This is a genomic window from Acinetobacter sp. GW821-FHT01C12, assembly GCF_059422625.1.
This window is the reverse complement of the sequence record NZ_JBWKXD010000002.1, coordinates 654,111-711,781: the sequence shown is the minus strand read 5'-3', so window position 1 is coordinate 711,781 and position 57,671 is coordinate 654,111. Positions and strand designations below refer to the sequence as shown.

The window sequence follows — 57,671 nt, the reverse complement described above, 5'->3', positions numbered from 1 at the left end:
GGATTTAGGGCAGTCACTTTATCTGCTAAAAATTATGAGATGAGAGCTTTAGAAGAAGACGGAGTATCAATAATGATAGGCAAGATTGATACCAGTCTATTTGAAGAACAGCTTAAGAGTGAAATTAAAAATCCAAACCCAAACATTCATAATGTAATTGATATCTTAAAGAAACTTTTTAAACATGTATCTTCATTAGATATTACTGTTTCTTGTGATTTTGATTTTTCAATTATCAATTCGAATGGAATGGCTATGGGTAAGATCGACTGTTAAAACCTCCCTCGGGAGGTTTTTTAATGCCATCATATTTAATAATATAATAAATAATGTTGATTGAGAAAGGCTCGGAAATTCCCAATCAACTATATTACTAGCGAGCGCTACAGGTCATTTCTTCATTTTGGCAATTACATGTACCTAAAGGTGGTAATGGCCCGTTAGGCATACCTTTACAGTTATTATGATCTGCAAAGACTGCATTAGAAAATAAAGAACTAAATAGAGCTACAGTGAGAATTGTGCGAAATTTTTTCATGATTTACCTCTGGTTTTATTTGGTAATGATAATTATTCTAACTTGCAAGTAAGAATCATTATTATATACTCGTATTGATAATGTGCAAGATTCAATTAATGAATTGGTGTATTTTTTTACCAATTGTTTGAAAATTCAGTAGAATGAATTTGATAAGCACATTGAATAATTAACATAAGAGGGTCGGATTTTGAAAAAAAATATATTATTAGTCTTAGGTGTTCTTGCTCTGTCAATTAGCGCCCATGCCAATAAAGGTGTTAATGATCTTAACGTATATCCTCCTGTTAAAAAGGATCAAAATAGGAATGTGATTGTCTTAGAGCCAAAAGAAAATGAAGATGATTATAGAGTTTTGATTACAGCTTCTATAGATGGAATGCAAGATTGCAACACTAAAAGCAGATCAGCAAAGTATACGGAAAAAGTAGTTGAAGGAATGCAATATCCATATTATGAAGTTGGTAAAATTGGTGATGTTGTAACAACTCTAATGGGCTGTTCTGAAATGCCCAAAATGGGTGAAATTCCAGTTAATCTGAGCGGTAACACAATTCTACGTTACAACAGTAAACTTCCAATTGTTGTGTATGCTTCGAATGGGGTTAAAATAAACTCCAAGATTTTTAAACTAGAAGAGATCAAGAAATCCAAAGTATTAAATGATTAGATATTGAATTTATCATAACCTCCCTCGGGAGGTTTCACTCTTACAAATATTCAATTTCGATTAACAAAATAGTGTATAATTCATCTCAAAATATTTTAAATATGTAAATTTTTTATCATATTGAAATTTAGTTACTGTTCTAATTAAAAATCTAAGAGTTGATTAAAATGCGTATACTTTTAATAGCTATTTTGACTGTAATAATTACTGGTTGTGCTACATCTTACAAAGAAGCTGGCGGTCCTGGTAATTTGGGTGTTAAAGCTACCATCATAGATGATAATGTATTTGAAGTTACATCTAGAATCAATCAATCTACACCACCTTACTTAAGAAGAGAGTATTCGATTCGCAAAGCAGCTGAAACCTCTATCAAACTAGGTTGTAGTTATTTTGTCGCAGTTGGAAATGTCAGACAGTCATTTACACAATCATCTCATGTAGTAAACACGGGTCTCCAAAAACTTGATAATGGCTCGTTGGTGTATGTTTCTAAATCAGGCACACAATACAATGTAGTAAACCCTTCGGGCATGGTTGTTAAATATGTTTGCTTCAATGATAAGCCAGATACGGTATTACCTGGTTTAGTCTTTAATGCTAAATATGTTTTACAGTCTTGATAGGATTTAAATCTCTATAAATTGAATTTTTAGCTTAATCAAACCCACTCACCTGAGTGGGTTTTTTATTGGATGCAATTTATAAGCAATGAAAAATTTACCTTCCCATGGGTGTCAGCAGAAAACTCAGCGCTGACAGCTTGTCAAAGCAGCAAGCAGTCGCATGTCCAGTGCTTCCAAAGAAACCATATGATGGACACGCAGCTGATGCAGAAAGATTGATGGAGGAGTGGCCCTATGAGTGAGGGCCTTATCTTGTAATTAAACTCTTTTTATCAAACGAAAACATAAGATAACTGCTAATAAAAATGCATATGCAATATTAAAGCCTTGGTCACCAAACACCCCATAATTATAAAAAGCTGGAGTTACCATAAGGACTATAATGGCTACACAAGTAGCCCACCAAAAAACATTTACAATCATATAAATTACCCTTTTCAGATTTTTAAATACAACTCCTATATTGCGTAAACTAAAAATACATTATTTTAATAAATTTGGCATTTCCGACGAACGGTTATCCAACCCCCAACAACCAATCCCAACTAAAAGTCATTTAACCCGAATTCCCCCATTTTTCGAAAACACCTCTTGATTCATAGAGCAATCACTATAAATCTATTAAAAAAGCATATGAATAAAAGTATTGGTTGAGAAACTCAATACTTTTGTGGTTTTAACTTAAATTAACCAAAAGGTTAATTATTTAATCCTTGGTGTTGAATTAAATTTATAATTTGTTTATCATAATCTAATACTGTAAAAAGTATTCACTTATTCAATAATGAATTAGTGACGCAATAGGGTTTTGAAAATGTCTAAACTAACAGAATTTGGAAAAGCAATTAGGAAGCTTCGGATTGATTACGATAGCAACCTTAATGAACTTGCGACTTCTATTGGTGTTAGTTCAGCTTTCTTATCAGCTGTTGAAACAGGTAAAAAGCCAATAAGTGCTGAATTAATTACAAAAATTACAAATGCTCTAGGACTGACGAATGATGAAGAAAAGCTGTTAACTCATGCTGCAAGCCAAAGTGTAGAAAACGTAACAATCAAAACGCATGATGCTGAAGAAGCGGAACTTGCATTAATGTTTGCACGACGTATTCAAACACAGTCGGTTGATTTAGCTGAACTGAGAAAAATCTTAGAGGGGAATTAATATATGTCATCTGGTTGTTCAGTGCCTAGGGGGTATAAAGTTCGCCCCCTGAGCGCACAAAGCATCAAGGATAAAGCTCGCACAGTACGAGATAAGTTTTTCAATTTATTACCTGCTGATGCCATTGATTTGGTGAGAATTCTTGAACATACATTGCATCAATATAAGGTGACATTTGAAGTTAGGGAAATTCACGAGATGCCTGATGTTGAGGGGTGGACAAACCCAGATGCATCTTTAGTTATTCTACGTGAAGATGTCTATGACGCTTTATGTGACTCAACCAATCTAATGCATAATCGTGCGCGTTTTACTGCTGCACATGAATTGGGACATTTGTTTCTTCATGAGGGCGTTGCTTTTGCACGAGGATCATTACCTACTCATAAACATTTTGAAGACTCAGAATGGCAAGCTGATATGTTTGCAGCTGAATTCTTAATGCCGACAGAGATTTGTATTGGATTAACAATTGAACAGATTCAGGCTCAATTCCAAGTAGGCTACTTGGCAGCTAAAAACAAATTTAATTCTTTAAAATGAAAAAACTGATATGAAAGTTATCTCTCATATCAGTTTCGGATAGTACACCCAAGGGCTATTCGGCTAACTCAGATGACTACTATAAAGCGTAAGGAACTTCATTGTAGATCATTTAAGTTAGCTTTTCAAATCTCCTTGGGAGAGGAGGTGAGCTATGTGCTTAAGAAGTTAGGTACTCAAGAACCGCCGAAAGGCAAGAAGTGGGTCTTTTGTAGATTCCGTAAGGTACGAGGCAATTCTGGCAAGGTGTTGGATGCGCATGAGTATGGTTATGAGGCATGGGCTTTTCTAGTTCCATGTGCAGCTTAAATGATCTAGCGCACAGGTGTTCGTACTTGTGTGCTTTTTAAATTAACAGTGGAGTTTTATTATGATTATCTATTACTTACTCGTATTTCAAAGAACAATTTTTGTATTTTCCTTTGGTATGCTTTTTGTAGCGATCTTAGGAATGTTTTTTCAGCCTACACCATTTTGGTTGTTAAATGAAATACACATGAATATGCAAACTATTCCGTTAGTCATAAAGGGATTTATTCCTTGGATTGCACTAATTGGAACCCTTAGAATTTCATTCGAAGTTGCTTTAAAAGACTTTAAAAGAAGACATTATATATAAAAGGTAAAAAAAATGACTCTATTAGCAGATCAAGTAGAATCCCTATTACGCATCGGTGCAAATGTTGATTTATCAAAAACTGAATCTAGATATTTAAGTTCCCAACTTGAGCAGTTTGCGAGAATTGCAAGTAGTCGCGAAGCTCACTTAACAATTTCAGCAAAGGGATTATTAAGTTCCCAACTAGAGCAACTTGCTAGGGTTGGCAGAAAATATATAACTATTGTTGTATAGGAAAAAAATGAATCAATTTAAAGAAGGCGATGTTATTTATTTGAAGTTTGGCGGACCAGCAATGACTATCAATGGCAAAGCTAACATGGGAGCAGAATGGGCTTGGCATGGTTTGTTGATGGTATGAATAAGACGACTGTTTTATGCCTGGAGCGTTAACCAAGGAAAATCCAAGTCCACGTAATAAACCTAAAGCAGGTTAGTCAAAGCCCCTAAGATGCTTTTCCAACAACATCGTGCTATGAACCAAACCTCCCTTGGGAGGTTTTTTTGATGTCATTAAATTTCAGATCATTCAGATGTTGTTTTTTCAACTGATTGTGATGCTGATACATTCTTCTGCTCATTGGCTACTTTTTGTTTATGACTAGGCATATAGTCAGGTTCACTTGACATAGCTAAATATAAAAAAGTGAAAAAGATTGATGTTAAAACAGCAACGATGGCTATAAATTTCCAGCCTAAAACAGTTGATTCTGAATCATCTGTTGTGTGGTTGTTTTTCATGTAAACCCCAAAAGGAAAAGGTAAAAAAGTGCAACATTTATATCATAAAACCAACTAAAGCTTTTTATCGTATTCTCTTGGAATGATTTTTAATTCAAAATTACAATTCTGTAATCTTCATCTAAGTTAAAGTAATAATTATGTGCTAAAAGTAAGATATTTCTAAAATTTGAGCTTGGACATGGAGCGAAATATTTGTAATTCAACAGCGCACTATGAATCGGATAGCGAAAAAAGCAAAAGCAACTTATTTCCAATATCAGTATTCATTTTAGTAATGATTATTTATGCATTCCTAGCAACAAAATTTTTGATTGTCGAAACTCCGCATGCAGATAAAGCGCAGACAGTATCAGGGAATACCAAAAGTGTTACATCAAAAAATTATTTCTGAAACCTTTTCATTTAATTCAACTTAAAAAACCTCCTAACCGAGTTTTTAATTAATTCATTGATACTTTAAATGCACCTAAAGGAATGTTTCAGAATGAATAAATTACTATTAATTGGTACTTTGGGGTTATTGCCAGCGTTAGCCAATGCAGAGTTTGTCACAACCTCTAAAGGTGAAAAAGTAGAACAAAAGGACAATCAAACTTCGGCTCTTGTAAGGCTCACAGATGATGATTATGTTTTAGATGGAAAATATTATGATGTAACACTTAAAGATGGTAATAAAAAAGACGTTATTGTGAATGTACTGACATTTGTAGACCAAAAAGATGGGAAAAAATTAACTAGAGATCAAGCTATGTTTGGGATCAAAATAACAGAGATTCCAATTCTAGATGGTCTTAAAAATCGACACTCGTATGTTCCAGTAAAGGTTTATATTTATCAGGTTGGTAATTCAGTAAACATTACTATCGAGTATTTTGCAAAAATTTATGGTGCAAAAAAAATAGGATCAAATTCTAAAGACTTTACTATGGATCAAAATGGTGAAATTCAAATTGTGCAGTAAAGAAATTAAACAAAACCGTCCTAAGTGGTTTTTTATATTCCAAATCCTCAACAATCACTTTTACTAAAATTTCTAACCTTTAGATAGTTTTTCAACAATAAGTCAAATAAACTATATGAAAATAAGGGGAAATAATTGAAAAAATTATTATTGGGATTAGGAGTTGGGTTGCTATCTTTTAGTTCGTATTCCAGTGAGCTAAAGTGTTCAGAATCTTACGATATATTTCAGGGAATTATTAGTGGTGCTGTGGATGTTCGAAGAAATGGTGATTTAAAACAAATCAAAGCACATAATGAACGCTATGATTACCCAGCTTTATTTAATAAGAATCACCCAGGGCAATTTTATTTGTATGGCTGGATGGATGAGAGTAAATACGATAATACACTTAATTATTTCTCTTATATGATTAAGAGCGGTAAATCTAAAGGGCATAAAGCAATACTTCTCAAGCCTAAGGCAGATTTCATTTCAAGTGTTGGTGAGGTATGTATCATTCCCATGTACTACTTCGTAAATATTGAAGGGAAACAAGGTGCAAGCCTAACTGATGTTTTTTTTGTAAGAGATATTCATAGTAATGAATGGAGGGTGCTAACCTATACTGGGGATGAGCCAAAAGAAGATATTGATGAGTTTTTTCCTGATCTCCCTAAGAAAATAAAGGTAAAACTTTCAAAAGCAAAATTATATGATTAAATTTTGATTAACCTATTTCGGTGGGTTTTTATTGAATCCAATTTATGAGCAATGAATAATTTACCTTCCCATGGGTGCCAGCAGAAAACTCAGCGCTTTAAAGTTGCAAGCAGCTGATGCGGAAAGATTGATTGAAGCATGGCCCTCAGATTGAGAGCTATCTCGTAAAATGGCTATTAATTCAAAAAAGGTTGAATTACATTTTCAAAAATTTTAGATAAGTGTTTTATGCTAAAGTTCAAACATGTTGAATTTTTAAAATATAAGTACATGTTAAATATTGAAATTAAAATTTTAAGTAAAAATGAGCTTAAAGATTTCAGAACTATCAGATTATCAGCTTTAGAAAAAGCACCAGAAATGTTTGGGGCTACATACTCTGTTGAGGTGGAGAAACCCTTAAGTTTTTTTGAAGCTTGTTTATCAAATTCAACCGTATTTGGTGTATATCATAAAGAAGAAATTATAGGTTTAGCCACATTTACAAAACAAATTTCAGCAAAATCTTCTCATAAAGGACATTTAACAAGCGTGTTTATTGAGCCTCAATTTCAAAAGAAAGGCGTTGCTACTCGGCTACTTACTTCAGTTGTAGAATATAGTAAAGAGCATGTTGAACAAATTTTACTTTCTGTTGCAGATGATAACAAGGAAGCAGTTCATCTCTATAAAAAATTTGGTTTTGAAACATATGGAGTTGAAAAGAAAGCTTTGAAAGATAATGAAAAATATATTGATAATATTTTGATGAAACTATTTGTGTTGTAGTGTTTTATATCAAATTCTACGTAATATTTTATAGCAATGACTTAATGATACCTTGCCCTAAACTCCTAAAATTATAGTCAGGGCAGGGCAAAAAATCACACTTTTTTGCTGATTTACACTTTGAAAGTCCACTGTGAATTCAGAGTGCTGTTCATTTCCAGAAAGATTTTACTTGCGCCAAGCTGCTACAAAGTTGATTTATACTGCATAAGTAGGTCAAAAATATCATCTTACATAATACTTAAAATGGCTGAAAGAACTGTAGTTAGATGATTTAGCATGTAACGTTCAAAAAGAAATCACTTGCGACACAGATCGTCACATTGTGAAACAAAAGATGTTCCACATGTTGTAATTCATCGACCGATGTTATTTAATAGGAAATAACAGAAAATGAAAGATATCAGTACGCTTTCATACTGTGCGATTCATTATTTAAGAGTATTAGTTAGAGAAAAGAGATGAAAACTTTCACCAAGTTACGACAAAGTTAAGTGCCTTGATATCCCTAAATTTAATAGGTGGAAGTAAGTTAAACAAAATTTATGAGGTGAATTATGAATAATAAATATACAGCAATGGATGTTGCCAACTATGTTGTTTGGCTTGTCAATAAAGATCCAGACTCTCCACTTGGTGGTCTTACTCCATTAAAGCTTCAGAAAATTCTTTATTATATAGCTACAACTTATTTTAAAAAGTTTGAAAAACGTTTATTTCCTGAAAACTTTCAAAAATGGCAATATGGGCCTGTTGTTAAGGATGTATATTATGAGTTTAAACCATTTGGAATTCATCATATAGCTAAGCCTAAAGCAATATTGGAGCGGAATACTGGAAGTGGCTTAAGTTTCACTAAAAAAGTATTTGATCCCAAAATGTTTGAGGAAGACAGAGATTTTATCGAGGTTGCGGATGCTGTTGTAAATAAGTTTATTAAATGGAAAGCATTTGATCTTGTTGAGCGTACTCATGAAGAAGACGCATGGAAAGAGTTTGAGTCAGATATTATGAAAGGCACTGAACTGATTTATTCTGATGCTGAATTTTTATCAGCTAAGTCGATTAATGAAAAATGAGTATAAACGCTGCACAAGATCTTTTCATTAAGTATCACTTAAACCCAGATTATTTCAATAAAAGGGAAGTTGTAGAAGCGACGGCATCAATGTTTGGCATCTTGGTAGATGATTATGTAAAAAAGGCTGCTAAAGAAACATTCTACAACTTACCTTATAAAGATATTTCAGTATTGGTCTTTAATAATCAATCAAATGAAATAAAATCAGATACATTTGATGGATTTATTACAACAGTAAAAGATGAGATTATTAACTCTTTTGAATCGTATGAATTGAATATAAGCCAAGAGCACATTATTGCATGTTATGAAAAATTTACCTCTCATATTGAACTTGCGCTAATACAAAAAAAATTTATGCTAGATATAGCTAAAGAGGCTGACAAATCAGCTAAAGAAGCAAATCGAGTGGCAAAGATTGCTCAAAAACAAGCAAAAAAAGCAAAAGATATGTCTAATGGCATGATAACCAATTTTGTCACTATTCTTGGTGTTTTTGCTACAATTATTATTACAGTTTTTGGGGGGATTAATATTGTTAGCTCAACAGTGAAACTTTTAGAGGGGAATAATAAGTTAGTCTACTTAGTATTTGTTGTTTCTTTTTTAATGATTTGCTTACTTACCTTAGTTAAATTATTAATGACTTGGATTAGCTCCATAAGAACTAATGATGAGGATTCAGATAAATCAAGAGAGAATAGTCCGAAAAAGAATGACTTTTACACTAAAAGTATAAGTTGCTTTATAGTAACAGTAATTGCCAGCGCAATTTGTATTGCTTGTAATCCCAAAGATCAGGAAACCAAATCTAAACAGGAAGATATTAAATCAAATAATAATGGTGTATTTATAATCAGTAGTAATAAGCCTGAAAGTGTGAAAAATATAGATATGCAGAAATTAGCATCTCCTGCATCATCTCCCATAGTAACCAAATAGATTGATTATTAATCAACCCGCCCACTTCGGTGGGTTTCTTTTTAACCAAATAATTAGTATCTTGGTCTAAATAGATTAAGGATATATCATGAAAAAGATAATTTTAATAATTTTGATTAGTCAGGCACTTATAGCTTGTGCGAGCGTAGCTACCCAACGCTATGAAACACTTAATGATCTAATGCAATCATGGGTTGGATCTTCAGAAGAAAAACTTATAAATAAGTGGGGAGTGCCAGATAAGAGCTATACATTAACAAATGGAAATAAAATTATTTCTTATGAAACTTTTGTTCATCCAGGGCGTTATTGTGAAGAAAAATTCATGCTTGAAAAAGGGATCATAGTGAAGTGGGGGCACTCTCGTTGCGATTTAAGTTTCAGTAATGCTAAGAAAATATCAAAAGATATTCCAATTCCTCAACCGACTCTTTGATAGTCTAAACGTTGTGTAGTTTTATTGATTCAAACCTCCTTCGGGAGGTTTCTTTATGGCCTTAAAATTAGTATCTTGAACTAAATACTAGAGATATATCATGAAAAGCTTATTTATAATTTTCTGCTTATTGGTTTCCAGTTTTTGTTTTGGAGCAGATTCTCAGGTTCAAGAAGTGCAGAAAAGCACAAATGATAAAATGTTAGCTAAATGGGCGAGGCCGCCAAGAATATTTTTTAAAGATGAAATATTAAAAGGTTACGACAGAGATGTTTTAATCTCGTTTGAAACCGATGTGACTGGCTGGGTTAAACATGCTGAAGTAATAAAAAGTAGTGGTGTGGATGATGTAGATAATTTAGTTTTACAGGCGGTGCAAAAAGCAAAATTTAGAGCTTGGAATGATTGGGATGTAAAAACTAATTACCCAGCACGCGCAAAACAACCTTTTCACTTTGCAGTTTCTAGAGATCCTAAATTCGAAAATGAACCAAGAATCGTTCTAAAAAAATCTGATTTAGAAGGTGAAAACAGATCATTAAGTATTTATTTAGAAGCTGATAATAACGGCAAAATAACTAAATCTGAGATCACCAAAAGTAGCGGATTAACTAAATTAGATAATTACATACTCAAAGAATTTAAAGATAAAGCAAGTTTTAAGCCTTTAAATATCAACGGTAAGCCTTATCCGATTAAAAAGACGAAAGAATTTTACTTTTCTTTAGATTCTGCTGAAGAAGGATAAAGTATATTTTTACAAAAATGAGAAAACTAAACCCACTCACCTGAGTGGGTTTTTTATTGAACTAAATTTATAAGCAATAAAAAAATTTACCTTCCTATTGGTGTCAGCAGAAAACTCAGCGCTGACAGCTTGTCAAAGCAGCAAGCAGTCGCATGTCCAGTGCTTCCAAAGAAACCATTTGATGGACACGCAGCTGATGCAGAAAGATTAATTGGTGCGTGGCATGAAAATCAATTTCTCACATTATACTAGCTATGTGAAAAATATTACTTTGTTCATGCTCGATATCAAGTTTGGTCAAGCTGATTGAATAACATAAGTGACTTTTTTATATTAATCACAATTTGGATGTAACAGTTTTAATGATAAATGATTTAAAAACAATAACATCCAATGTGATCCAATGCCAATAAAATAAATTATAAAAGTAGCTTTTCCAAAGAAAAATATATAATACATATCTCCAAAATATAAATTTACAAGAAAGTAGGGTAGATAAAATCCTGCTAAGCAATACATTGATTTAATTGAATATTTAACTCCAAATGAACATAATTCTGTGGTTATGAAACCAATCTTTAGTTTGAATAGTATGTTGAAAAAAAGTATTAAAAGGAGAGTGAGCGGTATGATATCTAAATACCCAATAACATAAATATATTTAAATACATATCCTGCGAAATTAATATAAGTATAAGTACTTATAAGTAGTAGTATGCTACTAATTAAACAAGTGCGAGAAAACCATTTCTGCTCACTAGATTTTACGAGATTTTTAAATAGAATTAAGTCAATGTTCATATCAAACCTTAATTTTGATTTATGAGATTAAATTCTATCAGAAATAAAAAAAAGTCATTCTCAAAAAGTGGAATTTCAAAAAAAGTTCATTTTTATTTTCAAAAATGAGCTTAGTCAAAATTTAATATTTATTTCTATCATTTTCAAAACAATTTTCTCCGCAGTATTAAACATCTTTTTTATGTTAAAAATAGTGTTTTGAATGATGCAAAGAATAAGGCTCTTAAATAGATCTTTATTGCTAAAATTTAAATCTGTCAACCAATATTTATTGCTTAAACAAAGATTTGTCAACCAGCCTCCAACAACCCATCCCAACTAAAACAATTCTGTGTCAGAAGAATAAATTTGTTTTTTAATCTTTTACTTTGATAATTTAAAAATAATGATAAAATCAGATTAGTGATCCTGAGTTCAATTCCAAAAGTGGAAAACTAACTCAGAATAAGTTTTAAACTGTCACAAAAAATCATTAACTATCAAAGTAGTGTGTTACACACAAGTTACACAATACATATCCTAGACAATAAATATTTAATATATATAATGAGTTAAGGCTTTAATTAAACTCCCGCCATCTCCACCAAATTTGTAAATCATGATCTGTCACTTAGTTATACGATGTATCATGAAACTTAATAAAGCCTTGAAATTTAACAGTTTTAGGGCTTTTTTAATGCCTGAATTTAGTTTTGTCATCTCTATCCTATTTTGATCACCATGAATCAATTTTGCATATCGCTTAATTAATATTTGCAAGCGATGACCAACTCGATCAATAAAAGTTTAGCTTTCATAAAATGAAAGTTAAGTTTCCATAATTAATGTTCTCGTATTCTTTTAAGCCACCTAATCTACGTCTATACCTTTAATAAGTTATGGAGTCGTAAATGAAAGGGAAGATTGCTTTAGAAGAACATTTTGCAATTCAAGAGACACTTGGTGATTCGGAACGATTCTTTGTACCAGATGTTTGGAGAACTAAGCGGAGCCAATTACTCGATATAACTGGTGAACGTTTACGCCGCATGGATGAAACGGGTATTGAATACTCAATCATTTCTTTAAATGCACCTGCGATTCAAGCGATTGCAGATCCGAAAAGAGCTGTTGAAGTTGCAAAAATTGCAAACGACACCTTAGCGGAATTAATCGCTAAACATCCTGATCGCTTCGGGGCTTTTGCTGCATTACCATTACAAGACCCAGAAGCAGCGGCAAAAGAACTCAATCGCTGCATAACAGAACTTGGTTTTGCGGGTGCTCTAGTAAACGGTTTCTCAAATTTAAATAACGATGAAACAGCAAGATATTATGATGCTGGGGAATATTTAGATTTTTGGAGTGAGGTTGCTAAACTCGATGTACCATTCTATTTACACCCGCGTAACCCACTTTTAAGTCAGCAATTGGGTATCAAAGATCATCCTTGGTTAATGGGGCCTGCATGGTCATTCTCAGTTGAAACAGGTGTACATGCACTGCGTTTAATCGGTTCAGGTTTATTTGATAAATACCCAAATATTAATATTATTTTAGGGCATCTAGGCGAGTTAATTCAAAATAATATTTGGCGTACATCGCATTGGGCTTCAGCGAATGGTCGTAATCCACTCGGTGTAAAAGCAGAAAAGCCATTTATTGATTATTTCCGTAAGAATTTTTATTTAACAACAAGCGGTAACTTCCGCACAATTACTATGAAAAATGCAATTGATGAAATTGGATCGGATCATGTTTTATTCTCAAGTGATTATCCATTTGAAGATATGGAAGAAGCGACGCATTGGTTTGATCATGCCGAAATTGGTGAGAATGATCGAGAAAAAATAGGCCGTCATAATGCACACAAATTATTCAAGTTAAGCATTTAAAGTAGCTCAAGCCAATAACAATGATTGTTATTGGCATTTTTAATGCAGTAAAAGGATTTTATGATGAAAATAATACTAGACATACAGCAAGCCGTTGATACTAGAAAATTATCTCTGCAGCAGTGGATAATATTTATACTTTTTTTTTTAGTGATTTTAGCAGATGGGATTGATACGGGGGTAGTCGGGTTTATCGCTCCAGCATTGTTAGATGATTGGGGGATCACTAAAAATGATCTACGCCCAGTAATGAGTGTTGCCTTAATAGGAATGGCGATTGGAGCAATATTTGCAGGAATATTAGCCGATAAGATTGGACGAAAATGGGTCATTATTGGTTCTGCATTTATTTTTGGTGTTTTAACCATCCTGACAGGTACTTCAAATAACACGACTGAAATGGTGATATATCGATTCCTAACAGGATTAGGACTTGGTGCTGCAATGCCAAATGCCGCAACACTCGTATCTGAATATATGCCAGCGCATCGCCGTGCATGGATGGTGAATTTATTATTTTGTGCACTACCGCTTGGTATTACCATTGGTGGTGTTTTATCAGCAGGTCTTTTATCAAATCATGGTTGGAAAATGGTACTATATATAGGTGGGGCTATTCCTGTAGTGGTTGCCGTTGTTTCGATTTTTCTTTTAAAAGAATCGTTGCATTTTTTGATTAAAAAACAAGGACAAATCGAAGCATTAGAAATTGTAAAAAATATACAGGGTAAATTTATCGATGCACAATTAGTTCCTGTTAAAAGCCTAGATGCTGATTTAACTGAAAAAAATACCAATCCCGTTAGTCTTGTCGTCGGCAAGTTTATTGTACCCTCTGCAATGATGTGGCTCTGTTGCTTTATGAGTTTATTGGTATTTTATGTGCTTACAAGCTGGATGCCCACGCTTCTTAAGGAATCAGGATTTACACCAGAACAGTTTAGTTTAGTCACAGCAGTTTTCCCATTTGGTGGCGTTGCAGGAACAATCCTCATTGGTTGGTTTATGAGTAAATATGACGTGAATAAAACCATCACTTTTGCATATTTTATATCAGCCGTATTATTTGTCATAACAGGATTTCTTACCCAAAATATTTATTTACTCGCATTGTTTATTTTCTTAGCAGGCGCTGGTTTGGTTGGCGCACAATCCTCATTGCCATCTTTAGCTGCGATATTTTATCCTGCAGAATGCCGTGGAGTTGGTGTTTCATGGATGCACGGATTAGGCCGTTTTGGTGCTATTTTCGGGGCATTTTTCGGCGCTTATATCTTCACATTTAATCTCGGTATGAGTGGTATTTTCTTCGCACTTGCAGTGCCTATTTTAATTTCGGCGCTAGCGCTTTATTTGAAAGGGCGTTATTCAACTTCTAACGTGACAATTCCTCAAACTTCAAAAGTTTAAATAAAAAAACAATAACGACTACCTCAATTATTTTCAGGTAGTCAGGATTTTTACACCTTAAAGATTTAAGTAAAAATAGGTACATATCATGAAGAATATATTTTTTCTTGGATTAGTCGGCCTCACGACTACACTTCCTACAATTACAAATGCTGAATTTATCAAAGATCGTAAAATCTCGTTAACGACAAAAAATTATTACTTTGATAGAGATTACATAAATAATGTTCCATATCCTGCAGCAAAAGATTGGGCTCAAGGTTTTATCCTAAATGCTAAATCTGGATATACCAGTGGAAATGTAGGATTTGGTTTGGATGTTCTTGCTTTAGCAGGTTTTAATCTTATGGGAAATAATAAAGATTATGCTGCTTCAGGTTTATTGCCTGTAGATAGAAACAATGAGCGTCCTGATCATACAGGAGAGTTGCGTTGGACCCTGAAAACCAAGGTAAGTGATTCGACAGTTCATATCGGGACACTTTCGCCGATGTTCCCAGTAATTTTTTCAAGTCCCGCGCGGTTATTCCAACAAAATTACCGCGGTGCACACTTGCAGTTTAATGAAGTAAAAGATCTTAAGCTTCATGGATTATATGTCGATCGAGTCAATCATAGGGACTCTACGAACTATGAAAAAATTCGTATAGGAAATATCAATGGGCGATTTAAAACAGCTGCTGAGTCTTCAGGCTTATATATGCTTGGTGCTGAATATCAATTTAGTGAAGGCGTTAAAGCAGATCTATATCACGCAAATTTGCATGATGTATATTATCAAAATTTTATTGGTGTCAAAACTAAACATGATGTCGGAATCGGTCATGTTCTTGGTGATTTTAGAGCGTTTCTCAGTGAAGATGCCGGAAAAGAATTAGCAGGGAAAATAGACAATCAGCATTTAAGTGGGATCGTCGGTTTAAATATTCTTAATCATACCTTGAGTTTAGGATATATGCACTCTTTAGGCGACACCGCAATGCCAACATTGGGTCATGCTGAACCTGCAGTATTTATGGATAGTATAAGTGCTGATTTCACCAATCAAAATGAAAAAGTTATCAGTGTTCGATATGACTATGATTTTAAAGATACTGCTTTAGATGGTTTAAAATTTATGGCGAGATATAGCCAAGGAACTGATATCGAAATTCCTCGGTTAAAGGGTGAGGTATTTGAAGAAGACTCTTTCGATTTTGATCTAAATTATCGCATACCTCGTGGAATGCTCAAGGGTGTTGGTATCCGTGCTCGCTATACGCGTTATCGTAATGATTTACCTAATGAGAGAATCGTATTCAGACCCGCCAATGAGACGAGGGTCAATGTTGATTACACGTGGAAATTTTAAAGCATAAAATAAATGGAATGTTATCGGAGGTTTGGCTTATAACATTCCAAGAAAATTCAATAATTAATATTGTCTTTGGTAAAGTTAATAAAATCTTTGACAACCTCTCTCTTTTTTAATTTTGAATACACCATGTAAAGTGATAATTCAGATGAATGATTGTCTTTAAAACACTCAATTAATATACCTTCTTCTAATTCTTGTTTGACCTCGTGATATAGACGATATCCGATACCAAATCCTTGAATCATCCATTGGTGCGTAACTTCAGCATTATTACTCTTTAAATAAGGGTGTACATGAACCTCAAATATTTCGTCATTTATACTGTATTTCCAATCTTGATATATGTGACGATTTCTTATTAGGCAAATGCAGCGATGATTGAGTAAGTCTAAGGGATGTGTAGGATAGCCAAATTTATTAAAATATTTGGGGGAAGCACAGAATATACGTCTAGTATCGAGTAAAACCTCTGAGTTGTAGATTACATTATTGGGTTGTTCGAGTTGAAAAAGGATATCAAGTTCATTTTCCACAAGATCCATTTTCGAGTCAGAAAGAATGAGTTCGATTTCTAGATTTGGATGCGGTACGCTGAATTTTGCTATTAAATCACCTAACTTACTACGCCCAAGATAATTTAAGCTACCAATACGTAATTTACCTGCAAAAGAATTCACATTTTGAGAAACCTCTTCATGAACCTGCTTCATTAAAGATGATATGTAAATACTGCGATCTAATAATAGTTTACCAGCCTCGGTTAAATCAAATTGTCTAGCAGATCTGTTAATAAGTCTCTTACCATAAAAATATTCAAGTTTTGCTAATTTTCTGCTTACTGTCGGCAGGGGAATATCCATTTCAATGGAAGCACGCGTCATTGATTTTGATGAGGCTAAGGTTATAAAGAAATCTAAATCACTAATTTCATCTTGCATAATTTGCTTTCCGTAGCATAAATCAATTTAATTTTTGCATAGCACACGTCTGCCCTAAATATAATCGATGCTTTTTAAAATTAAATTTGAAGTGTTTGATGAGTTATTAACTTTTAATTTTTTTCAAAAATCCCATTTTCATTAAAATTTAAAAATAACGATTTGACTTGCAGTGGTCATTATAACAGTAGTTAGGATGATTATGAGAGAAATTAATATTTTGAAAAATATAGGTTTAATTTAAAAACTGTAAATAAAATTGAATAAAAAGTGTTATAGCTAAATATGCCATAGAAAAATATGATTCTTTTAAAACTAAATCAAAGAACTTCTGTATTGAGCAGTATGGTAAGTATTTTTCATTAAATACTTAGCCTGTAAAGCAAAAAAAGTGGAGTGCGCATAAATAACATTCAATAAATTAGCAAGAAGGTTAGATAAATACTGCGTGACCAGTTTCAACACATTAAAAACAGTGTAATAAGTACGATGTATTTTAGATAATTTCTCAATACGGCTAAGTTTATGATATTTATATATTTTAGTTAAAACTCTTCTTTTTGACATTTTTTCTGACACTTTCTTTGACATTTTTTTGATTTTTTTTATTAAAAAATTGACTAAATAACTGAAATACAATAATAATGATTTGACATTTTCTTTGACATTTTTTCTGACAAAATATGCCTGAACAAAGTAAAACATGGATAGATGAAACGACGTTAAAAGTCATGACATATAAATCAGGCTTTTTTACTTTTCAATTGGGTTTTGAACATACTCAAGTCCAAGCGATGCTTAATCGTGTCAATGATTCACAAAAGCGCTTTAACAAAACTCCAAGTTTGCCCTTAATTATTGATCAAGTGCAGGATAAGGTATTAGCAAGCAGTATTTACAGTACCAATACTATTGAAGGAGGGAAATTTACAGAACAAGAAACTGCAAACATATTAAAACAGGACCCTAAGACTATTCAAAAGTCAGAAGAGCGAAGACTGACAAATTTAAAAGAATCTATTGAATGGATAAAAAAAACCAGTTCTAAACAGTTAAAGCCTGTAGATGGTAAGCCTTTTGAACTTTCTACGATGTTTCAATTACATATATTGGTATCTCAGAATTTAGAAGAGCAACATAATCCAGCAGGGCAGTTACGAAATAACCAGCCAACTCAAAAAACAATAGTTGGTAATGATTCTCATGGAGGGACCTATCGACCACCCAAGTGCATAGAGGATATTGAATATCTTATTCAGGCGTGGATAGAATGGTTAAATAGTCCAAACGTAATTAATCAACCAGCGATAATTAGAGCAGGGCTAGCACATTATTATTTTGAGCTAATTCACCCATTTTGGGATGGTAATGGACGTACTGGGCGTCTGATTGAAATGTTTATTCTTGAGCAGTCAGGATATCGGTTTAGTTCATCTGCTATTTGGAAGTATTATCAAACGAATATTCATGAATATTTTGCTCTATTCAATCAGTGTAGAAAACTAGCTGATAAAAAGGAAGATAACCCTAATCAACCATTTATTGAATTTATATTGAATGGTATGTTTGAAACAATTGAATATCTTCATGATGAAAGTAATAAATTAATCGGATATTTGCTTTACCAAACAGCTTTAAATAACGCTAAATTTAGGAAGGAAATTTCAGATAGGCAATTCAATCTTATTCATAATGTGATGCGAGTGATGAGTGAAAGTAATAAATTTTTGTCAAAAGCAGAACTTTATCGTATTCCACAAATCCAGATTTTATATGATAGAAAAACCGAAAGAACATTTTATAGAGATATTGATAAGCTTGTTGAATTAAAATTTTTATCTGAACAGGATGGATTGGTCGTTATGGGAAATTGATTAATAAGTGAATCCTTTAATTTCTTGTATCAACAATTTCAGCGCTTTTTTATGCTTAAATATCTATCATGGACATCTACAAGTACTATTTGAAAATCACGCACATTACAAATAGAGTATGATACATAGCGATGACTTTCACTATTTTGAGTTGAGTATACTTGATGAAAAAAATATTAATGTTGCTTATTAGTCCTGTAATTGCTGGTTCTGTGTATAGCGCTGAAGATTGGTCGAAAAAACCTCAATCCTATGTGTTTTTACAAAATGAAGAACCTCAATATGGGAATAACAATAGTGAACATGTTGATTTTTTTGAGTTGTCAAAGCAACAAGAGCAAGATCGTATCGCTCAACGTGATGTAAATGTCGCAAAAATGTATGAAAATCGAGCAAATACTTCTAATATGAGTCCATTTGAAAGATCTCAATATCTTCTGAAAAATAATGATACTCATGCTTTGAATGCACATGAAAGCGAGCAACAGCTAAAATCATTGCAAAAGGCCCGCAATAGAGGGGTAATTTCAGAGCGCGATTATCAACAGAAAATGATTAAGCAAAATCAGATGCCTTTAGAACAGAAAAATAATCAACTTAAATATTCAATCCCTGTAGGGGAGTGATGATGAATATCTTTAAGTGTGATTGGTGTTGAATGGGTTTTTTAATTATTTATTTTTATATAGAAGTACCTTAAGGTACTTTTTTTAACACATTAAAAATTCAACTTCTCTACAGGTTGAAATCGTGATAAGCAATTCTATAATCTTTCGTTATCTTTGATTTAAGTTTTTATCATAGTATTTACGATTCATCCATATTACCTAAAAAATTAAGTTAAAATGTAATTATATTAGAGGCTTAGAATAAAAATAAACTAACTCTGGATCACCATCATCAAGATTTTCTATGTGACCGCTCTCGATAAATCCAGAATTTAGTAATAACTTCTGCATTGGCAAGTTAGATCGATTCGTTGTGGTAAAAAGCTTCGGATGTTGGCATTTTGACTTTAATGCGTTCAGTAATACACGTCCCGTACCACAGCGACGATAAAGTTCTCCGACCATCAGCATCTCAATAAAACCGCATCCGAAAAAATGGTAATTTAGAACGCCGTAGCCCATTACTTTTCCATTTTTTTCAACAAGAAAGCAGACACCCTGCATACACCAATTGTGGATTTGCAATATTCGCTGCGGATCGTGTGAGGCAACACTGTCAATAGAGATTAAGTATTTAGTGTCAGTTTCAGTCGCTAGGCGAATAAGTATATGTTCATTTATATCAGTCATTACGCTATTCACTATAGCAAAATATATAGACCAATTTAGAATTATGGTCGTGATAAGAAATTCTAGATAGTTTCTTTATAGATCAATCGCCTAATAATAGCCTTGCCGCAAAAAATAGAATCAGGGCAGAGTAAAGATATTTTACTTTGAGGTATTGATACTGTTGCTAAACACAATGAGTGTAGGGCTTTGAATCATACGAAGAATAAAGTGCTCAAGTGAACCTAAATCAGATATAAGCTCATTTGAAATTATAGGTTTAAGCTACTCTATTTCTTCTTTTTATCGCAACCGATCACTATGGCATCGGTGATGATATTCTTACCGTCTGTGTACAGTGTGATATTGCAAAAGTAATCGATAACAGTCCGATTTTCTGTATATCCAGTCTTCCGATAGACTGGTTCGCTACCAACTGGCATTTGGCCAACCACGCCACCGCCACCGATTCCAACCATGGTCGTCTTTTGGCCAATATACTCAACACCTGTCTGCACGAAAACTTTTTCTGGTGTTACATGAGTCTGCACTCGATTCCACCCATAGAAGCCACCACTACCATACGACGATGGACCTAGACCATGATCAGGTTTGCCAAATATTTTAAATGCATTACTGGCTGGTTGCCCGACTAGTTTTTGTGCAGCCACTTCGACTTCATTGGGTTTGGTGGCCAAGGTGGCGCAAGCGCTGATACTAAGTACCATGAGGGTGACACAACTATATTTGAATAAAGGCATGGAAAAGACTCCTAAAATAATCAATGTTATACGTACAGAGCAGAGCGAGATATTAATTCATCATAATTTATTATTTGGTATATATTTCACACGATTATATCGCATAACTATTGATAGTCAAAAGCCCATTCTCACTAAAATAATTTGGTGTTAACTTTCCTCTGCTCATAGTCCATTGATGATCTTTTTAGAAGGCGCGATCCTCGTATTGAGCGCTGTTTTGAATAAACTTTATTATATTGGGTCTCTTAATCAATATATTGATTTAATTAAGAATGTTTTATAAATATCAAGTTGTGATGAGCATGATCATCAGAATGAAAATAAGTAATGCCAATTCAAAATTTGAGTTTAGTAATGAATTATTTTAAGATTTAGAACGACTAAAAGTTAATTTATAAATGATAGATATTTCACAAAATAATTTACGGCATGGATGAAAAATTATGGCTAAATACAATAGACCGCAGATCATACAATTTTTTATATCGTTAATTTCTCTTACTCTATTTTCTTTAACGATGTCAGGTGTTGCGCATGCTGAGGGGAATTGTCCTCCGGGCTATTATCCTGTCGGTGGTCAAGGTGTACAAGGCTGTGCACCTATTCCAAATTATGGAAGCAGTGGGGGATATTCAGCTCCAAGCTATCGGACACCAAGCACAGAAGGTTATGTAGCTTCGGGTACAAATGGTGTAATCGGTGTTGCTACTGCAAAAATTTTTCGCGGAAAGTTAGAAGAGAAAGCGTTGCAAGCTTGTGAAAAAAAAGGTGGGACTGATTGCAGAATTTGGTTTACTTATGATGACAATCATTGCGCGACTGTAGGTCAAGCAGAAGGAACAAATAGGTTGTATAAAGCACGAACAACGGCGGGTGAAGTAAGCGATGTTGTTCCAATGTTAGTCCCAGGAAGTAGAAAAGCTTTAGGACGGAAGAAAGTTTTAGAGGCGTGTCGTTATGATGGCTTCCCAGAGGCTCAATGCAAAATTATTTATGAAGATTGCCGTAGGCTTAATCTTCCATAAGTATTTTATTTTACGATTAAAATATGAAATACAAAGCTTGGGAAGACGTTTACGGAGTCGAGCTGAAGCGAGTTTTTAAGACAAATACAACCACCTTCGGGTGGTTTTTGTTTAATGGATGATTCTAGTTTGGTACTGGAAATACCTGCTATTTCGTATAGGAATCATTTTGTTAATGGAGAAAGTTTTGAGCAAGGGTGATCAAATTTTGTATTGTTTCTTTCTTATGCTTTAATATCAATGTAATGGGCAGAGGACTAGTGCTACAAACATTAGAGTGGACTTTACCTGATTCTGTCTATGACCCATATGATTATGAATTAAATAAAGATACAGATTTTAAAAAATTGAATCCTGAGCAACAGGCTAATATTGTAGCTGATTATTTTGGATTAATTGAAGGATATAATCAGATTAATTTCAGTTTAGCTTGGCGAAATCATATAGCTGATAATTCACAGTATATAAGACAGGTAATGCAACCGATTATAAGTAATCCTTCAGGATATACACTGGTTTCTAATTCTACTCCGACTCCATTAATTCCTTTAATTTACTGAATTATCATCTCATGAAAAATATTAATTTATTAAGTGTTTTTTTTATATCAATAATATTAATTGGTTGTAAAGAGAAACGTGTAGCTGATTTCCAATATGAAATATTAGAAGATAAGAGCATTTGTTCATTAAAACCCCAAGAAATTTATGATTCTAATGAGTTTTCAATGTTTGATACATCATTTAAAAATGAAAGTGGAAGTTTCAATGATGAATTATCAAAGAAAATATATGCACAAAGTTTAAAAAATTTGTCTAATAAAGATAGTAAGTATATTTTTTGCTTTTCAAAAGATATGCTTATGTCAAATTATTTAGAGACTCAGATCCGTATTGAGTTAAAAAAAGGAAAATCCTTTAGACAATATGAATTTATAAATTACTTCTGTCTAACTAAAAAAACTTCAATTATGAATTTCAATAGTCGGGATAAGAGTATACGAGAATGCCAATAATTCTGATTTCTGTAAAATTATCATAATATAGGTGACTTGAAATCTTACTTTCAACATCTATATCTTAGCCAAAGCAGTTCTAGAATTCGGCATGATGGAATAGTTTTACCGAGTAAGTCTTAAGTTTTTAGAAATGGGCTTTGATCTGTTTATCTGCCGTTCTGCATAGTATTCTTTGCTGTTCTATAGGTAAACCAATGAGTTCATCATAAGCATTCATTACCTGTTCATCTGTAGGGTCAATCTGTTCACGGGAAACCTTACATTTCTTTTGATTTTTTAAAAACAAAGCACTTAAGCTTTTTCCGTAAGTTGAATTTTCATCTTTATCACAAAGACTACTAAGAGCAACTAAACGAGCAAATTTTAATTGTTGAACTTGGATTTGACACGATGATTTGGATTTTGGTAACTCAGCCCAAGTTCCACCACTAATTAAGAGGGTGAGAAGTAGGAATTTTTTCATTTTTTGATCCTTTATTTTGTTTATTCAATGATAGATTTTTTATTGGAAATAACAAGATTGAGCTACTAGGAAATTAGAAAACTAACTTTTATTTTTTATTGAATAGTTAGTAAATTTTTATCGGATTTATTTCATGTAACTCATTTTCTGTTCTATATTTTATTTTCAAAATAACAAGGAATGGATAATGAAAAAATTAACAATAGCACTAGCAACTGGATTGATGAGTATGAGTGGGTGGAGTGCTTGTACTTATAATTTTGATGCGACACAAGTTCAAATATCTGCAGTTTTCTCAGGATTTCAGAAATTCCCCAATATAGTTGGACAAAAGACATCATTTACAACAGCTGTCACTCCAGAGAACTCTCAACAGATGTATATTGCAGCAAATGGTAATGCAATTTCAGGTCAAAGTAATGGTAGTGCTGTTCCACAGAGTGGAATCTTCGCTTATGAATACAAGATTAAAGTGCCAACAACCTTGCTTCCTAATAATGAACAGATATTTATGTATCCTAATTATGCTGATGCTTATTACGATAATGGAAAAGGTCAAATAGTAGCTCTATATGCAAATCATTTACTCGGTAGTACCACTCCAAATAAAGTCACAATTGGCGTGGGGAGTACTGTTGATGGTGCAACAGGTATGATTGAGCTGCCTTTGACAAGTACAACTGATGGATATCAAAAAATTGGTATATATGTAAACCAAGATACAAAGCAGGTTGGGGTCATTTATAATGGCGTTAATAAGGGTTATGTTTCAACAAATCCAAGTAAGATTAATAGCTTAGCTTTTACAAATGGAATGGCTTACTATGGAACAGATTCGACTTCACCTAATATTGGAAAGGTCCATTCAGTAGAACTTATTACTGATAAAAATCAATTCCAATTTACTTATCCAACAGGTACGAAAGATATTTGTGGAAATACAATTTAAAATATTGTTGTAATGCAAAACTTTTCGATTTTGATAAATAAAATCGAATTTCAGTGATTTCAGACAATATGGCCTCAAATTAAATGTCAGCCAGTGAATATAAGCATTTTCTCCTCATCCATGCCTGATGAAATTCATCAGACATGGATTGAAACGATTTCGAGATGAGAGGATTAGAACTTATATTGATAATTGATAAAGAAACGATTTTCTGTAAAATCACTCCCATAATCTTGCTGGTAACGTGTAAATAAGTGCTGTAAAGACAGTCCTTTTAGCGCAGGTTGCTGAAAATTATAAGTCGTCAGAACATCAAGTTCGGACTCTTTATTTTTATCACCATTGCTCATTTTAATATCCCGCCCAACCGCATATTTTGCAATGCTGTTTAAACCGAGGATGTAATCTTTAAAGTCATAACCATAAACAAAATGCCATGATTTTTCATTTTCTTTAAAAAAGCCGGTGACATTCCAGTTAATAAAATAAAGCTCAGGTAAAAAACCATCAGGCAAAGGGTAGGCGTCCCCAATAATTCTTTGATAACCAACACCTAAAGTGTGATTGTTCAGTTTCAATGTTTCCAATAAACCTACATTTTGGCTATCGATATCTAAAGCACTGCTATTATCTTGAGAATTAAAATATCGTAACTTTGAATGTAAGGCGATATTGTCGGCAATTGGGTATCGATGCTCCACACCTAAATAGTGTTTATCATATAAATTTTCTAAATGCCCATAGTAATAATTGATATTAAAATCTTTATTCACATCATAAGATAAATTCAGGTAATCCAATCCATCTGAATAATGTTTTATACCTTTCTGCGTATAAGAAAATTTATAAAAATCCTCCTCATTGCGAGGAGAGTTTTTCGACACATGACCAAGTTCGACTTTAAGTTTTTCTTGAATTGGAAATTTTAAGTTCACACCTTGATAAGTCGTTAAAAGCTGACGGCTTGTGTCGATTGCGGTCATGGGTAAATTGAGCCATAACTCACCCACTCTCAATTCTGCCTGATCATATTTAAGTTTAAGTGTACCCCCATATTTTAAATAGTCTGCTGCTTGTTCTTGTTTGACTGGGTCAAAAGGCAATACGGTATCATTGACATGTTTGTCATTGCTTAGACGTACCGCATATTGCATTGAACCATCAACGCCAATTTGCAGAGGATGTTCTAAAATTTCAATGGGTGTGTCATAAAATTGTGAGTGATAAAATAATGATACGCCTTGTGACCAACTCCCTGAATCTTTGATATTTTTTTGGTCAAAATTGCGATCAATATAGGCATTTTTTAAAGTTAATTTCCATTCATCTTTGGCTAGCGCTAGTTGTGTAAAAGCACAAGTATTGATGAATATGAGCGTAGTAAAAATCTTTGTAAATGGTGTATTGAATAACATAAGGCATCCTTGACTTAAGTTTATTTCCAAATGAAAGGTGATTTTTTCTGGGTTTCTTCAGCATCAGGTTCTAAAGCAACACCTGTGCGGTCTTTAAAAATACAAATCGCTAAAAAAGCAATCACAGACATCACGGTTAAATATGCACTGACTAAATAAATACCGTTTACTTTGCCGATTAATGCTGCTGCAATTAATGGCGCGAATGCACCGCCAATGATCGAGCCAATCGCATAGGTGATGGATATACCCGAAAAGCGAATAGAAGCAGGGAAGAGTTCAGAATAAAAGACAGCTTGCACACCATAGGTGATTCCAATACCCATTGATAATAAGGCTAGACCAGACATGATGTAGCTATAGTTGCCTGTACTAATCAGTGGGAAAAGCACCAGAGCGGTAATGATTTGAATCAATGAGCCGAAAATATAAACTGGTTTACGTCCAAATTTATCTGAAAGCACTGCAGATAACCAAGTAAAGAAGGTCCAAATAACGGCAGAAATACTGATCAAGGTCAAAATGATTGGACGCTCTAAATTCAGACCATTTGGATTGGTGGTAAAGCTTTGAATAAAGCCACCAGCAGTCATGTAGCCCAGCGCAGTTGTACCAGCTATCAATAATGCTGAGCTAAAAATGACTTTTTTATACTGTCCAAAAAGTTCACGGATCGGTTTCTGTGTGGTGCCTTTCTGCTTTAACTCCTCAAAAATAGGGCTTTCTTCAACTGAACGGCGAATCCAGTAGCCTAAAGCAAAGAGGAAGATACTGCATATAAATGGAATTCTCCAACCCCACGCTAAAAATTCTTCTCCTGGTGAAACATAGCCAGTCATGATCACTAAAACCAGTGATGCCAGTAATAAACCAAGTGGAACACCGAGTTGTGGGAATGAGCTAAATAATCCACGTTTGTGGGTAGGTGCATGTTCAACGGCCATCAGTACAGCACCGCCCCATTCACCGCCTGCGGAAATTCCTTGTAAAATACGCAGTAAAATTAAAATGATAGGCGCGATGATACCCACGCTGTCGTAAGTGGGTAATAAGCCAATTAGAGTTGTGGTTCCACCCATCATGATTAACGTAGCGGCTAGAACGGTTTTACGTCCAAACTTATCGCCAAAATAACCTGCGATAAATGCGCCAAAAGGCCGAAAAATAAAACTGATCCCTACAGATGCAAAAACCAACAGGGTGGCAAAGGCTGGACCTGCGGGTTTAAAAAACAGTTGATTAAAAACTAAGCCTGCAACAGCGGCATAAATAAAATAGTCATACCACTCTATGGTGGTCCCAACAATCGTTGCTATCGCAATTTTGCGAGTACGTGATGCCGATGAAGTGGGAAGTGCAAGCGTCGAGCCGTGCAATTCTGCTTGAGAGTTTTCCATAGCTTTTCCTTTTTGTATTTCACTTATGCTTCAATCTATTCTTGGTTTTTTGATTGAAACAAAATCCTTGTCGTATTGACTCATCATGAATCAATCGAATAATTATGCTTGAATATTTTTTAAATGGATACACTATTTTTAAAATAAAATAAAAATAGTATCTTTTTATTTTAAAATGGTAATATTCTAAATTTCTAACAATAATATGAAAATATTTTAAATCAAATAATTACAAGTTTTACTGATGTTTTGTTTTTAATTTTTATTTATAATTTGATACTAAAATAAATTAAATAATAATTATTAGTATCCTTTTAATGTTTTTTATTAAGTCTTTTGCAACAAGAAAACCCAAATAAACTGATTTGGGTAAATGTGATTTTGTAGACGAAGTTGAATCAGGTTTTACATAACTCCTTATAAGTTATATCTTCACCCAGTCATCCAATCGGTTCAGCTGTAATGTGTGCTGTCGTGTTATCAATCAACGTTGTATCCGTGTGAGCAATCACCTCATCTAAAGTTATTTTGGTCACGTGTTTAATTCCATGAATTTCATCTTTATTTAGGCAAATACATCATCATGACCAACAATGTGATTTATTAATGCCGAGATCGCTAACTGAAATTGCATCTGTTCAGTATTTATTCTGGTATAGGTTTGAAAAACTCTCCTAAAGCCTAGCTTGATTGCCACACAATGACTGAGGCTAACTTTGGAAATTTAGGGGAGCTGATTCAATAAAAATTAGTTTTAAACAAACGCTTAATTAGTCTCGATTGACTAAGGTTAAAATATCGTAAGTGGCAACTAGTTCATGTCGTTGGTTTTTTACTTTAATGTCCCAAACAACAACGCCGTGGGCTTTTTGGCTTGGGTCTTGTAAAGGCTTCGGAGTTTTTTGTTTACAGGTTAATTCGACTTGAATGGTATCTCCGATTTTAACAGGCTCTACAAAACGTAAATTGTCCATCCCATAGTTTGCAATCACTGGACCTGGTGCTGCATCTACAAATAACCCTGCAGCAGCGGATACGATAAAATAGCCATGCGCAACACGATCACCAAATATTGAGTCAGCCGCAGCAATTTTGTCCATATGTGCATAGAAGTGATCTCCACTTAAGCCAGCAAAATTGACAATATCAGCTTCTGTCACAGTTCGACGAGCAGTCAATAGGCGCTCACCGATACGTAATTCATCAAATGATTTTTTAAAGGGATGAACTCGATCTTCAAAAACCTCTGAACCAATGGTCCAACTATGACCAATTTGTGTCATGGCTTTGGGTGAACCTTGGATTGCTGTGCGTTGCATATAATGTTTTACCGCACGTAAACCACCTAATTCCTCACCACCACCAGCACGACCTGGGCCGCCATGAACTAGGTAAGGAAGAGGCGAACCATGACCTGTACTTTCTTTGGCATTTTCACTATCTAGGATATGTACTCGACCATGCCAAGGTGCAATTTTGGCAATGATCTGCTCTACATTTTCATCCGTATTGCGCACCACAGAAGCAACTAAACTACCTTCACCCCGTGCAACTAAATCAGCCAGCTCTTGAAGGTTTGCATAAGGCATTAAAGTAACAACTGGACCAAAAGCTTCTATGTGATGAATGGTCGTGGCTTGGCTTGGATTTTTACAGACTAAAACAGTCGGTGGATAAAACGCGCCTTGTTCAGGATTTTCAGCTTGAATGGTGAAATCTTGACGAAGGTGGCTACCAAATACAATTTCAGCCTCTTGATTGAGTTGCTCTACTTTTTCAGCCACATCATGTTTTTGTTTTACACTGGCTAATGCCCCCATGGTGACATTTTCACGTTCAGGGTTGCCCATGACCACATTTTTTAATTTTGCGATTAACCGTGTTTGTACTGTTTCAAGTAACTCTACGGGAACAAAGGCACGACGGATTGCAGTACATTTTTGCCCGGCTTTTGTGGTCATTTCACGAAAGACTTCTCGTACAAATAGATCGGTTGTTTCCGTAGATGCGTGTTGAGTCAAAATAGCACTATTAACAGAATCTGCTTCCATGGTAAATGGAATTGAATAATGATTTAAATGCGGCGTTGCGCGTAATTTTTGCCCAGTGGATGCAGAACCTGTAAACGTTACTGTGTCTTGAGGGTTTAAATGTTCGAATAAATCATAAGTTTGACCACAGATAAGCTGTAATGCACCTTCTGCTAAGATGCCGCTAGCCAAAATGTCTTTGACAACAGCGTGGGTCAATTCTGCACCTTCCGTGGCCGGTTTAACGATACATGGCACACCTGCCAATAATGTAGGGGCAATTTTTTCTAACATTCCCCAAATTGGAAAATTAAAAGCATCAATATGCACAGCGACACCAGCCTTTGGGCTAAGAATATGCTTTGCGCCAAAGGTACCGTTTTTAGATAGCGGAATCCAAGCATCTTCAACCAAGGCGGTTTCATCGCTGAGTTCACGACGAACTAAACTCGAATAGGCGAATAAAGTTCCGATTCCACCCTCGATATCAATCCAAGCATCTTTACGGGTACAACCTGTTGCTTTGGCGAGTTCATAATAGCTTTCTTTGCGTTCCAGCAAATATTGAGCGACTTGTTTTAATGCATTGGCACGTTGATGGAAAGTCAGTGATGCAAGTGCAGCACCTTTTTGTTTTGCATAATCAACAATGGCTTGCGTGTCGATTCCTTGACTACTCACTTGATAAATGGCTTCACCTGTTATCGCATGATAGACAGTACGGAAGTCTTGTTGAGCGAAATATTCTTGTCCATAAACCAAAGAGCTTAATGTTTTAATCGCAGGCTGCGTGGTTGATTTTGTGGTCATTTCATCGGGTTCCGTATGGGGTATTGCCGTATCTAAATCAAGCATTACTCAAACTCCTTTTGTGATACGTTTTAGATGGTTTTCTATTTTTAATGACTCATAATTTGTCTTTTAAATTTTAAAATGTCAAATTTTTTTAGCTAAATATTGTGATATTAAAAATATAATAAAAATAATTTTAATTAAAACAATTGTTTGCAGAGGTAAATTTTAAAATAATTATGATACATAAAAATATGTATTGATTTTTTATTTGTATCGTTTTAATTTAAATAGCATAACACTTGGGATAAGTGAGGACACAATGAATAATCATCAAAAAGATTTCGATCAATCTCTGGAAAAGGATATTTCGATTGAGCCTAAAGATTGGATGCCAGATGCATATCGTAAAACTTTAATTCGTCAGATTGGACAACATGCACACTCAGAAGTTGTGGGAATGTTACCTGAGGGCAATTGGATCACGCGTGCACCAAGCTTAAAACGTAAAGCTGTTTTACTTGCTAAAGTTCAAGATGAAGCAGGGCATGCATTGTATTTATATAGTGCGGCTGAAACCTTGGGTGCCGATCGTGATGACATGATGGATAAACTCATTGCTGGGCAGATGAAGTATTCATCAATTTTTAATTATCCAACCTTAACTTGGGCCGATGTTGCTGCCATTGGCTGGTTGGTTGATGGTGCGGCAATTGTCAATCAAGTTGCGTTATGTCGTACCTCTTATGGTCCCTATGCACGTGCCATGGTGCGTGTATGTAAAGAAGAAAGTTTCCATCAACGCCAAGGCTTTGAAGCCATGATGCAGTTGGCAAATGGGACACCTGAGCAAAAACAATTGGCACAAGATGCAGTGAATCGTTTTTGGTGGCCTGCACAAATGATGTTTGGTCCGAGTGATGACAATTCTCCAAACAGCGCGCAAAGCATGCAATGGAAAATTAAACTCTTTAGTAATGATGCACTCCGTCAAAAATTTGTGGATAACACGGTACCGCAAGTTTTACAGCTTGGTTTGACTGTGCCAGATCCTGACTTACGTTTTAATGAAGCAACAGGACATTACCAGTCTGGTGAAATTAATTGGGACGAATTTTTTGACATTCTTGCAGGTAAAGGCCCATGTAATCACGAACGTATCGAAGCACGCCGTAAAGCGTGGGAAGGTGGCAAATGGGTACGTGATACTGCTGTGGTCTATGCACAAAAAAAGCAACAACAAGCTGCTGCCAAAGTTGCTTAGTTCAGCGTTATAGTCAAATTTAATAAGGATTTTATGATGGACAATAAAAATAACTGGTCGCTATTTGAAGTTTTTGTACGAAGTAAACAAGGTTTAAGCCATCGTCATGTGGGTAGTTTACGTGCGCCAGATGCAGAAATTGCACTCCAGAATGCCCGTGATGTTTATACCCGTCGCAATGAAGGGATCAGTATTTGGGTGGTGAAATCTGAATGGATTACTTCATCTCAACCTAGTGAAAAAAATGAATTTTTTGATCCAGCATTAGACAAGGTATATCGTCATCCGACGTTTTACCATATTCCAGACGGCATTGAGCATATGTAAGGGGGACGAAGATGAGTCATTCAGTATTTGCACAGTTCTTATTGCATTTGGGTGATAGCCAACTGATTTTATCGCATCGTTTGGCTGAATGGTGTGGTCATGCGCCTGAGCTAGAGCTGGATATTGCATTAGCCAATATTGGTTTGGATTTGCTAGGCCAAGCCAGAACATTGTTAAGTCTTGCCGGTGAAGAGGAAGGCTTAGGTCGTGACGAAGATCAATTGGCATTTTTCCGTAACGAACGTGAATATCGCAATTTATTGTTATGTGAACAACCCAATGGTGACTTTGCACAAACCATGGTACGCCAGTGGTTAATGGATCATTATCATCATTTGTTATTTGCTGCATTAAGCCATAGTCAACACAAAGCGTTAGCTGCATTTGCGCTGAAATCATTACGTGAAGTGAAATATCACTTACGTTTTTCTACCGCTTGGATGGAACGTTTAAGTTTAGGGACGAGCGAAGCACATGCAAAAACCCAATTAGGTTTAAACGAATTGTGGCGTTTTAGCAAAGAATTATTTGTCTTAACCACCGAAGAACAAGGCTTGGTATCAGAAGGCTTAATTCCAAATATTGAACCTTTAAAAGCGCAATGGCTGGATGTCGTAACAGTTGAACTGCAACGTTTAGAGCTTAGTTTACCTGAAACAGGGGCTTATCGTAGTGGTGCAAAACAAGGCCTGCATACTGAATATTTAGGTTTCGTTTTGGCTGAATTGCAATATATGCAACGTACTTATCCCAATATGAGTTGGTAAGTTCAGCTTTTCACAAGGAGTGAACTACATGAATTTAATTCGACAATTTAGCGATGATTGCTGGGATATTTTACAACAGATTTCTGATCCTGAAATTCCAGTGTTATCGGTTGTGGATTTAGGCATGATTCGTGGGGTGGAGTTGAATCAGGACAATAATATTGTGGTTCGACTTACACCCACCTATAGCGGTTGCCCTGCAACAGATGTGCTCAAAGATGAAATCGTACACGCGTTTACTGCAAAAGGTTTCACACCGATTCAAGTTGTGGTGGATTTAACAGAAGCTTGGACCACCGATTGGATGAGCCAAAATGGCAAAGACAAGCTGAAACAATACGGTATTGCACCTCCAAAAGGCGAGGCACACAGTTGTGGTACACATGTCGCATTAACCGATGGGATTGAATGTCCACATTGCCACAGCATACACAGCAAATTATTAAGCGAATTTAGTTCTACTGCATGTAAAGCCTTATATCAATGCCAAGACTGCTTAGAACCATTTGACTATTTCAAATGTATTTAAGTTGAACATTGTTCAACAGTTTGAAAAGTTAAAATGAAAGAGGGATTTTCACATGAGTCAATTTGTACAATTAACCATAAAATCAATTACGCCTCAAACTGAGCAGGCGATTTGTATTGCGTTTGATCTTACACCAGAACAACAACAGCGCTTTCAGTATCAACCAGGGCAACATTTAACCATTCGCCATTTAACAGAAAGTGGTGAAATTCGTCGTTGTTATTCGATTTGTAGTGATGTTCAAGAAGATATGAGTATCGCGATTAAAAAAATTGATCAAGGTCAATTTTCAACTTGGGCAAATGACAATTTAAAAGCTGGTGATCAACTTGAAGTAATGCCGCCGCAAGGGATTTTTTTTCAAAAAGTTGCCAAAACTGGAGGAAAAAACTACTTAGGATTTGCCGCAGGCAGTGGAATTACCCCAATTTTATCCATTATAAAAACAGTGTTATTACAGCAACAAGCTGCCAGTTTTACCCTGATTTATGGCAATCGTACTTGGAAACAAACCATGTTTGCTGAGCAAATTATGGATTTAAAAGATCGTTTTAAAGAGCGTTTTCAATTGATCAATGTCTTCTCTCGTGAAATGAATGACAGTGCTTTGTTTAATGGTCGGATTGATGCTGAAAAACTGCAATTATTATTTAAAGCAAATCTGATTTATGCAGAATTTGATCATTGTTTTGCCTGTGGTCCCAATGAAATGATGGAGGCCGTCGAAACGGTTTTACCTGAATTTGGCATTGAACGCAGCAAAATTCATACTGAACGTTTTAATACTGGAGCTGTGAAAAAAGCCACAGCGCAGCACATTGGCAATCGTAATGAAGAAAAAGTCAATATTGTGCTGGATGGGCGCGAGTTGATCATTGAAGTCGCCAAAGAAGATGACAGTATTCTAGATGCTGCATTACGTGCAGGTGCCGATTTACCTTATGCATGCAAAGGTGGCGTATGCGCAACCTGTAAATGCAAAGTACTTGAAGGCAAGGTCGAGATGGCAATTAACTATAGTCTTGAACCTGAAGAACTTGCAAAAGGTTATGTACTCAGCTGTCAAGCATTGCCAACGACTCCAAATGTGCGTTTGAGTTTTGATGAATAAAACGGAATAACATTGGAGCAGAGAAATGGATTTCTTAAAAACCAGTTTAGTGAAAACAGGCGTGATGCTTATCGAGTTAAATCGCCCAGAAAAACATAATGCGTTAAATAATGCCACCTTAAAACAACTTGTGGAGGTGCTGCAAGATTTAGAGTGGGACCAAAGTATTAAAACTGTTGTGATTACTGGTAATGAAACATGTTTTGCAGCGGGTGCTGATCTAAAAGAATTGGCAGCCCTTGATGTGGTGACAATCCAGCAAGATCAACGTCCGCTACTATGGAAACACATTGATGAGTTTTCAAAACCAATCATTATGGCGATCAATGGCTTTGCCTTTGGTGCAGGCTTTGAGCTCGCCTTGCATGGCGATATTGTGCTGACTGGTGAAAATGCACAATTTGCCTTACCCGAAATCGGTTTAGGTATGTTGCCTGGTGCAGGTGGTACGCAGCGTTTAGCACGTTTGGTCGGACAGCAATTGGCCATGCGTTGGGCAATGACAAGGGAACGTATTTCTGCAGCGCTTGCATTACAACATGGTATTAGTAGCCAAATTTGCCCAAGCGCACTGACGGTGCAATATGCAATTGAACTGGCTGAAAAAATTGCCAAACAAGCGCCATTGGCAATCCGTGTCATTAAACAATCGTTGAAATCCATTCATGAAGTGACTTTAAGCCAAGGCTTGAAGCAAGAACGTCAGCATTTTGTCTGGCTTACGGCAACTCAAGACCGTAAGGAAGGTATTGATGCATTTTTTGAAAAAAGAAAACCAGAATTTAGAGGTGTGTGATGGATTACCAAACCATAATTGTTGAAGAAAAAAATGCAGTCGGTTATTTAACTTTTAATCGCCCAAAGCAACTGAATAGTTTTAATGAAACGATGCATCATGAAGTATCACAAACGTTAAAGGACTGGGCCAAAGATTCAAATATTCGCGCGGTGGTGATTTCAGCCGAAGGTCGTGGTTTTTGTGCAGGGCAGGATTTAGCTGATCGAGTGGTTGATCTCAATGCAGATGTACCTGATTTGGGGGTATCGATTGAAAAATATTACAACCCATTAATCAAACTGATTACAGAAATGCAGAAGCCCGTGATTTGTGCGGTAAATGGTGTGGCGGCTGGAGCAGGTGCAAATATTGCCTTGGCCTGTGACATTGTTCTTGCCGCAAAATCTGCATCATTTATTCAAGCCTTTTGTCGCTTAGGTTTGGTACCTGACTCGGGAGGCACTTGGTTTTTACCCCGTTTGGTTGGACGCGCACAAGCAATGGGTTTGGCAATGCTGGGCGATAAAATTCCTGCTGAAAAGGCAGAGCAACTGGGCATGATTTGGCAAAGTGTTGCAGATGAACAACTCAAAGCTGAAGCGGAAAAATTGGCTGAGCATTTGGCAACACAACCCACCTATGGCTTGTCTTTAATTAAAAAAGCAATCCATGCTGCTGCTCACAATAGCCTTGATGATCAATTGATTTTAGAGCGTGACTTACAGCGTTTAGCCGGTCGTTCCAGCGATTATAAAGAAGGCGTACAAGCATTTATGCAAAAACGTAGCCCTGAATTTAAAGGATGCTGATCATGCAACAATTCAATTTACAGCAAGCAAATGTCGCTGTTATTGGTGCAGGAACGATGGGTATTGGGATTGCTCAACTGGCTGCGATGAATGGTCATCAAACGCTGCTCTTTGACCTTGATCTCGATACAGCCAAGGCAGCACTTGCACAGCTAACAGTGCAACTGAATAAACGTGTACAAGCTGGAAAAATAACACAAGCCATTGTGGACAGTACATTGGCAAATTTAACTGTGGTTGATGATATTCAGCAGCTTGCGGCAGCAGGATTAATTATTGAAGCTGTGGTGGAAAATAAAGAAGTGAAACAAAGCATTTTTCAACAACTTGCAGCGATTTGCTCAGAACAAACTATTTTTGCTTCTAATACCTCATCCATTTCAATAACTGCAATAGCATCTGTGATTCCACAACCTGAACGTGTGATTGGATTACACTTTTTTAACCCTGCACCGGTAATGAAACTAGTTGAAATTGTACAAGGCTTAAAAACTGCTAAAGTGAATGTAGATGCTTTGTTTGATCTGATGCAGACATGGAACAAAGTACCCGTTTTAGCCAAATCTACGCCCGGTTTTATTGTGAACCGCGTGGCTCGTCCGTATTATGCTGAAGCTTTCCGTGCTTTACAGGAAAATGTGACGACGCCTGAACAGTTAGATTTCATTTTACGTGAATGTGGTCGCTTTGCGATGGGACCATGTGAATTGACGGATTTAATTGGTCAAGATGTGAATTTTTCAGTGACACAGAGTGTTTATCAGGAATTTTTTTACGAGCCACGTTATCGCCCCTCTCTTATTCAAAAACAACTGGTAGATGCAGGCTGTTTGGGCCGTAAAAATAAACAAGGCTTCTATAATTATCATCAAGAACAACCAACACCAGTATATCGCTTACCTGAAATGACTCAGGATATCTCACAGAACATGAATGTGAGTATCTATGGTGAATGGGTCAATCAAGCTGATTTTATTCAGTGCCTAAAAAATCAAACGACATTCAATATCAACAAAGTTGTGTCTCAACAAAATTATATTCAAATTGATGATATTGATCTCCAACTCACGCAAGGCGAATCTGCCGATATTGTTTATACACATCAAAAGGTTGTACTGATGGATTGGCATGCAGATTGGAACAAAGCTAAAGCAATTGCAGCGACTGCATCTCCAGCATGTTGCCAAGCAGATCAAGATAAAATGACACAATTCTTTGCTGCAATTGGTGTTCATGTAGTTTGGACAAAAGATCATCCTGGGTTATATGTAATGCGAAGCATTGCAATGTTAGTCAATGAAGCTTGCGAGGCGGTTTTGCATGATGTCGCGACAGAACACGATATTGATGCTGCCATGAGATTTGGAGTGAATTATCCGCAAGGTCCGTTCCAATGGATGATGCAAATGGGTGCACAACAGATTTTGATGATTTTAGAAAATTTACATCAAGTTTATGGTGAAGAACGCTATCGCCCAAGTCTGTATTTAAGAAAAAAAGTTGCAGCTTCCGCTTTACCCGTAAAGCAAACACAACAATTAAAACAAGCAGGATAAGGAGTAAAAAATGGAACAAGTGTTTATTTGTGATGCTATTCGTACTCCAATTGGTCGTTATGCAGGAGCTTTAAGTAGTATCCGTACAGATGATTTGGCTGCTTTGCCGATTCAATATTTAAAACAACAACATCCTACGTTGGCTTGGGATCAGTTAGATGAGCTTATCCTTGGTTGTGCCAACCAAGCCGGTGAGGATAACCGTAACGTCGCTCGAATGGCATCATTACTTGCGGGACTACCAGACTCAGTACCTGCGATTACGGTAAACCGTTTATGTGCTTCAGGATTAGATGCGATTGGTTTGGCTGCACGTGCTATTAAATCAGGTGAAGCACAATTTGTATTGGCTGGTGGGGTCGAGTCAATGAGTCGTGCGCCATTTGTACAGTCCAAGCCAGAAACCGCTTTTAGCCGAACACCAAGTATTTATGATACAACTATTGGTTGGCGCTTTATCAATCCAAAATTTAAAGCGAATTTTGGGGTGGACAGCATGCCTGAAACAGCAGAAAACGTTGCTGAAAAGTATCAGATTAGCCGTGAAGATCAGGATTTATTTGCTTTCAATAGTCAGAAAAAAACGGCAACTGCGCAACTTAATGGCGTGTTTGCAGAAGAAATATGTGCTGTAGAAATAATCGATCGTAAAAAAAATCTGACACGTATAACTGAAGACGAACATCCACGCGCAGATACCACACTGGAAAGTTTGGCAAAATTAAAAGCGCCGTTCCGCAAACAAGATGGTTCTGTCACAGCAGGAAATGCATCGGGTGTAAATGATGGTGCCGCTTGTGTGTTATTGACCAGTGAAGGCTTTGCAACGGCAAATCAGTTGAAACCACTTGCCAAAGTCATTGCGATGGCAAGTGCAGGCGTTGAAGCAAAATATATGGGAATTGGTCCAGTACCAGCCGTACAAAAACTGCTGAAACAGACAGGTTTAAGTCTGGATCAAATGGATGTTATTGAGCTGAATGAAGCATTTGCAGCACAATCACTTGCAGTAATGCGTGAACTGGGTCTGGACGATGATGATGCACGTGTCAATCCCAATGGCGGAGCAATTGCTTTAGGTCATCCATTGGGTATGAGTGGTACACGTTTGGTGATCACGGCAATGAAAGAATTGAAACGCCGTAATGGAAAATATGCACTATGTACGATGTGTGTGGGTGTTGGGCAAGGTGTTGCGCTTATTTTGGAAAATTTTGACGCATAACAACCACTGCAATACCAAACCAAGGATTTTAAGAAACAGCCAAAGGATGGCTGTTCAGGGAGTAACAATATGAATAACAATACATTGGAACATTTAGAAAAAGCATCGGTTGATGAGTTACGCAATGTTCAATTCGAACGTATAAAACAAACATTGCAACATGCTTATCAGAATAGTGCCGTCTATCGTCAGAAATTTGATGAAGTTGGGGTACATCCTGATGATTTTAAAACTTTAGAAGATCTAGCTAAATTTCCATTTACCTCTAAAAAAGATTTACGCGAAAATTATCCATTTGGCATGTTTGCAGTTCCACAACAGCAAATAGTCAGAGTACATGCCTCGTCAGGTACAACGGGGCAACCCACTGTCGTGGGATATACTCAAAAAGATATTCAAGTTTGGTCTGATGTTGTGGCACGTTCATTACGTGCTGCAGGTTTAAGTAATCAAGATATTATTCAAGTGTCTTATGGCTATGGGCTATTTACCGGTGGTCTAGGTGCGCACTATGGTGTTGAGCGTTTAGGCGCAACGGTCATTCCTATGTCAGGTGGTCAAACTGAAAAGCAAGTACAATTAATACATGACTTTAAACCCACGGCAATTATGGTGACACCATCCTATTGCTTAAATATCATTGAAGCATTGGAAAAAAGATTTGGTACTGCCAAAGAGTGCTCCATTAAAATCGGAATATTTGGTGCGGAACCGTGGACCAATGAGATGCGTAAAGAAATTGAAGACCGTTTAAGGATTGATGCACTGGATATCTATGGCCTATCTGAAGTGATGGGACCCGGTGTGGCGATGGAGTGTCTAGAGACTAAAGATGGTTTAACCATTTGGGAAGATCATTTTTATCCTGAAATTATCAATCCAGAAACAGGCGAAGTGTTGGCTGATGGTGAATTGGGCGAATTAGTTTTTACCACGATTACCAAAGAAGGCATGCCTGTCATTCGTTACCGAACCCGAGATTTGACTCGTTTATTGCCAGGCACAGCAAGAACAATGCGCCGTATGGATAAAATTGTTGGGCGAAGTGATGATATGATGATTATTCGTGGTGTAAATGTATTTCCATCTCAAATTGAAGAACAAATTTTACAAATCCCTGAATTGGTTCCTAATTATGAGATTCAGATTTGTAAACAAGGTCATCTGGATGGATTGCACATCCGTACAGAAATGCGTCAAGATATACCTCAGGAAATACACGCACAACTGTGTACTCAGCTCAAAACTAAGATCAAAACAATGGTTGGAATTACGGTAAGCATTGAAATTTTGGCAGAAGGGGTATTGCCACGTTCAGAAGGTAAGGCTCAGCGTGTATTTGATTTGCGCAGCAATAATCATGTTACACATCCATCAAGTACGCTTAGCCTCGGTTAATTTGAGTGTTGTTATTTGAGATTGTTAAATTAAGGTCCTATCGAACATTATGAATTCAAAATTAAAACTTGCTATAGATGATTTTATTACCAAAGAAATGTTAAGTGGAACGTCACTGATCATGACGGTTTTTGGTGACTGTGTGCATCATCACGGTGGGATTATCAGTCTTGCAAGTTTGATTCAGTTAATGAGTGTTTTTGGACTCAATGAGCGTTCGGTACGGACTGCTGTATTTAGACTGGTACAAAATGGCTGGTTAGTGTCTGAAAAGATTGGTCGTACAAGTTATTACCGTGTGACTGAAAGTAGTCTCAACGGTTTTACACTCGCAGATACTAAAATTTATAATTTTAATCATAAAGAATGGGATCAAAGTTGGGATTTGGTTCTACTCAGTTCATTGGATATTGATAATAAACAAATTTTAAAGAAAGAATTGGAGTGGCTGGGTTTTGCCAGTATCGCAAGTAATGTAATGGCTTATCCAAGTTGCGATAAATTGAAATTACAGAATTTATTGCTCAGTCAAAACATGACAGATCAAGTGGTAATTTTTAAAGCTGAAACTTTGCAACTGTGGCAAGAATCTTATCCAACGGTAAAACGAATGGTGGAAGTTAATTGGCCAATTCTTGACTTACATTCACGTTATGAAAAATTTATCCATGATTTTAGAGAGTTCTTAAATCTTGTGGAAAATTCAGATGATATGGATGCCGCACAAGCATTTCAAATCCGTATTTTGCTTATTCATCAATTCCGCCGAATTTTATTAAAAGATCCAAATTTACCATTTGAATTATTACCTTCAAACTGGTTATCGCTGAATGCGAGAAACTTAAGTAGTAATCTCTATCAACTGGTTGTTTTTGCAGGGGAAGAGTACTTTATGCAGTTTGCTCGCACATCAGAAGGTTTTATGCCACCTTTACATCCTATGTTTTATAAGCGATTTGGTGGTTTAAAAGTTGAGGAAATGGACGCTTAAACCTACCAACGCATTTAATTATTTAAATGAGTTGGGCTTTGAAAAATATGGATTATTCACATGCCTTGTTATGCCATTGATAATGTAATTCCAGTCGTACACCCTAAAGCATTTGTACATCCTACTGCTGTATTAATTGGCGATGTTATTCTTGAAGAGGGCGTTTATATTGGTCCTTTTGCTTCGTTACGTGCTGATTTTGGACAGATTCATGTCTGTAAAAATTCCAATGTACAAGATAACTGCGTAATTCATGGCTTTCCGAAAAGTATTACCTTAATCGAAGAGTATGGGCATATCGGTCATGCTGCTATTTTACATGGCTGTACAATTGGCAAAAATGTTTTGGTTGGCATGAATAGTGTCATTCTTGATGAAGCTGAAATTGGTGAAAATACCATTATTGGTGCCAATAGCACAGTTAAAACCAAGGCTGTTATACCCGCAAATGTGCTCGCTCTTGGAAGTCCTGCAAAAGTCGTTCGTGATTTACTAGAAAAAGAAATTGAATGGAAGCGAAATGGAACAAAAGAATATATTCATCTTACACAGCGTTGTATAAATTCATTACGAGAGGTAGAACCTTTGATTTCTTTAGAGAATCGGTTGGATTTTACAAACTTTAAAGCTGAGCATCAGTTGTACTAATTTGTAGTTTGAGTGTTATAGCGGTTGAGCATCATAATATTGTGAATTGGATCAATGCGTACTGAATTTACAATCAGAAAATAGGTTCAACACATTGTTTTTGTCTCGTCCTAAAAAAGTTTAACAATATTTCATTGAGAACTAAGTTAAGCAATGAATTCGGTTCTTGCTTTTTCACACATATCATTTTTTCGCCAATCTCTTAAAATAAGGAAAAACATCTTCTTACTGACGATTATCCAAAGCTTATGGTGACCACACAGCAAATTGAACAAGCCAAGCTGTTGAGCAAAAGGCTGTTGTTATAGATGTCTAAGTGGTTCTTTTATTTGTTAATATTGGGTAAAATTACTGCAAATTTTGCACTTTATAAAATGTAGATTAGGATGATGATGAACAAAATTTTAGTGATTGCCTTAGGGATATTGCCAGTATTTGCACAAGCACAAAGCTTTAAATACACAAACACCGCGTCTGGTTTTAAAAATTATCAGGGACTAGCCACTTTAACTGGAAAATTTTCACGTAATTTAGACCCTGAATATTTGGATTATATGGGCGATGATATTTGCTTTGAACCTAACAAAACATCAGCTGCACTTATTCCACGCCCAAAAGGTGATACACGAGATGTCTGGTTTTGCTTTAGCAACTTTGATGCAGCAAAAAAGACTTTTAAGTTACCAGACAATATTAAAAAAGGTTATTGCCAATATGAGGGACAGGCAACGATTCAAATTAAAGACTATCATTTATTTATAGAGGAAACTGAAGGTTTTGATTCAACTCAATTAGTTTCAGCGACCAATATTACTCCTGCAAAAGCAATAAAATGTAAAGTGCAGAATTAAGACTGTTTAAATACTGTGATGAGATTTGATAACTACAAGTAAATAGAGCTTAACTTGGTTAGCTATTCGCAAACAAAAAAGATCGCATTAATGCGATCTTTTTTTAAAACAAATACTTAATCTATTTATACTCATTTATTCTTTTTGCTGACTTTTTTATATTCCAGATAAGCTTCTTCAGCAAATTTTCGTAATGAAGTCCCGATTGCTGCATATTGGAATTCATTTAAGTTGGCAAGCGAGGCGCGTGCAGAAGGATGTTGAACACCAAAACCTGAACCTGGAAGTAGTACTACACCTGTTTCATCAGCAACTCTGAAAAGTAATTCTGTTGGATTCTTATTTTTCATCACCCAATCAGCAAATGCATCACCATATAGTTTCCGTGAGGTATTTTCTAAATTGACCAAGGTATAGTAATCGACTGCATTCGGATCTTGTGGGACTTCAACCCCAAGCTGTCTATAAAGCGCAGCATCACGTTCTCGAACTACAGATTTCACTGCTTTTTTATAGCTTTGGCGAGAATCCATCATATTAAATAAAGCAAAAAGAACCATTTGTACTTGTTGAGGTGTGGATAATCCAGCCGTGTGATTTAAGGCAACATTACGGCTATCGGCAACAAGGCGATCAATAAACTTAATACTAGATGGATCTGTGGTGAGGGATGAGTAACGTTCTTCGAGTTCTTTCTTGTCTTTTTTAGAAAGCGCCGCAATTTTTTTATCTAAAATATTATGATTACTCAAGGCAATGACCCCAAGTCTCCAACCAGTTGCACCAAAATATTTAGAGAAAGAATAAACCAGAATGGTATTGTCAGGGCAAATTGCAAACAAGGATTTAAAGTTATCTGCAAATGTGCCATAAACATCATCTGTTAAAATAATCAGGTCAGGACGTTTTTTAACAATATCAGCCAAAATCGCTAAACCTTCATCACTCATTTTAACCGAAGGTGGGTTGCTTGGATTCACCAAGAAAAATGCTTTAATCGATGGATCTTCTAATTTGCGTAATTCGGATTCAGGGTATTGCCAACCAAGATTAGGATCAGCCTTGATGAGTACTTCTTCGAGCTGATAATCGTTGAGTTTTGGAATTTCGAGATAAGGGGTAAAAATAGGCGAACCTATGGCAATACGATCACCATGTGAAATAATTTTATTTTCTTTTAATGAATTAAAAATATAAGCCATTGCAGCTGTACCACCTTCCACTGCAAATAAATCGAGTTCTTCTTTAGGCATACCTTGTACGCCCATTTCACGTAAAACGTATTCTTTAATAATCTTTTCGCTGACTCTTAGCATTCGATCTGGGACAGGATAATTACAGCCAAGTATACCTTCGACCATTTCGAGTAAGAATGCATCAGGATCGAGTCCCAATTGGTCACGAACATAAGAAATTGCTTTACCCAAAAAAACAACACCTGGCTTGTCACGATTTTCTAGGATGAAGTGGTCAAAGCGTGATTGCAATCCTTCTGCACGCGGAAATCCACCAAGCCCTTCTGGCATATAGGAAAAAGAAAATTCTGATTCAGTGGCAGAAAATAAACCCAATTGGAAAAAGGCACGGCGTGGAACAGTTGCCAGAAAGTTTGGATTGCCTCGTCCCGCATTGAGCATCATACGGTCAGTATGGCTTTGTGCTAAAGCAATCAATTCATCTTTGAGTTCAAATGGGCTTAGTTTTGCGTATTTTGAATAATCAACGTTCCCCATGGGAAGTCTCCTTAATTATCTTGAAGTGAATGAGTTTGAAATTTATAAAATTATTTATGCTAAACCGACAATTAGAGGGCCAAGCAAGGTTAAAAATACATTTGCGAGTGCATAGGTAATTGCAAATGGGACGGTCGGAATTGAGTTTCCAGCTTTGTCGAGTACGCCACCAAAAGCGGGATTTGCACTGCGTGAGCCAGTTAATGCTCCAGCCATTACGGCGACATTGTTATAACGGAGTACATAACGGGCAAACAGCATTGAAAGAATTAGCGGTACTAGCGTGACCACCACTCCGATCATAAACAGGGACAAGCCACTTTCTTTAATGGTTTGAATGGCCTGTAAACCTGATTGCAAACCGACAGCAGCAACAAAACCAGCAAGACCTAAATCTTTGAGAAGTTGAGAAGCGGCTAAAGGCATATTGCCGTGGACTTGGTTACGGCTACGTAGCCAACCAAATAACAGACCTGATAACAGCGCACCACCACCTGCACCAAGGGTTAAAGGAACATCTCCAATACGGACAACAAAGAGGCCAATGACTAAACCAACAACTAAACCTGCACCATGGAAAATCCAGTCTGTTTTTAAGCTTTCTGGTAAAGCTTTACCCGCTTCTTTGACTAAGCGTTCAAGATCACTTTTAGTTCCATATACGGTGACCACATCGCCTTGACGCAGGACTGTATCATCACTTAATGCTTGCGCTTCACTGTTACGTTTAATTGCCAGCACATAAATGCCATGCTTTAAGTAATCTGGGGTATTGGCTTTGATATCGCCAAGAGTACGGTTGGCATATTTTGAGTTTCGTAATATGACATCTGTGGTGTCCATGATCATTTCCATGCCTTGTGAGGATTGCAACTCAGATCCAATAAACTCGGCAATGGAAACGATACTTGCCCTGCGACCAACGACCAGAACAACATCATCTTTCTCTAAGGTAATTTCTGGCGCAACATCAATAAATTGATCTTTGCGTTTTAATCGTTCAATGGTGACGCTCGGTACTTGTGTTTCGAGTTCGGCAATGGTGTGTCCTGATGCTTGTTTGACTTTGTAAATACGACCAACAATTTCAGGCATAGCCAATTCTTGACCAGGTGCCAGTTCAAATGCACCTTTTAACTGTTCCGCTTGCGCTTTCAAAGCATCATCATGAATTTCTCGCCCCATAAATTTTGGCAAGATATTCACACAGACAATAATTGCGCCTAAAGAACCAAAAATATAGGTCACGGCATATCCAATCGCAACATTGGCTTGAAGTTTCTGAATTTCTGCAAGTGGTAAGTCTAGGCGAGAAATCGCATCGCCCGCCGTACCAATAATCGCAGACTGGGTCATCCCACCTGCAGCCAAACCTGCTGCTAAGCCTTTATCTAGATTAAAGATTTTTGCCATGACTAAGACTGTAATGAGTCCACATACAGCCATAAAAATAGCCAGCAAAATTTCTTTAATGGATTGTGGCCCAAGCGATTTAAAAAACTGTGGGCCACTTTCAAAACCGACTGCGTAAATAAATAAAGCAAAAAGAATCGCTTTTACACCATTGTCGATTGGTACGCCAATAAGACTTAGAATAACAGCGACAAGTAATGATCCTGCAACACCACCAAATTGAAACTTTCCAAATTGAAACTGACCGATCCAAAACCCTATTGCTAAGGATAAAAATAATAGGATTTCAGGACTATGTTTTAATTCACCTTGTAGCCATTCAATCATTTTACGGCCCCACCTTTATTATTTAATCTATATTTGATTATGAATTGAGTGTTCATTTTTTTGCGTTCAATGAAAAATACTATATCAGCCGAGGTTGTGTAAAATATCCATATTTGAAATATATTATTTCATGGTTTTTTTATTTATTTAAAGAATATACCAAATATGGTGAATATTAAATTATGCTTAAATAATAAATATTTTAATTATCATAGTGCCTTTTACTTGCTTATTTATTTTTAATGAGATTTTTTGATTGATAATTTTTTATTAAAATTTAATTTATTTAAAAAATAAATTTAAAAAAAATAAACAAATTTTTTTGTATTTACAAGGTGCTTGTATTGATGATTATTTCAATGTAAATTATTGAAATTAATAAATTATTTATTTTGGTATTAGATATTTGTTTTTCTGGTGTTAGCAAAGTGTATCGTTTGGTAAACAGTATGGAAAAATATAAATATATTGTGCATTTTATTTGAAAAGTAATTAATAAATCAAAACATCATTATAAATGCAGGTATATATATCATGAATAAAGTGTATAAATTGGTCTGGAATACTACAGTGGGAAGCTGGGTTGTAGTATCTGAAATTGTAAAAGGTAATAAGAAATCGAAAATTAATAAAATTGTGAAAGGTTCGATGTTTTTATTATTTATTGTTAATTCAAATGCTATTTTGGCGCAAGATATTAATGAGAGTTTAAATGTAAATGGTAGTTTAACTGCAACTGGAGATGTGGTTGCAAATGGTGTTTCATTAACAACAGTAAATACTGATTTAAATCAAACAAAAAATGATTTAAATACCCTGGATGATCAAGTTAATAATACTTCTACGGGGTTGGTCACTAAGGTATCACAGGTTGATTTTGATAGCTTAAATAACCAAGTGAATGATTCAAGCACAGGGCTAGCGACGAAAGTGTCAAAGTCGGATTTCAATAGCTTGAATAATCAGGTCAATGATGTAAACACAGGATTAAATAGCAAGGCATCTGCGACGGATTTGAATTCGCTGAAGAATCAAACTTGGAATATACAAAGCAATGGTGGGACGTCTAGCGCCGTAAAAGCTACAGATACTGTGAATTTTGTGAATGGTAAAAATATTGCTGTAACCAATACGGGTACGAATATTTCAATTTCTACTGTGGATGATCCTGAGTTTAACTCGGTAAAAATTGGTGATTCTGCAAATAATACTGTATTGACCAGTACAGCAAATGGTTTAGACCTAGGTGGCGATAAGCTCACAAATTTAGCCAACGGTAGTATTGCTGCAGGATCTACAGATGCAGTGACAGGCGGGCAAGTGAATGATTTACTTTTCCAAAGTGGTCAAGGTATCAAATATTTCCACACCAACTCATCGCTTGTTGATTCACAAGCCAATGGTTTAAATTCTCTTGCTATAGGCCCTGTGGCAAAATCTGAAGGTGAACTATCAATCGCTATCGGTCATCTCTCAAATGCTACAGGACTCAACAGTATTGCTGTCGGAAATACAGCCAATGCCATCAATGATTATTCTATTGCTTTTGGTAAAGAAACAGGCGCACTTGGCGCCAATTCAACTTCTATCGGAAATGGTGGTCAAGCGAGAGCATTGACCCCGACTTATAACGTATCCAATACGCAACTGATTGCAATCAATGGTATTCCTGTCACCGCAATGGGAACGGATCCCAGCACTATTACTGAAATTAATGGGGTTGCTGTCTCTGCAACGCAAGTGAATCAATTCCTTACAGCTTTGCAAAATGGCGCCAATATGTCTGTTGGCGATAAAAGTGTTGCATTGGGGTCTTCTGCATTAGCAGGTGGGCCTTCAAGTATTGCGATTGGGGATGCTGCGATAGCAACAGGAACGCATTCAAATGCAATCGGTCAGGGTGCAAATGCCGTGGGAACCAATGCCAATGCGATAGGAACCTCAGCATCTGCTGCCACCAATGCCAATGCGATCGGAAATTCAGTGTCTGCAAGTGGAACTGCGAGTGTCGCAATCGGAAATCAAGCGACTTCAGGAGGCACGAGTTCAATTGCATTAGGTGATGGCGCAAAATCTAGTGTGGTTAATGGTGTTTCAATTGGTAGTGCTGCAGGAGTAGGTTCTATTGGTTCTGGTACATTTGACCGCAATGGGCATATCGCCGTTGGAGCAAATGCAGGACAAAATATTAGTGGTAACCAATCGATTGCGATAGGGGTTGGTGCGGGTAGCAATTCAACAGTCAACTCAACAAGTTCTGATTACAATATCGCTTTAGGTAGCGATGCAGGAACAAACTTATCGGGTAATCAGAATATTTCAATTGGTTTTGGCAGCAATAAAGATAGAAACGCTACCGTACAAAGCTCAGTTGCGATCGGTGCGGCAACATTTACTGAAAGTTTAGGTGTAGCTGTTGGAACACGAGCAAGTGTTGCTCAAGGCGGTGTTGCACTTGGTTATGATTCAATTGTGACAGGCACTTCAGGGGTTGCAATTGGCTTGGATTCTTTGGCGGGTCAAAGTGATGTGGCATTAGGTTCTGGAAGTATTGCGCAAAATAACTCACTTGGAAATGGCTATATCACCAACGTCTCTGGTGGTGTGGGAGGTTTTAACATTGTTTCGGTCGGGAATAAAAATGAGCAACGTCGAATTACCAATGTTGCCGATGGTTCTGACTTGCAAGATGCGGTGACGGTCAATCAGATTAAAGCATTACAAAATGACATTATCCGTGTGATGGGCGCAACGGATGCAAAAGGTAATCCTGCAACTATTGGAAGTGGAGGTACTTTACCTTTAATCCAAGTCAATGTTAAAGACTCCTCTGGAAATACCAGTAAGCTTCCAACAACAATTCAAGATGCTTTTGATTTACTGGGTACGGGACAGATTGGTGGCGTAGTACCTGATGCTGTGTTGTATAACTCAGACAAATCAGTTGTGAATTTAGTCGGTACTGATGGAACGATTATTCGCAACGTAAAAGGCGATGAAAATGATCTGTCCTCAGCGGTGAATTTTGGGCAATTAAAAACAGCTGTTGCGGAAGCAGGACCACAATACTTTTCAGTAAATACCACGGATATCAATAATAAAAACAATACAGGGGCAAATGGCGACAATTCTTTAGCAATTGGCCCGAGTGCCAGTACATCTTCCCTTGCAGCGGGGAGTGTTGCTTTAGGTAGTAATGTGATTGTAGCAAGAGAAAAATCAGTTGCGATTGGTGCGGGTGCGGGTTCAGTAGGGGTTTCCTCAATTTCAATCGGTGATTCTTCGATTGCCACAGGTACAAATAATATTGCGATGGGGAAAAGCGCAGAAAGCCGTGGCGAAGATAGTATTGTTATAGGGAATGGTTCTGAGGCGGACGGCACCAAGTCAAACTATGCGGTCGTTGTAGGGAGTGATGCTGAAGTTAATTCCGCAGATCAAGGGATTGCAATTGGTCGCCAAGCATTGTCTCAGGGAGATAATGCGACGGCAATTGGTTATCAGTCTAAAGCCAATGGTGCGCAGAGTGTTGCATTAGGACGCTTTGCCACAGCAACTGCTGAAGACAGTATGGCCTATGGAGATAATGCTAAAGCTTCGGGTGCGAATTCTACTGCAATAGGTTCAGATGCAAACAGTACTTCTCAAGATGGTTTGGCAATAGGCTCTCAAGCAAAAAGCTATGCAGCAAAAGCCACGGCAATTGGTCAAAACGCAGAAAGTGCGGGTGAAAATGCGATAGCGTTTGGTGTCAACAGTGTAAGTCGTGCTAAAGATGCCACTGCGATAGGCAATAATGCAACTTCAAATGGAATCAATGCGATTGCACTTGGCAAACAATCCAATGCAAATGCTTTAAATTCAATTGCGGTGGGTACAGGAACCAATGCACTTCAAGAGGATGCGGTCGCAATCGGAAATAGTGCTTCGGTGAGTGCGAAAGGCGCAACTGTATTGGGTAAGTCTGCAACAGCATCACATGAAAATGCTGTGGTTTTAGGAAATCACTCAGTTTCGGCAGCTTATGTGGCAACCAAATCAGCCACAATTAATGGCAAAACCTATGATTTTGCAGGAGCTCCCGCTGCATCTTCTAGTGTAAGTGTCGGGGATGTCGGTGCTGAACGAACCATTGTCAATGTCGCTGCTGGGCGTATCAGTAGCTCAAGTACAGATGCAATTAATGGCAGTCAATTATATCAAACCAATCAAGCCATTACCGATTTAGCAGAGACGCCATTAAGCTTTGCCGGAGACACTGGCGCGAAAGTAGAGCGTAAATTGGGTGAGCAATTAAAGCTCACTGGTGGAGCAACTGGGGTACTTACAGATGGCAATCTTGGGGTTGTAAGTAATGGTACCGATACTTTGCAATTAAAATTGGCCAAAGATGTCAACCTGACCGCTCAAGGAAGCTTAAGCGTCGGCACTTCCAAAATTACAGATGGGCAGGTGGAAATTAAAGACAGCACCAATAATAGTAATATCAGCACCTCCACTCAGACAGTGATTACTGCAGGGGCAAGCAGTAATAGCATAAATGCCAATAGCATTAACTTAAAAAATGCGAGCAATAATGTTGTGTTAAGTGGCACGACAGGTACTTTGACAGGGCTGACCAATAAAACTTTAACTGAATCAGACTTTGCCAAAATGGGGCGTGCAGCAACAGAAGAACAGCTTAAGTTAGTCAATGAGGTGGCTGAAAATGCCAATAAAGGTTGGAATTTAACCACCAACAAAGACGCTACAGGCACTACAAATATTGCAGCCACGGATACAGTCGATTTTTCAAATAGTGATGGCAATCTAGCCATTGGTCACACTGGTGCAAATGTCGATCTAAAACTTGCAGAAATCGTTAATGTGGGCGGACTTCCAGGTGGGGCAAACATTGCCATTAATGGCAAAAATGGCACGATTACAGGATTAACCAATACCACTTTTGATCCGAGTAACTATTTATCTGGGCGCGCTGCAACTGAGGATCAATTGGCAACACCCATTACATTTGCTGGAGATAATGCCGGTGTGAATGTCGATCGTAGATTGGGGCAACGCTTGAGTATTGTCGGTGGTGAATCTGTTGCGAGTAATTTAACCGACAATAACATCGGTGTAGTTGCAGACAGTACCGACAATAAACTAACCATTAAACTCGCTAAAGATATTCAGCTCGATAGTGTAAATGCGAGTGGCACAGTGATCGATAGCAAAGGCTTAACTTTTGTAAACGCAAGTGGCGGTGCTGTGCCGAATTCACCAAGTGTGACCGTGACAGGAATCAATGCGGGGACCAATAAAATTACCAATGTTGCATTGGGTGATATTAGTGATAGCTCTATGGATGCTGTAAATGGGAGCCAGATTAAACAGATTATCGATAAAGGATTTAGCATTAGTGCAAATGCTGACAGTGCAGCAAAAGATACGATTGGTCTCGGTGAAAATGTTGATTTTAGTGCAATCGATGGCAACATTAAAATTACCAACACAGGCAATAATGGCATTAGCTTTGGGCTTGAGCCAGTGGTCAAGATTGGACCTGCCACAGGTGGAAATCCAATAACAGTCAATGGTAATACAGGAACAATTACAGGCCTAAGCAATACAACCACATCCAGTAATGACTTTGCTACAGTCGGTCGCGCGGCCACAGAAGAACAGCTCAAACAGATGCAAACTGGGCTCAATGATGCGGGCTTTGGCTTAACGGCTGGCGACGGCAATACCATCAACAAAAAATTGGGCGAAAGTATTGAGGTTATTGGTGCCGATAGCAATATTGCCACCAAAGTCACTGGTGGCAAAGTTGAAATAGAGCTCGCCAAAAATATTGATCTGAGTACTGCAGGCAGCTTAACAGTCGGTACCAGTAAAATTACAGATGGTCAAGTTGAATTAAAAGATGCGGGCAAATCGAATATTAGTACGGTGAATAGTACAATTGTCAGTGATGGTAGCAATAGCAGTACGTTAGGTGCAGGAAATATCAATGTCAGTAATGGCACTTATCAAACCCAAGTCGGCCCAACACAAATTCTTGTAGGTGGTGCAAATCCAGTTACAGTGAATGGTTCAACAGGACGGGTGAGTGGTTTAAGCAATACCACTTGGGATCCAAATGCAAGTTACAATCAAAAACAAGCTGCGACTGAAGAGCAGTTAAAACAAGTCAGTGATGTGGCTCAGAATGCCAATCAAGGCTGGAACGTCAAAACGGATGCTATTTTGGGGACAACGCAAGTCAAACCAGGCGATACGGTCGATGTCGGTTTAGCAACAGGTGAAACTAATTTAAATGTCAGTGCAAAAAATGACAGTAATGGAACGACAACCATTGATTTCAGCTTAAATAAAGATCTGAATATTGATAGCGTCACTGCGGGTACAGCAACGGACTCCACTGTACTGAATAAAGATGGTATGACCGTACAAGATGGTAGCACTCAAAGTGTGATCAGTTCTGGTGTGATCAGCGTCAAAAATACGGTCAATCAAGTTGTACTTGATGCCAATAAAGGCACTCTAGAAGGTTTAACCAATAAGACTACATCAGGTAAAGATTTTGCTACCACAGGTCGTGCAGCCACAGAGGAACAGCTTAAAGAAATCCAAACTGGACTGAATGATGCCGGTTTTGCTTTAACCGCTCAGGATGGCAATACAGTAAACAAGAAATTAGGTGAAAGCGTTGATGTAATTGGTGCTGACAGTAATATCAGTACCAAGGTTGCAGCTGGAAAAGTACAAGTCGAGTTAGCAAAAAATATTGATCTTACTTCTGCAGGAAGCTTAACGGTTGGTAAAAGCAAAATCAGCGATGGCAAAGTCGAACTGAAAGATGGCGCCAAATCGAATATTAGTACCGTCGATGGTACATTGGTGAGTGATGCAAGTAATAATAGTAGTTGGATTGGTGCAGGCAGTATCAATCTAAGTAATGGTATTTATCAAACCCAAATGGGACCAACACAAATTATTGTGGGCGGTGCGAACCCTGTAACTGTGAATGGTGCAACAGGGACTATTGGTGGGCTGACCAATAAAACATTTAATCCAAATAACTTTGTCAGTGGTCAAGCTGCGACAGAGGATCAGCTTAAAGCGGTGAGCGATCGTATTCAAACAGCAAACCAAGGTTGGAATTTGACCACCAATGGAACCAATAGTAATCCAGTTAAATCAGGCGATACGGTCGATTTTAGTAACAAAGATGGCAATATTAATATCAGTAACAATGCCAATAATGTCAGTGTCGAATTAGCCAAAGATATCCAGGTTGACAGTGTGACTGCAGGCAATACCGTAATCAATAATGATGGTCTTAGCATTACTGGCGGGCCAAGTGTGACTAAAAATGGTATTGATGCTGCGGGCAATAAAGTCACCAATGTTGCAGAGGGGAGTATTGCTCAGAGTAGTAAAGATGCAGTGAATGGAAGCCAGATCCACAATATTATTGGGGATGGTGCGTTCCAAGGCGGAGATGGCAATACCATTACCAACATCGGTGGGACAGGTGCAACCAACATTAATGATGCGATTAGCTCAATCAACCAAAAAGCTGGGCAACATTCTACAGTTATTGCGGGGCAGAATATGACGGTCACTGAAACAACCAATAGCCTAGGAGGTAAGGAATATAAGGTTGCAACAGCGGATGACGTAAAATTTAACACAGTTACCGCAAATACGGTTACTGCAGATAATGTCATAGCAAACACAGTCAAAGTGGGTGATGTTGCAATAGATCAAAATGGAATAAATGCTGGGAATAAAAAAATCACCAATGTTGCAGCAGGTGAAGTATCCAGCACTTCAAAAGATGCGGTTAATGGTTCACAACTCAATACATCAAACCAATACATCACCACATCATTAGGCGGTGGCGCAAAATATGAAAATGGTCAGTTCACTCCGCCAACCTACAATGTAAATAACGGCTCATATCATAATGTAGGTGATGCCTTAGGTGCGCTTAATCAGGCTGATATTGATTTAGGTAATAAAATTACCAATCTAGGCGATCGTTTAGAGCAAGTATTTTATGACACCAATGGTCGCATAGATGATTTAGAGAAAAGAGCCAGTGCAGGCAATGCGCAAGCACTTGCAACAGCAGGTTTACCTCAAGCTTATATTCCAGGCAAAAGTATGATGGCAATCAGTGGGGGGACTTACCGTGGAGAAAGTGGGTATGCGATTGGGATGTCATCAATTTCAGATAATGGTCGATGGGTGTTTAAGGTGAGTGGAAGTGGTAACTCGCGTGGTGATTTTGGGGGAACTGTAGGTACTGGAATCCAATGGTAGTTTAGGGAAGCTAAGGCATTTTAGCCATGTAAACAGTGTCTTAGCTTACCATTTTTTGGATTCAAATTAACGAGAACAATAATTTATGTGAGAGTCGACATATGAAAAATTTATTAATATTGAGTTTAATAGCCCTAACATTGAGTGCTTGTGCCACAGGAACCATTATTTCTAAAGAGGGTAAAACCGATCAAGCGAAATGGCACAAGGTGGATGATGTCATTTTAAATAAAAAAGCGGGAACATTCCCAAATGTACAGAACTTGAATCAAGTCAGAGCAGGAATGACCAAAGATCAACTTTACGCGCTGATTGGTCGACCTCAATATGAGGATGGCTGGAGAGCTAGAGAATGGAATTATTTGTTCCATTTCACAACTGCAGACCGTACCAATGACACTATTACAACCTGTCAGTTTAAAATTTTATTTGACCAAGAAAAGGTCGCAAGAAGCTTTTACTGGAATCCAATACAGCCTAAAGATACCCTCTGTCCTCCCTCTCTTGAATTAAAGTAACAATCAGTGAGTAGATGGTTGAAGGCTTTAAAATTGTATACTTTAGGCATTTAATTTTTTGCGTGTAGAAAAATTCAATCTCAAACAACAGTGTGTAAAGAGAAAACCCACAACGATGTGAACACTTTAAATAAGCGGTCATATCGTTGTGGCACATTTAAATCATATACGTTTTTAAGATGATGTTTTAACACGCCATTGAGGATAGATCGAAAGGATATAGTCCTGAAATTGTTGTATCACTTTTGGATTGTTTGAACGCTTTAAATAGTCTAAAACACGATCTAAATAAGCCTCACTGGGTTGTATCTCAAAGCCTAAATTTTGACTTAATTGAGCATAATGTTCTTTTATAAGATTGGGGTTTTCTGGGATCGCTTTAATATTGACTCGCATACCTTCAAAAATATAACGCAAACCATCAAGATTACCTTTCATTGGCACAGTACCGTGATCTTCACCCTCATACTGGACATATTTATAGTTCAGTTGAGTAAAAGGCTGTTGACTTAAATATTGATTGAACTTTTTGATACCCTTGTAATGGTTGTCTAAACTGTCTGTATTTTCACTGGCACCAACTTGGGTTAAAAATAAAGTTTTATGCTGAAAATCTTGATTGTTCGCTTCCTTAAAACGTTTCAGCATGATCTCATCATCCCACCAAATACTAGGGTCATGGACAATATAGGCTTGGATATTTTGTTGACCATTGAGCATATGATTGAGTGCGGTAATACCTCCGAAAGAATGACCAATCAATATATTTAACCCATTCGTACGATATTTTTTCTCAATATCAGGCATGAGCTCCGATTCTAAAAATTTAAAAAATGCGACATTTCCGCCAGTTTCACCTTCAATTACACGTCCTTCATTAATTTCAGGCTTTTGCTTGGTTGGGGTTAAGTCTCGAGCACGATCTGTATTAACGATCCCAACAACGACGATTTCAGGAATCGAAGGGTAAGGTGACTTCGATAATTTTTCCACAATTCCTGTCAAATAATGGAAGTTACTTTCGCTATCTAATAGATAAATCACAGGATATTTTTGCTTAGGATATTTGCCATATGTTGCAGGGAGATAGATCTGGATTGGTCTTTTTTCATTTAAAACTGAAGACACGAAGTTGTGTGTTTCTCCAATTTTGATGCTGTTATCCGCAAAACTAGGTATTGAGATTTGCATGATCAACACGCCTAGCGCCAAGTAGAGAGAAGTTTTCTTCAACATGAAAAATGACCTATTCGATAACAGTGATGTGATTCCCCCAGTCGAGTAAACTTATTGATTGCTCAAGTATGGGTACTGATGATTTACAGAAAAAAAGAGATTAAATTCAATTCAGGTTGCGTTGCTGGCTGACAAAGCTTTTAGCAGAAACAGGTGTTTTGCAGCATCAGTTTGTATTTTTATAACTGATCAAAGTCATAGAGCTGAGTACACGATTTGCTATTGGCTGAATAAGAATAGATTGGATCATAAAATTGATTTTTATAAATATGCGAATAATAATTATTATCTTTTAAGTTGGTGGTAAAAATCAATATGGATCTATATGTTTTATAAATTTATATTGTTTTGCGCTGTCATGAACAAGTTAAAAGCTATGCGTTTAAAAAATTAGCCTTTAAGCATTATGGTTCCCATTAAAATTTCTTCAAGGTATTTTTAAACCATACTCCTTAACTCATAGGCTGTATTTCTCAGTAAAGGCAAAACTTGCTGAATCAGTTGTTCTTCAGTGACACGATGTGTTTGTGCAATACAGTTTAATGCAGCGACGGCTTTGCCTTGTGCATTTAATACTGGAACTGCAATCGCAATAACCCCTAATTCATGTTGTTCTTTTGATAGACAATAATCTTGTTTTTGAATTTCTGCCAATACTTGATAAAACTGGACTTCATCTTGAATGGTATAAGCGGTGAGGCGTTTCAAACTATATTTATTTACCCAGTGTTTTTGTTCTTCTAAATTCAATGCTGCCAATAAAACCTTGCCTGTTGAGGTTGCATGTGCAGGCAGACGATTGCCCAAATGCATCCCATACGGGCTGAGGCGTAAATTATCATGTTGAGGTAAGTAGCTTCGCGCAATCGGAACAACTTCATGTTCATCTAAAACCACCAGCGAAAAAGTCAGACTGGTTTGTGCGCTTAACAGGTTGAGTATAGGTTGCACAACTTTAGGCAGATGTGCAGAGCTTAAATAGGAGCTCGATAAGCGTAATACTTTGTGAGTTAACCAAAAGTAGTGATCATCAGTTTCTAAATAACCTAAATATTTTAAAGTTCGTAAATATCTTCGTGCCGCTGTACGGCTCAATCCTGTACGCTCCGCAATTTGAGTCGAATTGAGTTTTTGACGATCAACCCCAAAGGCTTCTAGCAAACTTAGTCCTTTGGCGAGTCCAGCGATGTAATCGTCTTGCTTAATGGTTTCACCTGAAACTTCGTTCTCAATTAAATCGTATCTCATCGTTCATCCATTCCCGATTATAATTTTATGGCCGATATACGGTCATTGTTGCCACTATACGGCGATTATCCAGTTTTCACCATATCAAAAAGAGATCAAAAAAATTAATTTAATGGTCAGGATATGGAGAAAATATTATGGAAAATTTAACGACACAAGTGGCAATTATTGGTTCAGGCCCAGCAGGGCTACTGCTTGGACAACTGTTGTTTAAAGCAGGTATCTCCCACGTGATCATTGAGCAACGCAGTGCTGAATATGTAGCTGCACGTATTCGAGCAGGGATACTTGAACAAGTATCGGTTGATTTATTGAAGCAAGCGGGTGTGGATGAAAATCTAAACAAGTTTGGCTTAGCACATAATGGTATTGAAATTTTAACCAATGGCTTAAAGCATCGTGTGGATTTATCTGAGTTAACTCAGGGGAAGCAAGTTACGGTTTATGGACAAACGGAAGTCACAAAAGATTTAATGCATGCACGTGAAGCGGCAGGTCTATGTACTTACTATGAAGCTGAGAATGTGCAAATTCATGATTTTGAGCAAAACCCGTATGTTAGCTTTCAGCAAAATGGTCAATCGTATCAGCTTAGATGTGATTTTATTGCAGGCTGTGATGGTTATCATGGGGTCTGTCGTGCAAGCGTGCCACAAGATAAAATCAAAACTTTTGAAAAGATTTATCCATTCGGTTGGT

General features: G+C 36.7%; 52 protein-coding genes (2 of these 52 cut by a window edge). 40 read left to right on the top strand and 12 right to left on the bottom strand.

The genetic code is table 11. The features are described from left to right. The 8 genes from AC07WY_RS08800 to AC07WY_RS08765 all read left to right on the top strand — a co-directional run. A protein-coding gene (locus AC07WY_RS08800; RefSeq protein WP_494736180.1) for an Ntn hydrolase family protein crosses the window boundary here: on the top strand, window positions 1-276 show its 3' end. It extends 312 nt beyond the left edge of the window; 276 of the gene's 588 nt are visible here — the last part of the coding sequence; the start codon falls outside the window, past its left edge; it ends in the stop codon at window positions 274-276. A gap of 452 nt (window positions 277-728) precedes the next feature. Then, the gene (locus AC07WY_RS08795; RefSeq protein WP_494736179.1) at window positions 729-1,208 is read left to right on the top strand and encodes an ecotin family protein; all 480 of its coding nucleotides are present in this window, start codon (window positions 729-731) and stop codon (window positions 1,206-1,208) included. A 167-nt stretch (window positions 1,209-1,375) separates the two neighbouring features. Then, window positions 1,376-1,831 (top strand): hypothetical protein, encoded by a 456-nt coding sequence (locus tag AC07WY_RS08790; protein ID WP_494736178.1) that lies wholly within the window; start codon window positions 1,376-1,378, stop codon window positions 1,829-1,831. Between the two features lie 817 nt (window positions 1,832-2,648). Then, window positions 2,649-2,999 (top strand): helix-turn-helix domain-containing protein, encoded by a 351-nt coding sequence (locus AC07WY_RS08785; RefSeq protein ID WP_004831616.1) that lies wholly within the window; start codon window positions 2,649-2,651, stop codon window positions 2,997-2,999. Between the two features lie 3 nt (window positions 3,000-3,002). Next, window positions 3,003-3,542, top strand: a complete 540-nt coding sequence (locus AC07WY_RS08780; protein ID WP_494736177.1) for an ImmA/IrrE family metallo-endopeptidase — start codon at window positions 3,003-3,005, stop codon at window positions 3,540-3,542. 370 nt (window positions 3,543-3,912) lie between these two features. Then, window positions 3,913-4,161, top strand: a complete 249-nt coding sequence (locus AC07WY_RS08775) for a hypothetical protein (RefSeq protein ID WP_309803113.1) — start codon at window positions 3,913-3,915, stop codon at window positions 4,159-4,161. 12 nt (window positions 4,162-4,173) lie between these two features. Further along, window positions 4,174-4,395, top strand: a complete 222-nt coding sequence (locus tag AC07WY_RS08770; RefSeq protein WP_494736176.1) for a hypothetical protein — start codon at window positions 4,174-4,176, stop codon at window positions 4,393-4,395. A 7-nt stretch (window positions 4,396-4,402) separates the two neighbouring features. Continuing rightward, a complete protein-coding gene (locus AC07WY_RS08765; protein WP_494736175.1) occupies window positions 4,403-4,522 on the top strand; it encodes a DUF2158 domain-containing protein in 120 nt (39 codons plus the stop codon). Between the two features lie 164 nt (window positions 4,523-4,686). Here the strand turns inward: AC07WY_RS08765 and AC07WY_RS08760 are convergent, their stop codons facing one another. Further along, entirely contained in the window at window positions 4,687-4,902 is a 216-nt protein-coding gene (locus tag AC07WY_RS08760; RefSeq protein WP_419318519.1) for a hypothetical protein, read from the bottom strand. A 487-nt stretch (window positions 4,903-5,389) separates the two neighbouring features. On the opposite strand from AC07WY_RS08760, the gene AC07WY_RS08755 reads away from it, so the two are divergent. From AC07WY_RS08755 to AC07WY_RS08710, 10 genes are all read left to right on the top strand, one after another. Continuing rightward, window positions 5,390-5,866 carry a hypothetical protein gene (locus AC07WY_RS08755; protein ID WP_494736174.1) on the top strand — a complete coding sequence of 159 codons (477 nt, stop codon included), beginning with the start codon at window positions 5,390-5,392 and terminating at the stop codon, window positions 5,864-5,866. Between the two features lie 135 nt (window positions 5,867-6,001). Further along, entirely contained in the window at window positions 6,002-6,568 is a 567-nt protein-coding gene (locus tag AC07WY_RS08750; RefSeq protein WP_494736173.1) for a hypothetical protein, read from the top strand. Between the two features lie 270 nt (window positions 6,569-6,838). Continuing rightward, entirely contained in the window at window positions 6,839-7,336 is a 498-nt protein-coding gene (locus AC07WY_RS08745) for a GNAT family N-acetyltransferase (RefSeq protein WP_494736172.1), read from the top strand. Window positions 7,337-7,893: 557 nt separating this feature from the next. After that, window positions 7,894-8,415, top strand: coding sequence for a Panacea domain-containing protein (locus AC07WY_RS08740; protein WP_494736171.1), 522 nt, complete (start codon window positions 7,894-7,896; stop codon window positions 8,413-8,415). After that, window positions 8,412-9,359, top strand: a complete 948-nt coding sequence (locus AC07WY_RS08735) for a hypothetical protein (RefSeq protein WP_494736170.1) — start codon at window positions 8,412-8,414, stop codon at window positions 9,357-9,359. Before AC07WY_RS08740 ends, AC07WY_RS08735 begins: the two co-directional genes overlap by 4 nt. An 88-nt stretch (window positions 9,360-9,447) precedes the next feature. Continuing rightward, window positions 9,448-9,795 carry a hypothetical protein gene (locus AC07WY_RS08730; protein ID WP_494736169.1) on the top strand — a complete coding sequence of 116 codons (348 nt, stop codon included), beginning with the start codon at window positions 9,448-9,450 and terminating at the stop codon, window positions 9,793-9,795. 100 nt (window positions 9,796-9,895) lie between these two features. Continuing rightward, window positions 9,896-10,543, top strand: coding sequence for a TonB family protein (locus AC07WY_RS08725; RefSeq protein ID WP_303577986.1), 648 nt, complete (start codon window positions 9,896-9,898; stop codon window positions 10,541-10,543). Between the two features lie 1,691 nt (window positions 10,544-12,234). Then, a complete protein-coding gene (locus tag AC07WY_RS08720; protein WP_494736168.1) occupies window positions 12,235-13,218 on the top strand; it encodes an amidohydrolase family protein in 984 nt (327 codons plus the stop codon). 63 nt (window positions 13,219-13,281) lie between these two features. After that, window positions 13,282-14,628 carry an MFS transporter gene (locus AC07WY_RS08715; protein WP_494736167.1) on the top strand — a complete coding sequence of 449 codons (1,347 nt, stop codon included), beginning with the start codon at window positions 13,282-13,284 and terminating at the stop codon, window positions 14,626-14,628. Window positions 14,629-14,716: 88 nt separating this feature from the next. Next, window positions 14,717-15,979, top strand: coding sequence for an OprD family outer membrane porin (locus AC07WY_RS08710; RefSeq protein WP_494736166.1), 1,263 nt, complete (start codon window positions 14,717-14,719; stop codon window positions 15,977-15,979). Window positions 15,980-16,035: 56 nt separating this feature from the next. On the opposite strand, the gene AC07WY_RS08705 is transcribed toward AC07WY_RS08710, so the two are convergent. Further along, window positions 16,036-16,923: a LysR family transcriptional regulator gene (locus AC07WY_RS08705; RefSeq protein ID WP_244013857.1), complete on the bottom strand. Its 888-nt coding sequence runs from the start codon at window positions 16,921-16,923 to the stop codon at window positions 16,036-16,038. A gap of 683 nt (window positions 16,924-17,606) precedes the next feature. On the opposite strand from AC07WY_RS08705, the gene AC07WY_RS08700 reads away from it, so the two are divergent. Together AC07WY_RS08700 and AC07WY_RS08695 are read left to right on the top strand one after the other, a co-directional pair. Next, window positions 17,607-18,797, top strand: coding sequence for a Fic family protein (locus AC07WY_RS08700; protein WP_494736165.1), 1,191 nt, complete (start codon window positions 17,607-17,609; stop codon window positions 18,795-18,797). Between the two features lie 164 nt (window positions 18,798-18,961). Then, a complete protein-coding gene (locus AC07WY_RS08695; protein ID WP_151803225.1) occupies window positions 18,962-19,423 on the top strand; it encodes a hypothetical protein in 462 nt (153 codons plus the stop codon). 225 nt (window positions 19,424-19,648) lie between these two features. Here the strand turns inward: AC07WY_RS08695 and AC07WY_RS08690 are convergent, their stop codons facing one another. Together AC07WY_RS08690 and AC07WY_RS08685 are read right to left on the bottom strand one after the other, a co-directional pair. Further along, window positions 19,649-20,095, bottom strand: a complete 447-nt coding sequence (locus AC07WY_RS08690; protein WP_494736164.1) for a GNAT family N-acetyltransferase — start codon at window positions 20,093-20,095, stop codon at window positions 19,649-19,651. Window positions 20,096-20,364: 269 nt separating this feature from the next. Next, the gene (locus tag AC07WY_RS08685; protein WP_004817353.1) at window positions 20,365-20,835 is read right to left on the bottom strand and encodes a hypothetical protein; all 471 of its coding nucleotides are present in this window, start codon (window positions 20,833-20,835) and stop codon (window positions 20,365-20,367) included. 446 nt (window positions 20,836-21,281) lie between these two features. On the opposite strand from AC07WY_RS08685, the gene AC07WY_RS08680 reads away from it, so the two are divergent. The 3 genes from AC07WY_RS08680 (at window position 21,282) to AC07WY_RS08670 (ending at window position 22,878) form a co-directional block, all read left to right on the top strand. After that, window positions 21,282-21,863: a DUF4189 domain-containing protein gene (locus AC07WY_RS08680; RefSeq protein ID WP_327857604.1), complete on the top strand. Its 582-nt coding sequence runs from the start codon at window positions 21,282-21,284 to the stop codon at window positions 21,861-21,863. A gap of 260 nt (window positions 21,864-22,123) precedes the next feature. Continuing rightward, window positions 22,124-22,423, top strand: coding sequence for a hypothetical protein (locus AC07WY_RS08675; RefSeq protein ID WP_216076320.1), 300 nt, complete (start codon window positions 22,124-22,126; stop codon window positions 22,421-22,423). Between the two features lie 11 nt (window positions 22,424-22,434). Then, entirely contained in the window at window positions 22,435-22,878 is a 444-nt protein-coding gene (locus AC07WY_RS08670; RefSeq protein ID WP_494736163.1) for a hypothetical protein, read from the top strand. 127 nt (window positions 22,879-23,005) lie between these two features. Here AC07WY_RS08670 and AC07WY_RS08665 read toward each other — a convergent pair whose 3' ends face one another. Next, a complete protein-coding gene (locus AC07WY_RS08665) occupies window positions 23,006-23,344 on the bottom strand; it encodes a hypothetical protein (RefSeq protein ID WP_494736162.1) in 339 nt (112 codons plus the stop codon). Between the two features lie 187 nt (window positions 23,345-23,531). Here AC07WY_RS08665 and AC07WY_RS08660 point away from each other — a divergent pair, with 187 nt between their 5' ends. Further along, window positions 23,532-24,293, top strand: coding sequence for a DUF4882 family protein (locus AC07WY_RS08660; protein ID WP_494736161.1), 762 nt, complete (start codon window positions 23,532-23,534; stop codon window positions 24,291-24,293). 173 nt (window positions 24,294-24,466) lie between these two features. Here AC07WY_RS08660 and AC07WY_RS08655 read toward each other — a convergent pair whose 3' ends face one another. From AC07WY_RS08655 to paaZ, 3 genes are all read right to left on the bottom strand, one after another. After that, entirely contained in the window at window positions 24,467-25,708 is a 1,242-nt protein-coding gene (locus AC07WY_RS08655) for an OprD family porin (protein WP_262086770.1), read from the bottom strand. 20 nt (window positions 25,709-25,728) lie between these two features. Then, window positions 25,729-27,105: an MFS transporter gene (locus AC07WY_RS08650; protein ID WP_494736160.1), complete on the bottom strand. Its 1,377-nt coding sequence runs from the start codon at window positions 27,103-27,105 to the stop codon at window positions 25,729-25,731. Between the two features lie 770 nt (window positions 27,106-27,875). Next, entirely contained in the window at window positions 27,876-29,945 is a 2,070-nt protein-coding gene (gene paaZ, locus AC07WY_RS08645; protein WP_494736239.1) for a phenylacetic acid degradation bifunctional protein PaaZ, read from the bottom strand. Between the two features lie 304 nt (window positions 29,946-30,249). Here paaZ and paaA point away from each other — a divergent pair, with 304 nt between their 5' ends. From paaA to AC07WY_RS08580, 13 genes are all read left to right on the top strand, one after another. After that, entirely contained in the window at window positions 30,250-31,191 is a 942-nt protein-coding gene (gene paaA / locus AC07WY_RS08640; protein ID WP_004717768.1) for a 1,2-phenylacetyl-CoA epoxidase subunit PaaA, read from the top strand. A gap of 36 nt (window positions 31,192-31,227) precedes the next feature. Beyond that, the gene (gene paaB / locus AC07WY_RS08635; RefSeq protein WP_058967538.1) at window positions 31,228-31,518 is read left to right on the top strand and encodes a 1,2-phenylacetyl-CoA epoxidase subunit PaaB; all 291 of its coding nucleotides are present in this window, start codon (window positions 31,228-31,230) and stop codon (window positions 31,516-31,518) included. 11 nt (window positions 31,519-31,529) lie between these two features. After that, window positions 31,530-32,285 (top strand): 1,2-phenylacetyl-CoA epoxidase subunit PaaC, encoded by a 756-nt coding sequence (gene paaC, locus AC07WY_RS08630; RefSeq protein ID WP_262086768.1) that lies wholly within the window; start codon window positions 31,530-31,532, stop codon window positions 32,283-32,285. Window positions 32,286-32,313: 28 nt separating this feature from the next. Continuing rightward, the gene (gene paaD / locus AC07WY_RS08625; RefSeq protein WP_004717762.1) at window positions 32,314-32,814 is read left to right on the top strand and encodes a 1,2-phenylacetyl-CoA epoxidase subunit PaaD; all 501 of its coding nucleotides are present in this window, start codon (window positions 32,314-32,316) and stop codon (window positions 32,812-32,814) included. A gap of 52 nt (window positions 32,815-32,866) precedes the next feature. Beyond that, window positions 32,867-33,925 carry a 1,2-phenylacetyl-CoA epoxidase subunit PaaE gene (gene paaE / locus AC07WY_RS08620; protein WP_494736159.1) on the top strand — a complete coding sequence of 353 codons (1,059 nt, stop codon included), beginning with the start codon at window positions 32,867-32,869 and terminating at the stop codon, window positions 33,923-33,925. Window positions 33,926-33,950: 25 nt separating this feature from the next. Then, entirely contained in the window at window positions 33,951-34,721 is a 771-nt protein-coding gene (locus AC07WY_RS08615) for an enoyl-CoA hydratase-related protein (protein WP_494736158.1), read from the top strand. Next, window positions 34,721-35,512: a 2-(1,2-epoxy-1,2-dihydrophenyl)acetyl-CoA isomerase PaaG gene (paaG, locus tag AC07WY_RS08610; RefSeq protein ID WP_494736157.1), complete on the top strand. Its 792-nt coding sequence runs from the start codon at window positions 34,721-34,723 to the stop codon at window positions 35,510-35,512. Before AC07WY_RS08615 ends, paaG begins: the two co-directional genes overlap by 1 nt. A gap of 2 nt (window positions 35,513-35,514) precedes the next feature. Next, window positions 35,515-37,068 (top strand): 3-hydroxyacyl-CoA dehydrogenase, encoded by a 1,554-nt coding sequence (locus tag AC07WY_RS08605; protein ID WP_494736156.1) that lies wholly within the window; start codon window positions 35,515-35,517, stop codon window positions 37,066-37,068. Between the two features lie 10 nt (window positions 37,069-37,078). Further along, window positions 37,079-38,293, top strand: a complete 1,215-nt coding sequence (pcaF, locus tag AC07WY_RS08600; RefSeq protein ID WP_244013836.1) for a 3-oxoadipyl-CoA thiolase — start codon at window positions 37,079-37,081, stop codon at window positions 38,291-38,293. 69 nt (window positions 38,294-38,362) lie between these two features. After that, entirely contained in the window at window positions 38,363-39,691 is a 1,329-nt protein-coding gene (gene paaK / locus AC07WY_RS08595) for a phenylacetate--CoA ligase PaaK (RefSeq protein WP_494736155.1), read from the top strand. Between the two features lie 49 nt (window positions 39,692-39,740). Beyond that, window positions 39,741-40,682 carry a PaaX family transcriptional regulator gene (locus tag AC07WY_RS08590; protein ID WP_419336329.1) on the top strand — a complete coding sequence of 314 codons (942 nt, stop codon included), beginning with the start codon at window positions 39,741-39,743 and terminating at the stop codon, window positions 40,680-40,682. Between the two features lie 60 nt (window positions 40,683-40,742). Further along, window positions 40,743-41,330: a gamma carbonic anhydrase family protein gene (locus AC07WY_RS08585; RefSeq protein ID WP_262086760.1), complete on the top strand. Its 588-nt coding sequence runs from the start codon at window positions 40,743-40,745 to the stop codon at window positions 41,328-41,330. Window positions 41,331-41,722: 392 nt separating this feature from the next. After that, window positions 41,723-42,181, top strand: a complete 459-nt coding sequence (locus tag AC07WY_RS08580; protein WP_262087520.1) for a hypothetical protein — start codon at window positions 41,723-41,725, stop codon at window positions 42,179-42,181. A 131-nt stretch (window positions 42,182-42,312) separates the two neighbouring features. On the opposite strand, the gene AC07WY_RS08575 is transcribed toward AC07WY_RS08580, so the two are convergent. Beyond that, entirely contained in the window at window positions 42,313-43,914 is a 1,602-nt protein-coding gene (locus AC07WY_RS08575) for a bifunctional aspartate transaminase/aspartate 4-decarboxylase (protein WP_096734966.1), read from the bottom strand. A gap of 54 nt (window positions 43,915-43,968) precedes the next feature. Then, entirely contained in the window at window positions 43,969-45,654 is a 1,686-nt protein-coding gene (gene aspT, locus AC07WY_RS08570; RefSeq protein WP_004817270.1) for an aspartate-alanine antiporter, read from the bottom strand. Between the two features lie 534 nt (window positions 45,655-46,188). Between aspT and AC07WY_RS08565 the strand changes: the two genes are divergently transcribed. Both AC07WY_RS08565 and AC07WY_RS08560 read left to right on the top strand, forming a co-directional pair. Continuing rightward, window positions 46,189-53,970, top strand: a complete 7,782-nt coding sequence (locus tag AC07WY_RS08565) for a YadA-like family protein (RefSeq protein ID WP_494736154.1) — start codon at window positions 46,189-46,191, stop codon at window positions 53,968-53,970. A 101-nt stretch (window positions 53,971-54,071) separates the two neighbouring features. Then, window positions 54,072-54,488: an outer membrane protein assembly factor BamE gene (locus tag AC07WY_RS08560; RefSeq protein ID WP_419336334.1), complete on the top strand. Its 417-nt coding sequence runs from the start codon at window positions 54,072-54,074 to the stop codon at window positions 54,486-54,488. Window positions 54,489-54,662: 174 nt separating this feature from the next. Here the strand turns inward: AC07WY_RS08560 and AC07WY_RS08555 are convergent, their stop codons facing one another. Together AC07WY_RS08555 and AC07WY_RS08550 are read right to left on the bottom strand one after the other, a co-directional pair. After that, window positions 54,663-55,724 (bottom strand): alpha/beta hydrolase, encoded by a 1,062-nt coding sequence (locus AC07WY_RS08555; RefSeq protein ID WP_494736153.1) that lies wholly within the window; start codon window positions 55,722-55,724, stop codon window positions 54,663-54,665. Between the two features lie 438 nt (window positions 55,725-56,162). Further along, entirely contained in the window at window positions 56,163-56,972 is an 810-nt protein-coding gene (locus AC07WY_RS08550) for an IclR family transcriptional regulator domain-containing protein (RefSeq protein WP_056513343.1), read from the bottom strand. Window positions 56,973-57,109: 137 nt separating this feature from the next. On the opposite strand from AC07WY_RS08550, the gene pobA reads away from it, so the two are divergent. Beyond that, window positions 57,110-57,671 carry the 5' end (the start) of a 4-hydroxybenzoate 3-monooxygenase gene (gene pobA / locus AC07WY_RS08545; RefSeq protein ID WP_494736152.1) on the top strand. It continues 671 nt past the right edge of the window, so 562 of the gene's 1,233 nt are visible here — the first part of the coding sequence; the start codon lies at window positions 57,110-57,112; its stop codon lies off the right edge, out of view.

What these genes read in the sequence shown, in the direction of transcription:
- AC07WY_RS08790 (WP_494736178.1), top strand. Translation starts at nt 1,376, where the DNA reads ATGCGTATACTTTTAATAGCTATTTTGACTGTAATAATTACTGGTTGT.
- AC07WY_RS08785 (WP_004831616.1), top strand. Translation starts at nt 2,649, where the DNA reads ATGTCTAAACTAACAGAATTTGGAAAAGCAATTAGGAAGCTTCGGATT.
- AC07WY_RS08780 (WP_494736177.1), top strand. Translation starts at nt 3,003, where the DNA reads ATGTCATCTGGTTGTTCAGTGCCTAGGGGGTATAAAGTTCGCCCCCTG.
- AC07WY_RS08775 (WP_309803113.1), top strand. Translation starts at nt 3,913, where the DNA reads ATGATTATCTATTACTTACTCGTATTTCAAAGAACAATTTTTGTATTT.
- AC07WY_RS08770 (WP_494736176.1), top strand. Translation starts at nt 4,174, where the DNA reads ATGACTCTATTAGCAGATCAAGTAGAATCCCTATTACGCATCGGTGCA.
- AC07WY_RS08765 (WP_494736175.1), top strand. Translation starts at nt 4,403, where the DNA reads ATGAATCAATTTAAAGAAGGCGATGTTATTTATTTGAAGTTTGGCGGA.
- AC07WY_RS08760 (WP_419318519.1), bottom strand. Translation starts at nt 4,902, where the DNA reads ATGAAAAACAACCACACAACAGATGATTCAGAATCAACTGTTTTAGGC.
- AC07WY_RS08755 (WP_494736174.1), top strand. Translation starts at nt 5,390, where the DNA reads ATGAATAAATTACTATTAATTGGTACTTTGGGGTTATTGCCAGCGTTA.
- AC07WY_RS08745 (WP_494736172.1), top strand. Translation starts at nt 6,839, where the DNA reads ATGTTAAATATTGAAATTAAAATTTTAAGTAAAAATGAGCTTAAAGAT.
- AC07WY_RS08740 (WP_494736171.1), top strand. Translation starts at nt 7,894, where the DNA reads ATGAATAATAAATATACAGCAATGGATGTTGCCAACTATGTTGTTTGG.
- AC07WY_RS08735 (WP_494736170.1), top strand. Translation starts at nt 8,412, where the DNA reads ATGAGTATAAACGCTGCACAAGATCTTTTCATTAAGTATCACTTAAAC.
- AC07WY_RS08730 (WP_494736169.1), top strand. Translation starts at nt 9,448, where the DNA reads ATGAAAAAGATAATTTTAATAATTTTGATTAGTCAGGCACTTATAGCT.
- AC07WY_RS08725 (WP_303577986.1), top strand. Translation starts at nt 9,896, where the DNA reads ATGAAAAGCTTATTTATAATTTTCTGCTTATTGGTTTCCAGTTTTTGT.
- AC07WY_RS08720 (WP_494736168.1), top strand. Translation starts at nt 12,235, where the DNA reads ATGAAAGGGAAGATTGCTTTAGAAGAACATTTTGCAATTCAAGAGACA.
- AC07WY_RS08715 (WP_494736167.1), top strand. Translation starts at nt 13,282, where the DNA reads ATGAAAATAATACTAGACATACAGCAAGCCGTTGATACTAGAAAATTA.
- AC07WY_RS08710 (WP_494736166.1), top strand. Translation starts at nt 14,717, where the DNA reads ATGAAGAATATATTTTTTCTTGGATTAGTCGGCCTCACGACTACACTT.
- AC07WY_RS08705 (WP_244013857.1), bottom strand. Translation starts at nt 16,923, where the DNA reads ATGCAAGATGAAATTAGTGATTTAGATTTCTTTATAACCTTAGCCTCA.
- AC07WY_RS08700 (WP_494736165.1), top strand. Translation starts at nt 17,607, where the DNA reads ATGCCTGAACAAAGTAAAACATGGATAGATGAAACGACGTTAAAAGTC.
- AC07WY_RS08695 (WP_151803225.1), top strand. Translation starts at nt 18,962, where the DNA reads ATGAAAAAAATATTAATGTTGCTTATTAGTCCTGTAATTGCTGGTTCT.
- AC07WY_RS08690 (WP_494736164.1), bottom strand. Translation starts at nt 20,095, where the DNA reads ATGACTGATATAAATGAACATATACTTATTCGCCTAGCGACTGAAACT.
- AC07WY_RS08685 (WP_004817353.1), bottom strand. Translation starts at nt 20,835, where the DNA reads ATGCCTTTATTCAAATATAGTTGTGTCACCCTCATGGTACTTAGTATC.
- AC07WY_RS08680 (WP_327857604.1), top strand. Translation starts at nt 21,282, where the DNA reads ATGGCTAAATACAATAGACCGCAGATCATACAATTTTTTATATCGTTA.
- AC07WY_RS08670 (WP_494736163.1), top strand. Translation starts at nt 22,435, where the DNA reads ATGAAAAATATTAATTTATTAAGTGTTTTTTTTATATCAATAATATTA.
- AC07WY_RS08665 (WP_494736162.1), bottom strand. Translation starts at nt 23,344, where the DNA reads ATGAAAAAATTCCTACTTCTCACCCTCTTAATTAGTGGTGGAACTTGG.
- AC07WY_RS08660 (WP_494736161.1), top strand. Translation starts at nt 23,532, where the DNA reads ATGAAAAAATTAACAATAGCACTAGCAACTGGATTGATGAGTATGAGT.
- AC07WY_RS08655 (WP_262086770.1), bottom strand. Translation starts at nt 25,708, where the DNA reads ATGTTATTCAATACACCATTTACAAAGATTTTTACTACGCTCATATTC.
- AC07WY_RS08650 (WP_494736160.1), bottom strand. Translation starts at nt 27,105, where the DNA reads ATGGAAAACTCTCAAGCAGAATTGCACGGCTCGACGCTTGCACTTCCC.
- paaZ (WP_494736239.1), bottom strand. Translation starts at nt 29,945, where the DNA reads ATGACCACAAAATCAACCACGCAGCCTGCGATTAAAACATTAAGCTCT.
- paaA (WP_004717768.1), top strand. Translation starts at nt 30,250, where the DNA reads ATGAATAATCATCAAAAAGATTTCGATCAATCTCTGGAAAAGGATATT.
- paaB (WP_058967538.1), top strand. Translation starts at nt 31,228, where the DNA reads ATGGACAATAAAAATAACTGGTCGCTATTTGAAGTTTTTGTACGAAGT.
- paaC (WP_262086768.1), top strand. Translation starts at nt 31,530, where the DNA reads ATGAGTCATTCAGTATTTGCACAGTTCTTATTGCATTTGGGTGATAGC.
- paaD (WP_004717762.1), top strand. Translation starts at nt 32,314, where the DNA reads ATGAATTTAATTCGACAATTTAGCGATGATTGCTGGGATATTTTACAA.
- paaE (WP_494736159.1), top strand. Translation starts at nt 32,867, where the DNA reads ATGAGTCAATTTGTACAATTAACCATAAAATCAATTACGCCTCAAACT.
- AC07WY_RS08615 (WP_494736158.1), top strand. Translation starts at nt 33,951, where the DNA reads ATGGATTTCTTAAAAACCAGTTTAGTGAAAACAGGCGTGATGCTTATC.
- paaG (WP_494736157.1), top strand. Translation starts at nt 34,721, where the DNA reads ATGGATTACCAAACCATAATTGTTGAAGAAAAAAATGCAGTCGGTTAT.
- AC07WY_RS08605 (WP_494736156.1), top strand. Translation starts at nt 35,515, where the DNA reads ATGCAACAATTCAATTTACAGCAAGCAAATGTCGCTGTTATTGGTGCA.
- pcaF (WP_244013836.1), top strand. Translation starts at nt 37,079, where the DNA reads ATGGAACAAGTGTTTATTTGTGATGCTATTCGTACTCCAATTGGTCGT.
- paaK (WP_494736155.1), top strand. Translation starts at nt 38,363, where the DNA reads ATGAATAACAATACATTGGAACATTTAGAAAAAGCATCGGTTGATGAG.
- AC07WY_RS08590 (WP_419336329.1), top strand. Translation starts at nt 39,741, where the DNA reads ATGAATTCAAAATTAAAACTTGCTATAGATGATTTTATTACCAAAGAA.
- AC07WY_RS08585 (WP_262086760.1), top strand. Translation starts at nt 40,743, where the DNA reads ATGCCTTGTTATGCCATTGATAATGTAATTCCAGTCGTACACCCTAAA.
- AC07WY_RS08580 (WP_262087520.1), top strand. Translation starts at nt 41,723, where the DNA reads ATGAACAAAATTTTAGTGATTGCCTTAGGGATATTGCCAGTATTTGCA.
- AC07WY_RS08575 (WP_096734966.1), bottom strand. Translation starts at nt 43,914, where the DNA reads ATGGGGAACGTTGATTATTCAAAATACGCAAAACTAAGCCCATTTGAA.
- aspT (WP_004817270.1), bottom strand. Translation starts at nt 45,654, where the DNA reads ATGATTGAATGGCTACAAGGTGAATTAAAACATAGTCCTGAAATCCTA.
- AC07WY_RS08565 (WP_494736154.1), top strand. Translation starts at nt 46,189, where the DNA reads ATGAATAAAGTGTATAAATTGGTCTGGAATACTACAGTGGGAAGCTGG.
- AC07WY_RS08560 (WP_419336334.1), top strand. Translation starts at nt 54,072, where the DNA reads ATGAAAAATTTATTAATATTGAGTTTAATAGCCCTAACATTGAGTGCT.
- AC07WY_RS08555 (WP_494736153.1), bottom strand. Translation starts at nt 55,724, where the DNA reads ATGTTGAAGAAAACTTCTCTCTACTTGGCGCTAGGCGTGTTGATCATG.
- AC07WY_RS08550 (WP_056513343.1), bottom strand. Translation starts at nt 56,972, where the DNA reads ATGAGATACGATTTAATTGAGAACGAAGTTTCAGGTGAAACCATTAAG.